The following is a 46,388-nucleotide window of genomic DNA, read 5'->3' as shown; positions in this document are numbered from 1 at the left end:
GATGGCAAGGTGAAGGAGCAGCTTGACGACCCGGAGGCCTGGGATAACGGCAGCGAGCTGTGGGTTCCGTGGACGAAGACGGTGGAGCGCCAATTGCAAGCCTGGGGGCTTCAGATGAAGATTCCGGAATGGTGGTTTGGCTACCGGGGCGGCAGTGTTACGGAAGAGTTGGAGGCGAAGGACGAGGAGGGAGAAGGAGCGAGAATCGCGATCTACGACTTGCCGAGCGGTTATTTTGGGCTGTATGTGGACCATTTGGCTACGGTCGAGGAGGCGTTGGCCAATTGGAAAAAGGTTCTTCTATCCGACAATGATCCGTCGATCCGGTTCGTGAAGGAGGAGACGGAGATCTGGCGGGGTCGAACGGCGATGCGCGTTCAGTTCACCGGTTTGAGGACCGACAACAATATCGGGGATATCACGTATACCGTGGATATGCTGCTGATCGCCAAGGACGGGTACGTATATACGCTGTTCAACAAGATAGACGACGTATCCCGCACGCCAGAAATGGTGGAACAGTTCGAACAGGTCGTGGACTCGTTTCAATTCACCTCTTAATAGAAGGAAGCAATGACGCTATGCCGTGTGGCATGGCGTCTTTTTTCGCATGCAGGGGCGTAGTTATGGGGGGATAGGCACCGGTGTTGAGGCGCTGCCGATTGCCGGGTGTTTAATGGACGCAACTGGTGTTTTGGCCGCAAGACCGCTATACTATGTAAAGCATCTTCAATGTCCGGCCTCGTTGGGTAGAAGGCAGAAGGGAACAATTCAGGTTGGGGGTCAACGTAATGGCGACGATAAAGCAACATCACGATAGACAAGCTGTGGACGTCGTGAAGGCTGCGATGCAGGCAGCGGGCATGGCGCCCCGGCATCTGCGGCGTGAAGATATTGAATTGCTGGCGCCTGCCGGCGATTGGGATTGCATGCGGGCGGCGGTGGCCAATGGGGCGGACGCCATTTTTTTCGGCGTGGAGAAGTTCAATGCGCGGGCGCGCGCGAACAATTTCCAGATGGACGAGCTGCCGGAGATAATGGCGTTTTTACATCGCTATGGCGTGAAAGGTTTTGTGACGTTCAATATTGTTGTATTTGAACAGGAGCTGGCGGATGCGAAGGAGCTGATTGATGCTTGCCTTACGGCTGGGGTCGATGCGGTCATCGTGCAGGATCTGGGGCTGGTGAAGCTAATACGCGAGATTTCGCCGGATTTCCCGATTCACGGCTCGACGCAGATGACGATTACGTCGCCGGAGGCGGCTTCGTTCACGAAGCCGTACGGGCTGGAGCGGGTCGTGCTTGGCCGCGAGAACAATTTGCAGCAGATCCGGAAGATCGGGGCCGAGGCGCAGCTTCCAATGGAGGTGTTCGTGCACGGCGCTTTGTGCGTATCGTATTCCGGACAATGCCTCACCTCGGAAATGTGGGGCGGGCGCTCCGCCAATCGCGGGGAATGCGCGCAGGCGTGTCGTCTGCCGTATGACATGATGATCGACGGCGAGCATCGGCCGTTGGGCGATGTGACGTATTTACTGTCGCCGAAGGATCTGGCGGCGCTCGATCTGGTGCCGGAGCTGATTGAAGCGGGCGTGACCTCGTTTAAAATCGAGGGCCGCATGAAGCAGCCGGAATATGTGGCGAATGTGGTCGGCAAGTACCGGAAGGCGATCGATGCTTATTTCGCTGGCCGCTGGACGGGGCCGACGAAGGAAGAGGTGCGCGAGCTGCAGCAGAGCTTCTCGCGCGGCTTCACGCACGGCTTCCTGAAGGGGACGAACAATAAGCAGCTCGTGGACGGCACGTTCCCGAAGAGCCGCGGCGTCTATCTCGGCCGTGTCGAGCAGGTGCTGCGCGATGGGGTCGTGTGCAAGCTGGAGGCGCCGCTGAAGCGCGGCGACGGGATTGGATTCGATGCAGGCGACCCGACGAAGAAGGAGGAGGGCGGCCGCGTGTACGACCTGCGCCGCCAAGGCGTCAAGTTGGACGGCGAGGCGCAGGCGGGCTGGCAGGTCGACATCGTGCCGGGACGCCACGATGTCGACCTGCGGCGGGTGAAGGTCGGCAACCGCATGTGGAAGACGAGCGACCCGGCCCTGGACAAGCGCATGCGGGCCACGTTCGAGACGGAGAAGCCGTATCGCGTGTTCCCCGTGCATGTGCGCGTAGAGGGCCGCGCGGGCGAGCCGCTCCACACCTGGTGGACCGACGTGCCGAAGGGCACGACGGTCCAGGTGGATTCGGAGCTGGCGCTGGAAGCGGCCCAGAAGCGCCCGATGGATCAGGCGCTTCTGGAGGAGCAGTTCGGCCGCCTTGGCGGAACGGTATTTCAGCTCGAGCGGCTGGACGTCGCCCTGGAAGGCGACGTTATTGTGCCGATGCGCGAGCTGAATGCGATCCGCCGCCGGGCGGTGGAACGGCTCGCGGGCGAGCGGCCGAAGCCGCCGGTATACGAGCACCGCGACGTCGATGTCTACGGCGGCGCGGTGCAGGATCACACGGCGGTGCAGCCGGGCCACGCCCGGCTGACGGCACTGTGCCGCTCGCTCGCGCAAGTGGAGGCGGCCGTGAACACGGAGGTGGAACTCATCTACGCCGACTTCGAGTTCATCAAGCAGTTCCCGGCGGCCGTCGAGGCGTGCCGCGCTGCCGACAAGCCGATCGCGCTCGTCACGCCGCGCATCCATATGCCCGGCGAGAACGGCTATCACCGCAACATCCTGAAGCTGAAGCCGGACGCGGTGCTTGTCCGCAATACCGGCGCGCTACAGTTCTACATGCAGGCGAAGGACGAAGCCGCCGCGCGGGGAGAAGCCTTCCCGCAGCTCATCGGCGACTTCTCGCTGAACGTCGCCAACCATAAGACGGTGGAACTGTTCGCCTCCTCGGGTCTGGATCGCATCACGCCGTCCTATGACCTGAACATTCAGCAAATGATCGACATGCTGCGGTATACGGATACCTCTTTGCTCGAGATTGTCATCCACCAGCATTTGCCGATGTTCCATACCGAGCACTGCGTCTACTGCACGTTCCTTAGCGAAGGAACGGATTACACGAACTGCGGCCGTCCATGCGAGGAGCACCGCGTCTCCCTGCGCGATCGTATCGGCATGTCTCACCCGGTCCGGGTAGATGAAGGCTGCCGCAACACGGTATACAACGCTATTGAGCAATCCGGAGCCGAGTATATTACCCACTTCCTGGACTTGGGCGTAGGCAGCTACCGCGTCGAATTTCTGGAGGAGACGCCAGAACAGGTTCATCACGTGATCGACTTGTACGGCCGCGCTCTCCGTGCGGAAATCAGTGGCACCGAAGTGTGGCGCACGTTGAAGGCGACGAACCAGCTCGGCGTGACGCGCGGACAGTTGGTGAAATAAAATAATGGTTTAAATAAGGCAGGAACCTGTGCATGATAGTGGTTCCTGCTTTTTGTTAGATACGGATTTCTACCCTTCACTTGCAGCTTCTTATTAAGCAAATCAAGTAGAGCAAATCAACTAGAGCAAATCACCCATTTTTGCGATATAATAGGCGGTAACCACTACATGAAAAACAGCGACTTAGAATAGAAAATGAGGGAGAGAGGAGAAATGACGTGAAGCTCAGAAAGGCGATTATCCCGGCAGCCGGGCTAGGAACCCGATTTCTGCCGGCAACCAAAGCGATGCCTAAAGAAATGCTTCCGATTGTGGACAAGCCGACCATTCAATATATCGTCGAAGAAGCGGTCGCATCGGGGATTGAAGATATTATCATCGTTACGGGAAAAGGCAAGCGTGCGATCGAGGATCATTTTGATCGTATCTTCGAACTGGAGTATATGCTTCGTGAACGAGATAACCTTGCCCTGCTGGAAGAAGTTCAAAGGCCGTCGGAACTGGCAAATATCCATTACATCAGACAAAGAGAGCCGCGCGGATTGGGCCATGCCATCTGGTGTGCCCGCAAATTTATCGGCAATGAACCGTTCGCCGTGCTGCTGGGGGATGATATCGTCGAAGCCAATACACCGTGTCTAAAACAAATGCTGGACGTGTACGAGGAATATGAAGCGCCCATCGTCGGGGTCCAGCCTGTTCCGTGGGAAGACGTAGCGCGTTACGGCGTCGTGGCAGGCGATCCAATAAACGAACGGTTGCTGCGTGCAAAACAGCTTATCGAAAAGCCTGCTCTAGCGCAAGCTCCTTCCAACTGGGCCATTATGGGACGTTATATCCTTACACCGCGTGTATTTGAACTGCTGGAGCAGCAGAAAGAGGGAGTAAACGGCGAAATTCAACTGACCGATGCCATTGCCGAGCTAAGTCAAGAGAAGGAAGTACTGGCGTATCATTTTGAAGGGAAGCGGCATGATGTGGGAGAGAAGTTGGGATTTATCAAAACGACCCTTCACTATGCCTTGCAGCGGCCTGATTTGCGAGACGAGCTCCTGGCTTATTTCATGGATATGATGAAGGGGAAGGGGCCATACTCCCATTAACTAAGAACGAAAGAACGGCCCGTAGAGGGCCGTTCTTTCGTTCTACTGTTTTTAAAACCGCATTCCAGCAACTTGTTCAATTTGCTCTTTTTCTTCAGGGTCTACACTGATCAATTGATCATACCATCCCTGATCGACTTGGCCGTTCTGGATCGTCGCTCCGATATACCAGCGGGCTAGCTCCCGGTTATCCACATTGGAAAGATCCTCATTCAGGTAAGGCTTCATGGCTTCCGCCCCTTGCCCAGGCTCGCCTTTCATCATGTAAGCCCGGCCAGCATTAATGGCCATCGAGCTCGTTACGCTGAACTCTCGCCCCTGGAGCTGTCCTTCCGGCAACGTCTTGAGATGTTCCACCCCTTGTTCGACGTGGCGCAAGGCGGCAATGATCTCATCCATATATTCATTTTTTTGATCCGGAGATTCGTTCGTAACGACTATCCCTTGGCGCAACGTAGCATCCATGTACTTGTCGTACCATTCCATATCCCATGGGAAGCGCTCGGCATTTTCGGAGTAAACCTTGTATCGTTCGGAGTCCATTCCCTTTTGTTCATAAAGAGCTACCAATCGTAATAGCAATATTCGGTTCCCGGGTTGTTTATCAAGCGCCTGTCGTAACGTATGCTCCGCTTCGGCAAAAAAGGCTTCGTCCCCCTGTTGAGCATATACTTGTTTAAACAGGTCAGCTTTTAATGCGGCATATTCTGGAACCGTTGATCGTATTTTCAAAGCTTTATTCAAGTATTGCATGGTTTGGTTGAAATCTTTGGTTTCGACTAGGGTTTTATTTGCTTTGGCAAACGAACTTGACGCTTGAATAAATAATACAGATGTGATGAACATAATTACCCCAGCGATGCCAACAATACTTGCCGCAGCCGCTTTGAGGGTCTGTGGCTTTATTCTTTTTAGTGGCTGTTTTGAAATGGATGCCGCCATTCCTCCCAAGCTAATAAAGACGAGAATTCCGATATAAACATAGCTCATGTTGAAGTCCATCACGCTATGCACCAAAATGCTTGTTGCCAAAATGAAATACATAAAATAACGATTGCGTTGTATCTCTTCCGCCTTGCGGAACGATTGCACATACTTCCCGTAAACTACCCCGAGAAATCCAAGTAAGATAATGAACCCGAGAACTCCGGTCTCCACGAGATACTGCATATAGTAACTGTGAGCCTGAGCCGACTCATACGGGTTATTCTGGTACTTTTCATACAGTGCGCTCCAGGCGCCACCGCCCGCACCGAAGACAGGATAGTCTGCAACCAGCTTCATCGAGTCTTTGTAGAACGTGATCCGCTCAAGCACGCTGTGCTGCTGGAAGTTGATCGAACTGAGACGGGAAGAGATGCTTTCCGGCAACAAGTTCGTGAGGCTGGTTCCCAGCAAAAAGATTAAGAGCACGCCAGTAATGAAGGTTCCCCCTACAGGAAGGAGCGCATTGGCCCACTTCTTCATTGCGAAGCCTTCCAGTTTGCGTTCCAACCATGGCGCCAGGAATCGCTGCACGATCCAGCACAATCCGGCGCATACAGCGGACGCCCCTAAAATATAAAGCCATCCTTTCAAGGAGGAACTGCTCGACTCGTTCAGATGGACTTGAATGCCGATCTCCGATACAGGATTTAAAATCACTAATGTTGCCACGCCGCTGATGGCCAGATGGACAATCCATAGTATCTGCCGAGCCGGCTTTATAAACAATAGAACCACAACAAATACAACGGGCAGCAACACCAGGCCGCTACGAGACAGGGTTAGAAAAATGGATAAAATCAACGGTACCAACATAAATCCGTGAACCGCATGACTTACGGCTTTACGAGTTGTCGTCAAGTAGAACACGGCTACGAACAAGAACGCCATCAAGTAGGCCGCATACGTATTCGGGTACTGGAACACCGACGCGAGCCGCGGACCATTTGCATCCACCCAAATGGCTTGCGGGTATAGCCCGTCCGCAGTAAGCTTGGAAAACCAGCCAATCCATGCGGCAGCAAATGTCCCATTTCCAAGCCAGTTCAGTAAACCAAACCAGACTACGGCATAGGCGGAACCTGTTAACGTAATCTGGATGATATGGTTGATTTTCTCTTCACTTGTTGTTAGTCTAGTGAGAGTGAAGAAAACGGCATAGGTAAACATAATAAAGATTGCATCTACCGCCAAGTAACCGGAAGCTGCGAAAAATGAGGAAACTCCGTAGGTTACAGGCAGCAAAAAGACAAAGAGAGTAAGTGCATTTGATTTGTCAATATTTGTTTTTTTCGTTTGAAGCAGCATTCCGACCGCCAAAAATGCTAGAATAGAAGCGGTGAGCATCGACCAGTAAATTGGTTTTGCAAATTGGGTGGTTTGTCCGTTAAATAGACCGAACTGGAATGGGGACCAGATTAGGAATAAAATAAGAGTAACTATCGCTCCCCATTGAGTAAGAGAAAAAGGGTTACTTTTGTTGTTTTGTTGTGTGGGCTTGGATGCCCCGTATCCATAGGTAGACAAAGTTATTCTCCTTTGCTAGTAAATTACGATTATAATAATAGCATACAAATACAATGATATCCAAACGATCATCATAAAGAACCCAATTTCCGTCAAGAGGCAAGCCCTACTAATTTAGTTTCATTTTCATTAAGAAGTTATGGTGGTGTTAGTAATCAAAAATTTTATTTATCAGACACTTTATAAAATTGCGACAGTTCTTAAACCGGTTTTAATAAAAATTTTACCGAAAGGTGTAAGGCAACAGGTTAAGAATAAGCTATTGCATTTGGCAACATCAAATATGAATAAATCATACAACAATCTAGAAGACCAACATTGTCATGGAATTAATCTTGTGGGGTATTCGCGTGCAGAAATGGGTATTGGAGAATCGTGCAGAATAGCGGCTCGAAGCATTGATGCTGCCGATATACCTTTTGGAATTATTAACTTTAAAGGGACAAGTAGTGCCAGAATGTCCGATCTATCTTGGGCACACAAGGAAATGGGTACCTCACAGTATGATATTAACTTAATCCATGTTAATGCGGAACAAATGAAGGACATATATACGTACTTTGGAAGTGGTCTTTTTCAAAATAGGTATAATATAGGTGTTTGGCATTGGGAATTACCTGATTTCCCTGATGAATGGCTAGATAGTTTTAACTTGGTTGATGAGATATGGGCTCCTTCCACATTTATTGCAGATGCTATATCTTTAAAAAGTCCTGTTCCTGTTATTAAAATTCCACATTCGATTGAGGTTAACGTCCTAGAGCCAAGAAGCAGGGCTTACTATAACCTGCCAAGTGAATCATTTCTATTCTTAACAATGTATGATATTAATAGTTTTGAAGAACGTAAAAATCCCAGAGCTTCATTAGAAGCATTTAAAAGAGCTTTTGAACCGAATGATGTGCATGTTGGGCTAGTGGTTAAAGTGAATGGGTTACATGGGAAGCCGAAAGAAATGGAACAACTGAATGAACTGCTTTCCAATTATACTAACATTTATTTTGTTAAAGAAACACTATCAAGGAATGATACCAATGCATTGATTGCAAGTTGTGATTGCTTTATTTCCCTCCATAGAAGTGAGGGTTTTGGATTAGGGTTAGCAGAGGCTATGTACTTAGGTAAACCTGCCATAGGAACGAACTGGTCCTCAACTACTGATTTCATGAAAAATAACAACTCATGTCTGGTTGATTATGAACTCGTAAATGTAATGAATGACTTTGGACCCTATAAAGCATATCAAAAATGGGCTAATCCAGACATAGAACATGCTAGCTTTTACATGAAAAAACTTGTAGAAGATCAAGAATACTATTGTTCAATTGCTAATAAGGGAAAAAAATATATAAGAGAGCACTACTCACCTAAAGTAGTGGGAGAAATGATGAAAAAAAGAATCAGTTATATTAATTTGGGAGTACATGGAGGTTAACATGACAACGACTTGTGTGATCATGGCAGGGGGCAAAGGGGAACGATTTTGGCCAAAGAGCCGTACTCATCTTCCGAAACAGTTTTTAAATATATCAGGAAATAAATCGATGATACAACAGACGATAGACCGCCTTCTGACATTTATACCCATTGAACGAATTTTTATTGCTACTAATGAACTATATGCTGAACTGATAAAGGGGCAGGTACCAGCACTTCCCTCGGACAATATCATCATTGAACCTATCGGAAGAAATACCGCCCCTTGTGTTGGACTGTCATCTGTTATTATCGAAGATAGATTTCCAGACAGTACGATGATTGTACTTCCTTCAGATCATATCGTTAAAGATCAAAATGAGTTTGTAACCATTCTAAAAACAGCAGTTGAAGTTAGCAAGCGAGGTAGACATTTAATTACATTAGGTATTTCACCAACTTATCCCGAGACAGGCTATGGCTACATAGAAAGCGCAAATGATAGTCTTGTGCTAAACGGCCTTGATATTTATCGAGTTAACAAGTTTGTTGAAAAGCCAGATGTAGAAACGGCAACCTCTTATTTGAAAGCGGGCAATTACTTTTGGAACAGTGGAATATTTATATGGAGGACTACTGTGATTCGAGAGTATATCCGTGAGTTTTTGCCCGAGACGCATGATCTGCTTGAGAAGATTAAGCTCTCTATTCAAAAGGTCGGAAGACAGGAGGCCGTTAACTCCTTATTTCCCCAAATGCCGGATCAGTCCATTGATTATGGTATTATGGAAAAGGTAAATGATATATATGTAATCCCTTGCGTGTTAGGTTGGGACGATGTGGGGAACTGGACAGCATTGGAACGTATTGAAAACCTCGATAACAATGGGAATGTGATTAAAGGGAATACCCTGAATATTGATACTAAAAGATGTATTATCGAAAGTAACGGAAAGCTGGTAGCAACTTTAGGTGTTGAAGATCTTATTATCGTAGAGACTGAAGATGTAACACTTATCTGTAGAAAAGATAAAGCTCAAGAGATTAAATCTCTTATTAAAGAGCTAAGGATTCAAAAACTGGAACAATATTTGTAGGTTAAAACAACTCATAAGGAGGCAGCAGAAAATATGACGAAACGAGCACTTATTACAGGAATTACAGGACAAGATGGATCATACCTAGCTGAATTATTATTGGAAAAAGGTTACAACGTATTTGGTTTAAGAAGAAGAACAAGCGTTCCTATACTTGAAAATATCCAGCATATAGAGAATGAGATAGAATTTGTTGATGGGGATTTACTTGATTTAAGTTCCCTTATCCATGCCGTTCAAGTTTCAAATCCTGATGAAGTCTATAATCTTGCAGCGCAATCATTTGTCGCTACCTCGTGGGATCAACCTGTCTTGACAGCACAGGCTACTGCTTTAAGCGTGACGAATATGTTGGAGGCGGTGAGAATCGTAAAACCGAATGCTCGGTTCTACCAGGCTTCAAGCAGTGAGATGTTTGGTAAAGTAGTAGAAACTCCACAGAGAGAGACAACACCATTTTATCCAAGAAGTCCCTATGGTGTTGCTAAAGTTTATGGACATTGGATGACTGTTAATCATCGTGAAAGCTATAATATGTTTGCTTGTTCAGGGATCCTGTTTAATCACGAATCGCCGCGTCGCGGGATCGAATTTGTTACAAGAAAGATTACAAATGCTGTTGCTAGAATTAAGTTGGGTTTGCAGGATGAACTGAGACTAGGCAATTTGGATGCACTCAGAGACTGGGGGTATGCAAAAGATTACGTTGAATGTATGTGGCTCATGTTGCAACAAGATAAACCGGATGATTATGTAATTGCAACTGGCGAAACCCATTCTGTTCGAGAATTTTGTGAAATTGCATTTAAACATGTTGGACTTAACTATGAAGATCATGTAGTCACTGATCCTAAATTCTTTAGAGCAGCAGAGGTTGATTTATTACTTGGGGATCCGTCCAAGGCAGTGGATAAGTTGGGATGGAGACCGCAAAAAACAACCTTTAAAGAACTTGTTGAGCTTATGGTAGACACTGATATGAAAAAAAATAGGAAAGAGATTGGATAGAGCAGTACTTTTCAGGATGTGGTCGCATTGAAAGTTCTGATTACGGGAGTAAGCGGATTTGTCGGTACTTTCTTGAGTGAGAGGCTCTTGCGGGAGGGTTATGAAGTTGTAGGATTGTCACGCTCACGACCAGAGAATAAGGAAATCAAGTTTTTTTCATGTGATATTAATGATGCTTTAAATATTGGTAAAATTCTTAAAGAGACCAAGCCGGATGAAATATATCATCTAGCGGGCACTGCATTCATTCCACATTGTTATGGTAACCCAGTGCATGCGTATCATACCATCATGAATGGCACAATGACCTTGTATGAAGAGGTGCGCAAACAAAAGCTAGAACCAAAGATTTTGTATGTTGGGTCCGGTGAAGTATATGGGGAATGGAACGGTCACCCATTTCATGAGGGTGACTTGTTACACCCTAATAATCCGTATGCTGGTGCAAAATCATGTGCTGATTTGTTAAGTGAGCAATATGTCCGCTCCTATAAAATGAATATTATTCGAGCGCGTCCCTTCAACCATACGGGGCCAAAGCAGTCCGAAAAATTCGTTTGTTCCAATTTTGCGAAACAAATTGCGGAAATGGAGATAGATCATCGCCAAGTCATCCGCACAGGAAATATTTTTGTGAAACGTGATTTTCTAGATGTTAGGGACGTTGTTAATGCTTATTATTTGTTGATGCAGAAGGGGGAGGCAGGAGAGGTTTATAATGTATCTGCCAACAAAGCAGTTTCAATAAGGAAGGTATTACATTATTTGTTTCAATATTCTGATATCCAGTCCCCTAAAGTTGAGGTCGATCTAAATAAAGTTAGAGATAATGAGGCAATTGTTCGTATCGGCGACAATACAAAATTATGTCAAGAAACGGGCTGGAGACCGATATATAAACTGAAGGACACGATGGGCGAGCTGCTTCAATATTGGAGGAAAATGCAACATTATAGAAAGTAATGGAAAGGTGGGGCTTACATTTGTGCCCACAAAAGGTTATAATTATTGGTGGCGGTGGACATGCGAAAGTGGTAATTGATGTATTCAATGATGCTGGGCGATATGAAATATTTGGTTTTACTTCTCCTTCTAGTGATTGCGATAGTTTATGCGGTGCTTCTTATTTAGGGAGCGACGATAAGCTTATCTCCTTGTTGCAAGAAGGAGTACAACACTTTTGTATTGCATTGGGAGATAATCTAATCAGAAGAAAGCTTTTTAACAAGTTAGTTCGTTTGGGGTTTACTCCAGTGAGTGCCATAAGCTCAGCGGCCTATGTATCTCCATATGCTCAGATTGGGAGAGGTACTGTTGTCATGCCAGGGGCAACCATCAACGCCTATGCCGTCATAGGAGACAATGTAATTATAAACACCCGGGCAGGAATTGATCATGATTGTAGAGTGGATTCTCATGTGCATATTGCACCGGGAGTTTCACTGGCAGGTAGTGTTTATGTAAATGAAGGTGCATTCTTAGGTATAGGATGCAATGTGATTCCTAATATTCATATTGGTGAATGGTCAGTTATAGGGGCTGGAGCAACCGTGATATCGAATATTTCCTCAAAGGTAACAGCGGTAGGAGTGCCTGCAAAAATTATTAGTTAGAGGATGAAGATAAATGAAAGCTTTGAAAAGAATAACTCTAGCAAATCCGGTTCTAAATGGAAATGAGAGAGATTATGTTCTTGATTGCATTGATACAGGCTGGATATCAGCTAATGGAAAATACGTAAATCAATTTGAACATAAATTTGCAGACTTCTGTGACTCTCATCATGCGTTGTCGTGTGCAAATGGTACTGTGGCTCTACACTTACCGTTGGTAGCATATGGAGTTGGTGAGGGGGATGAAATTATTATTCCTACTTTCACGTATATTGCTACAGCGAATGCTGTAAAATATTGTGGGGCAACTCCTGTGCTGGTGGATTGCGAACCCAATACATGGAATATTGATCCATATAAAATCGAAGAGAAAATCACACCTAAGACGAAAGGAATTATTGTCGTACATTTGTATGGACATCCAGTTGACATGGATCCTGTTATGGAGATCGCACGAAAACATAATCTTTTTGTGATTGAAGATGCTGCTGAAGCACATGGGGCTGAATACAAAGGTAAAGTTGTGGGTTCCATTGGTGATGTCGGGACGTTCAGCTTTTTTGGTAATAAGGTCATATCCACAGGCGAAGGTGGAATGATTACGACGAATAATGAGCCATTAGCAGAGCATATGCGTTTACTTAGGGGCCAAGGGATGGATCCGCAACGAAGATATTGGTTCAATGTGGTGGGATATAACTATCGAATGACGAATCTGCAAGCAGCAGTGGGTCTAGGACAAGTAGAAAATATACAATGGCACTTGGAACAACGTAGAAGAGTCGCCGCTTCGTATACTGAAAAACTATCAGAGTATAACGAATTATTTGCAATGCAACCTGAAATGCCGTGGGCAAAACATACCTATTGGATGGTATCTATTCTACTCTCCGATAAAGTGAAATTAGAACGTGATGAACTCATGCAACTTCTAGATAATGATGGTATCGAAACGAGGCCTTTATTTTACCCTATGCATCAGATGCCTCCTTACTATGAAGAGAGCACTTATCCAGTGGCAGACAGGATTTCGGCACGAGGAATAAATATTCCTACTAACGGTACTTTGACAGAAGATGAAATTTCTTATATCTGTAAAAGATTAGTGCATCATTGCAAATCAAACTGATAGCATGAGCTTATATATAAGCGGAGGTAAGACGTTGAGTGAATATGTAAAAAAAATATACCGGACAAGATATTTTTGGATACATTTAGTTCGGGCGGAACTAAAAAATAAATTTAGACGATCAAAACTAGGGATTTTGTGGACTTTTATGAATCCATTATTACTGACACTACTAATGTCAGTAGTCTTTGGGGCAGTTTTCAACATAACGTTTGCCGATTATGCTCCGTATGTATTATCAGGGTTAATAGTGTGGGAATTGATAAGCTCTTCCTTTATAGGGGGAGGGTATTCAATTATGACTGGTGAGCAATATATCCGTCAATTTAATCATCCAATTTCAATTTATACTTTAAGGTCGGCGTTGGTTTTTACTGTGACTTTCGTAATTGCCATGACATCACTCTCTATGTGGATGCTGGTTATTAGTCCGCAGAATGTAGTATTGGGAGTGATTACACTTCCATTAACGACTTTACTTTATTTCTTTTTGTCTTGGGCAATTACAACAATTGCCGGATATTCAAATACGAAATATCGTGATTACCCACAAGTGATGGCGTTAGTTATACAAGCTGTATGGTATGTCTCTCCAGTATTTTTCAAAAAAGAAATGTTCACTTCAAATCCTGCATTAGAGGTGTTATTTAATCTTAATCCGATAACTCGTATATTAAATTTAATTCGAGCGCCGTTTTTATATGGAGAAATGCCATCAGGTGTAGATTATCTCTTTACTTTATCAACAATCGCAGTATTGACAGTAATCGCAGTTTACGTAAATAGAAAAAACCAAGATAAAGTAATATTTTACTTATAGAGAATTGAGGTTATATTATGAAAAATTGTTATATAAAAATGAAAGATGTGAATTTGTATTATCCAGCACACATATATAATGCAACAACATTAAAACAAGAAGTTTTTTCTTTGCTTAAATTAGAAAAAAAAAAGAGAAGTTAGATAATGTGCATGCACTGAAAGACCTTAATCTTGAGATCACTGAAGGGGATAAAGTTGGTATCATTGGTCATAACGGAGCAGGGAAAAGTACTTTGTTAAAGACTGTTGCTGGAATCTATCCCATCAAATCTGGCATGATGGAAGTTGTGGGTAATATACGCTCTTTATTTGATTTAGCGTTGGGGTTTGATCTTGAGTCAACTGGTCGAGAAAATATTATGTATCGAGGACTCCTTTTAGGAGAGACTCCTAAATCAATACGAGAAAAGGAGCAAGAGATAATTGAATTTGCAGGTTTAGGTGAATTTATTGATTATCCTATACGTTCTTATTCATCAGGAATGCTTATTAGACTAGCATTTTCAATTTCTACCTCTGTTGAGGGTGAAATTCTTTTACTCGATGAGGTTATTGGAGCAGGGGATGCAGCTTTTGCGGCAAAAGCAAAAGAGCGTATGACTGGATTAATGAGTTCCGCCAAAATACTTTTGCTTGTTTCTCATGATTTAGGAACAATTAAAGAAGTTTGTAATCGAGTTATATTAATTAAACAAGGAAACATAATAAAAGACGGGGAACCAGAAGAAGTAATAAAATTTTATCAAAGTTCAATTTAACTGTGAGGAGCTTATTATGAGAAAGAAAAGAATAATGTGGTTGTTGAATCATGATACGCTGAGTAAATTTGAGTTACCTCTTATTAGAGACTTAGGGTATGAGATTTTTACCCCCAAGATTGCGATAAAAGAAGTTTTCCAATCTAGTGGATCAGTTACTTATAATTACGACAAAACACTTTCAATTCCAATTGAAGATCTAAACCAACTAAATGAGTACGATTTTTTTACCCATACCAATAATATGCCTTTAAATATTAAAAAGATAATAAATACTCATTTTGCTACAGCCATAACATATACAGATACGACCTTCGCAATTCTCCGCAAGTTAATTTATAATTTTGACGGCGATATTTTTTTTCGGGCATTTGGACTTGGACCGCTACCATTTCAAAACTACACTCAATTAATTGATTATTACTTTGAAGAAAGTGAAAAATACAAGTTAAAACAAATCAGTAATAGATTTTGGTTTTCTCAATGCTACGCTAACATTTCTGAGATAGAACATGAATTCTATAAAGAAAGAACAGTCTTCATGCCTCTAGGTCTTCCATCTGAATTTTATAATATAAAAGATGAGTGGTATGGAAGTGAGGAGAAAATTCTGTTCTTCTGTACAAGAATAAAACACGCTCCTGCATCTGAACAGGTCTATCGTGAGTTTAAAAAGGATTTTAAAGGTTTTGATTATATAGTGGCAGGAAACCAACCCGTCCCGGTAGATGATGACAAAGTAGTAGGATTTTTAGAAAGAGAGGAGTTAAATGAATTATTCAAAAAATGTAAAGCGATGTATTATCATTCTACCGATCCACGTCATTTGCATTATCATCCACTAGAGGCGATGATCGCAGGTATGCCAGTAATCTATATGGATGGAGGGCTCCTTAGTATACTGGGTAAAGGAAAGAGACAATCAGGATGTTGTAAGGATATAAAGGAAGCTAGAATTAAAATTCAAAGAGTGTTTTCTGGTGATACTCAATTAATAGAGGATATTAAACAAGATCAACAAGGAATACTTTACAATTTCTCATATGAGTATAATAAATTGATGTGGGAAAACAACTTTATTCCTATTATCGAAGATTCGAATAAGTGGTTGGATAAATCATACATCCGATCAAAGTCGATAGCCATTTTTAATTCAGAGAGTCATTCTGGAAAACATTATTTAGATTACAGCAAAATGGTAGATATCATTAATGAGAGTATCAAGCAAGTTAATCCATTAAATAGAGTTATTTTTAATAATCAATATGATGAAATGAATAGAGAACAATATCCATTACAGTGTTCAACCGAAAATATTGACTTAAGGGAGTATACATTAAAAACGATATCATCGTTAGAGACTTCAGGCTCATTAGAATTAATGTTCGTTCATGAGCCAATATGGCATAGTCAGTACGTTATCCCGGTAGATCACGCACAAAATTTTGTTGATGCTGATTATTGGTTATTTTTAGATGACAGTATTGACAGCCCTATAGCACCTATAAAACCTTATGGTTTTTTTGTTGAGACTCTGGCAGACCGTTTTTACGGTGCTTTATCAGATAAGAGAATTTATAACCTTAAGAACGCGTCATTTATTTTGACAAGCTCGAAAACTACTAAAATTGATTTGGTGAAATATCTAGGAATCGATGAGAAATTAATATTTGTCATACCATTCCTTTTCTCAACACCTAAAAAAAGTGAGAGATTATCGTTAAATGAGGATTACTCACTAATCGAAGCAGATTTAAATAAAAGGACTGAATTAGAAGTATTAATTAAAAATATTAGTGATTACTATAGTTTATATCAAGATAACCAAAAAATTAAGGTATGTCTTAGTAATTTTTCTGAGAAACGTGATCAAGAGTATGTTGATAATATAATGAAAGGCATTATGAAGACAGATTATTTGAAAAATAATATTACACTCCATGTGGATGTAGGGGTTAATGAATACAATGCCTTATATGCACACGCTTTGCGTATAATTATTCCACATCATATTCGGGGCGTTTTTTTTAAGTTTGCTAAAGCAATGCAATTTTCAAAAAAAATGATTGTGAATAATTATCCGTTTTATAAAGATTTCGAAGAGATCTTTGGGAATAATGTACAGTATGTTAAATTTTTGAAGCAAGGGCATGCACTTATGAAACTTCTTTCAGATTTTTCTCAAGTAGAGACTGCGAAGAATGATATACACGATATAAAGAGTACTGATATAACGGAAATATCTGAATTGTGGAGGAAAATACTGTGAGTAAGACGGGCATTTTTTTAGGTTTTCAACCAGGCACGAAATTAACGGCAGAGGGGATAGGAAGACTTCTTGCATTTATTCTAAAAGAAAATGGAAAGGATAATGAATCTATCATAATACTTTGTCCCTTTTGGCTGAAAGATCCTATTAATGATCTACTTAAAGACAATAAAATACCAACTGATAAATTTGAAATCTTATCTACTGGAAATGTTCCTATAGGAGTCAAAATTAAAGAGTGGATAAAATCAAAAAAGAGTAAGAAGAGAAAAAAACCTGGACATAAAATAGTTCAGAAGCTAATACAGCAAGTTATTGGATTGCTGAGAACTAGTATCACAGAATTCCTCAGTACTTCATCATGGTATTTAATAACAATAAAGTTGTTTTTATATCTGGCACTATTACTAGTCTTGTCACCACTTTTATTGTGTTTGATAATGCTATATTATATCTATTTTGTGATTCGATTAGTTGCAAATGCAGTTAAAAATATTGTAACTAAAACTCCTTCAATAGAGTCCTTGAAGAACATCAAGCTGCTGGTAGTATCGAAATGGCAAGGAAAAATCTATCAAAGTGTGTTAGAAAATGAACTTAGTAGACTTGTGAAGAAAGTAAATGCCCGAGAGGATATTGGTGTCTGCTTGATTCCATCAATGATATGGCCACAAATAAAGGATCTTAAAGCGAAAAAAATACTTGCTGCGCCGGATATAGTGTTTTACGATTTTCCCACACAATTTCCAGGAGTGAGTGGAACACATTCTAGAATACGTCAGTGCATAGATGTAGCAGATCATTTAATTTGTTATAGTGAAGCTGTTAAGACACATCATCTAGTAAATAAATGTGGTGTTGATCCGGAAAAAATTACAGTGATACAACACGCAAACGTAGATATGAGGGGGCATTTAAAAGTCTCAAACTCTGTAGAAAAGTATTTTAGTATTACTCAGAATGCTCAACAAATTGTTAGAAGATATGTAAGAGCGTATCTATCACCAGGGCATGTTCTTTATAATTCTGACCTTGCTAAAATGGATTGTATTATATATTCATCACAATATAGACCACATAAGAATATTTTCAATTTAATAAAAGCAATGAAAATTCTTAACAAGAATTATTATAAAAATGCAAAGCTAATCTTAACAGGAGACATTTCCGCTAGTGTTGACATCCAGAATTATATAAACTTGCATTCATTGCAACATGATGTTATTGTTATGCCAGGTTTACCATCTGAGGTATTAGCGGCTGTTAACAAGTTGGCAAAATGTGCAGTTAATCCGACTCTTTTCGAAGGAGGGTTTCCTTTCACATTTTCGGAAGCATATTCAGTGGGGACTCCTTCAGTTATGAGTAGTATCCCTGTGGTGGAATCGGAGATTTCTATTCCTCATTTGAAAGAAATCATGCTTTTTGATCCTTATGACCCTAGTTCTATTGCAGATCGAATTGCATTTGCACTCGACAATTTTGATGAACTTTTTAAAGCTCAAGCTAAGTTATATGAAAAATTCAGTCGGAGGGACTGGAGTATTGTTGTTGGTGAATATAATCGAATATTTTGCAAATATAAGTAACAAGGTGGTAGTATGAAAAAAATATATGTAAAGTTTTTAGTTTTCTTTATCATCCTGCTTTCAGTTATAGGAGCTACAGCTACTGTTTTAGCGGATTCGGTATCAGATTTAAGCATTGTAGTCAATTCTGAAAAAAAACAATATAATAATCATTTTAATGTTGATGCACGTATTATTTTTAGTAGGAATGAACTATACAATGAGAAAGTTTACCTTTCATATCACGTTTACGATAAAGATAATAATCCAATACTATGGGAAGGTGAAAGATTTCCTATCGTTATGGGTGAAGATGGAATTGGAAATTCTAACTTCATCTTAGATATGGGAAAGCACTCTGAAACGTTAAATTTAGACAATGCAGTTATTAAATTTGATTTAGTTGATGAAAAGAATGCGTATTGGTTTTCAGGAAATCAAGAAATAAACTTTAGCTCTGATGGAATTATTTACAAGAACAATTTCCTTAAAAGAAATGTAGAATCATTTATGTCCGCAATTCATAATAGTCCAATTATTTTTGGTATTAATATGTTAATGTTAATCTCTTTTATTTATGTCCTTTATAGAATTAAGAAGCATAATTGGCTGTAATGTGTTTTTCACAATAGTGTACAGTTTAATGTAGAGTTTATACATTAGTGTTGTTCGAGAGAGAGGTTAACATTAATGGACAAAAGGAGAAAAATATCTAATGTAATTATTTTTTTGTTATTTTGTGTAGTTGTTTCACTCGTTTATTGGGGATCAATAAGTACTACTCTACTAGTTAGTGGAGACGGACTAACAACATTGAGTTCCAAGGTTTTTTGGAGTGACAGTGTAGCAAATAGAGAATTACCATTATGGAACCCGTTTTCAGGAATCGGGATCCCTTTTGCGGCAGATATACAACAAACGGTTTTCTCGCCCTTGAACCTAGTATTTATTTTATTTGATAGTGTCACAGCATTTAACTTATTTCATATCCTGCAATTGACATTTGCTGGTTTTTTTATGTTTTTATATATCAATGAGCTATTTGATAAAAAATACGTAGGGATACTAATCGGATTTATTTTTGCATTCAGCTCCATGATTGGGGGGGACCGAATTGAACATACGACTATCATTACAACAATAATATTTTTTCCATTAATACTATTTTTTATGGAGCGATTTAAATCTACTGGGAAAGATAATTATCTAATTTACGCTGCACTAGCGATGGCAGTACATTTTCTTAGCGGCTTTACTCAAATTGTAATCTATTTTGATATTATTGTATTTGTTTACTTTAGCTATATTTGTAGGACTATAGGTTTTTCGTGGAAAATGTATTTCACTAAACTGTTCAAGTGGATAGTACCGTATGCATTATTATGCTCAGTACAAATAATTCCAACTTTGCAATTGATGATTCAGTCTGGTCGTGATGAAGTGCCGTATCAATTTTTCTCAGTCCTCTCTTTTGATATTAGAATACTTGTTATGATGTTATTTCCTTATATATATTTGAACAAGCATGAATCTTTTGGATTATATGCCTCTTCAGGAATTGATATTGAAATTTATATCGGAATAATATGCGTAATTTATTTGCTCTATGCGATAAGATATCATTATAGAGATCGATTTGTTCAGTTAATGATTGGAATAATGACAGGAGCATTTTTATATGGAATGGCCCCTAGTATACCCCTTATTGGAAAATTGATATACAATATACCTGTTTTGGGATCTTTTAGAGTATCCGCGAGGATACTGAGTGTTTTTTTACTCTGTGGACTTGTATTATGTGGATATACGATAAGCAAGTTAGATGAGAAAATGGAAGTGAAACGATTACTGAAATTTAGTGTTTATTTCACTATTCTAATTGTAGGTAATGCAGTAATCGTGGCATCGATATTTTCACAACCAAGTATTTCTGATGAACTTTCAAAGTACTATGTATGGAACGGGGAAGTGTTTTTTTCTGTAGTTACTCTGTGTCTACTAAATGTTGTATCTCTATTTTTGATGTACAAGTATGCAAATGAAAAAAAATATATAAAGCAAATCGTATTGGGATTCCTTTGCTTAATTACTATAATAGATGTAGGAAAGTATAGTATTGTTAAAAATAAGTATCCTGCCGAAGATATCCTACATGATACTGCTCCTTCACAGATACAAGAGTTAATTAAGGAAAGTCCGAATTATCGTTCTTTTGCGCTAGTGAAAGCTCTTGAACACTATGATAATCGGTTAAGTCTCTCTAAAGTTCAACGTGGTACTATTGCGAGAGCAAATTATTATAATAACTATATAACGTTTGTAGATGAAAAACTCAAAAAATATAATATAGATGAGACATTGTTGTATCCAAAAACTATAGATAATCTCAAAACCAGAAATGATCTTATTTCCATGATGTCTATTAAATATATTTTGGATGCATGGGATCAAGAATTGGAAAAATCTATCCTTATTAAGGACAGTGAAGTTGGAATTTTAAGAGAGTCCAACATACAGATACCAAATCATAATTCACAGTTATCAGTTATATCATATCCAATCGAGTTGGAGCCTAATTCAACATATAAAGTAAAGTTGAAAATGAATACGATAAACTCACCTTCGTTGTTCTATGTCGATTTTTATAATGACACCTATGATCACCCTGAGCAAGATGGACATTTTAATCCTATTGTACCAGAAACGAAGGATTATAGCGTGCTCATTTCAACCGGCGATGAGGTTCCGACCAATCAAGTTTATTTTAGAATTGTTTCACAGTCTACAACGGATATCGTAGTGGATGATTTATCAGTTAGTAAAATGAGGACAGTAGAGGCTTATAAGCAGATTGCCGACCAAGATGGTGTTGTAGTATATGAAAATAGGTACGCCAAGCCTATTCTATATGTTCCCAAACATGTGCAATCTATTGATTCTTATGAACCTCTTTATATTGGTGATAATGAGTCAAGGCTGGATGAAAGCAGTTATATTAAGGATTTCGGCAAAAATATTGACTTAACCCAAGTGAATACAGAGATATCCGATCTGAAACGGGAAAATAACAGTGTAACAGCGACTATCATATCGGATAAAGCTACATTTATTAATCATGCGCAATTATCATATCCGGGTTGGAAGGCCTATGTTGATGATGAAGAGGTACCTATTTATAATGTGAATGACTTAATTCAAGGTATAGAAGTTCCAGAAGGGACTCATCTGGTATCATTCGTATTTGATCCTCTTGATGTAAAAATAGGAGCGATAATTTCTTCGTTAGGGATTTTATTATGTGGTTACTACCTTTTTTATAATCGAATAGCACCTATTTTCCATAGAAATAGACGCGAATAGGATGTATAATAATGTAATGGTTAGTTTTTTTTAACAGGAAAGATATGGGGTGGAGAAGTTGAAACAGAGTAGTGTGGTAAGAATCAACAAAACAAATGAGCTTGGTGTTGTTGTAGGTAGCTCTGGTGAAGAACTTTATGTTTTAATACTGCAAACAGAGATTGTGGGGCCATTTCTTGATAAATATCATGTTTATGTAACTGTAACTGACAACGGTGCTTTGCTAGTAGATATTAGAAGGAAACAGACGGTTGCTATCCATGAAGCTGAATGGGTATCGGAAATTCCTACTGCGGATTATGAAAAAATTGTAAGAATGGATATTTTATCGAAGGTAGAAAACTATTATGAGTTATTTCATTCGGATCGTAATAAACATTTTGATGCGGAGAAGACAGCAATTTCGTACGGTGGCCGAATCTTTGACGAAAAAGAGATGCGTAACCTTGTCGACTCATCGCTCGATTTTTGGTTAACTGCTGGAAGATTCAATAAACAATTTGAAAAAGAATTTGCTGAGTTTCTCGGTGTACGATATGCATTGCTTACCAACTCCGGGTCTTCAGCTAATCTTCTAGCATTCTCTGCCCTTACTTCTCCTAAATTAGGAGATCGCCGCGTTATGCCAGGTGATGAGGTAATTACCGTAGCTGCCGGATTTCCGACTACTGTAGCACCCATTATTCAAAACGGAGCTATTCCTGTGTTTATCGACGTGGAACTTGGCACATATAATATTATGGTCGATCGTATTGAAGAAGCGATTACCCCGAAAACCAAAGCTATTATGGTGGCGCATACTATGGGGAATCCGTTTGAGCTTGATAAGGTAATGGAAATTGCAAATAAATATCATTTATGGGTTGTCGAAGACAATTGTGATGCGCTAGGCTCTACATTTAACGGTAAGTTAACGGGCACCTATGGTCACATTGGAACGTCTAGTTTTTACCCCCCCCATCACATGACTATGGGGGAAGGTGGAGCGGTTTATACGAATCATGCTTTGCTCAAAACGATTATTGAATCCTTCAGAGACTGGGGACGAGATTGTTGGTGTCCTTCTGGTTGTGATAATACATGTAAGAAACGTTTCGCATGGGAATTGGGATCCCTTCCGAAAGGGTATGATCATAAATACACATACTCCCATATCGGTTACAATTTGCGTGTAACCGATATGCAGGCTGCCGTTGGTATAGAACAGTTGAAAAAGGTTCCTTCATTTATTCAGGCAAGAAAGAATAACTTCAATCGCTTATATGAAGGATTGAAAGAACTTGAACCATTTTTCATACTACCAAGGCCTACGGAGAACTCAGATCCAAGTTGGTTTGGATTCATCTTGACTCTCAAAGATGATGTAAATTTTACCAAAAACGAAATTGTAGATCACCTTGAAAAGAAACGTATTCAAACTCGAATGCTATTTGCGGGTAATCTTATTCGGCAACCCGCCTACCAGCATGTGAATTATAGAATTCATGGTAATCTAACGAATACGGATAAAATAATGCATGATACTTTCCTAGTAGGTGTTTATCCTGGACTAACAAACGAAATGATTGACTACGTAGCTAATACAATCAAACAATTTGTGATAAATAAACAAAGTGAGGAAGTGACAACATGAAAGTCGTAATTCTCGCAGGTGGATATGGAACACGAATTAGCGAGGAATCTCATTTAAAGCCAAAGCCTATGGTTGAGATTGGACAGAAACCGATATTATGGCATATTATGAAGTTATATTCTAACCACGGCTTTCATGACTTTATTATTTGTTTAGGATACAAAGGGTTTTATATTAAAGAATACTTTACACATTATTTTCTTCATGAATCTGATGTTACGTTTGATTTCCGTAATCATAATCAGCTCATTACGCATGATCATACTGCCGAACCTTGGAAAGTAACACTAGTGAATACGGGGCTGGATACAATGACAGGTGGGAGAGTGAAACAGATCCAAAAATTTGTTGGGAATGAAACGTTTATGATGACTTATGGTGATGGGGTTTCAGATGTAAATATATCTGAGCTTGTGGATTACCATAAATTACACGGAAAACTCGCAACTGTTACATCGGTTCAACCCAATGGCAGATTTGGTGCTCTGAAATTGAGTGATAGTAATGAAGTTCTAGGGTTCCAAGAAAAACCCAAAGGGGATGGTTCTTGGATTAATGCTGGTTTTTTTGTACTGCAGCCTGAGGTATTTAACTATATTTCTAATGACTCGACCATCTTTGAGAGAGAACCGTTAGAGAATTTGGCTAAAGATAATGAATTAATGTGTTTTAAACACGAAGGATTTTGGCAACCTATGGACACTTTGCGTGATAAAAATTACTTGGAAGAACTTTGGAAGATAGGAAAGGCCCCGTGGAAAACATGGGATTCGGAAACGGTGAAGGCAAAATGATAAATACTAGTTTCTGGTCAGGGAAGAAAGTTTTTTTAACCGGGCATACTGGATTTAAGGGGACTTGGCTTAGCTTATGGCTAAATTCCCTTGGGGCAAAGGTAAGCGGTTACTCGCTTCCGCCTAATACAAAACCAAGCTTGTATGAACTTTGCAAGACTGATAAAATTTTTGAAAAAAGCTATATTGCGGATATAAGAGATAGAGAAGCAGTAACACAAGCATTCAACGAAACAAATCCAGAAATTGTGATACACATGGCAGCACAACCCTTGGTCAGAGAATCGTATATTTTCCCTGCGGAAACGTATGCAATTAATGTGATGGGGACAGTAAATTTGTTTGAGGCAGTAAGGCAATGTGATAGTGTTGTTAGTGTACTTAATGTAACAACGGATAAGTGTTATGACAATAAAGAATGGGTATGGGGCTATCGAGAAGAAGAACCTTTAGGTGGCTATGATCCATATTCAAGTAGTAAGGCATGTTCTGAATTAGTAACAAACGCATATCGTAATTCTTTTTTTCATATGAATAAATCAGGGAAAGTTGTTTCAATCGCTTCCGCGCGTGCAGGGAATGTAATCGGTGGTGGTGACTGGGCGAAGGATCGTTTACTACCTGACTGTATGCAATCTTTGTTAGTGGACAAACAAATAAATATTCGAAATCCGCTATCTATAAGACCGTGGCAGCATGTTCTTGAGCCCCTAAGCGGATATTTAACTTTATCGCAAAAATTGTTTGAAGAAGGTTCGAAGTATGCAACAGCATGGAACTTTGGTCCACACGATGCTGATGCTAAACCGGTTGAGTGGATTGTAAAATCATTGTGTGATAAGTGGGGATCTGATAACGGTTATCGTATTGACCCAACTGCTCACCCGCATGAAGCACATTATCTAAAGCTTGATATTTCCAAAGCTAGCATGGAGTTGAATTGGACACCAAGATGGAGTGTAAATATTGCTCTTGATAAAATCGTTGAGTGGTATCATGAGTATCAGAACAATGGTGATATGCATGAATTCTCACTTCAACAGATAAAAGAGTATCAGGGTTAAATATTATTTAGAACTAAGGTGATAACTCTTGATGAAAATATTGGTTACCGGGGCGACTGGATTTGTAGGTTCGAATTTAGTTAGAGCATTATTAAATCATCAATCAAGCGCTGGTATATATATTACTGCTAGAAACAATTCTGATTTTTGGAGAATAGATGACATTAAACATCGACTCCATAATATCTACTACCTGAATTTAGATGATAAGCAAAAAGTAAATCAACTTATAGAATCATTAAAACCAAATATAATTTATCACGTTGCGACTTACGGAGGATTTACCTATCAAGCTGATCAAGAGCAGATAATAAAGTCAAATTTATTGGCAACTATGAATTTGCTTGATGCAGCGGTCGCCAATAAAGTTAAGCATTTTATAAATACTGGTAGTTCTTCAGAGTATGGCATTAAGGATAAACCTATGAAGGAATCCGATGTTTGCGAGCCGGTTAACTTTTATGGGATAACGAAGCTGGCTGCAACGAATTATTGTGCGATGCTTGGGAAGCAGAGTGAATTTACTAAAGTGTGTACACTGAGGCTGTTTTCACCTTACGGTGAATATGAGGATTCATCACGTTTATACCCTAGTATTGTGAAAGCTCTACGAAGTGACGAGCCTCCTAGATTATCAAGACCACACTCTGTAAGGGATTTTATACCGATAGATAGAGTGGTTAACGTTTATCTGCAAATCATTAATGCGCAATACAACTCGGGTGAGATTATAAATGTTGGTTCAGGTGTGCAACAGAGTATTGAACAATTCTATAAACGTATTGCCCAACAATTGAATAAAACAGATATACTACCAATTTGGGGAGAAGCTCCTCCAAGACCGAATGAACCTAACGTGTGGGTGGCAGACACAGGGAAATTGAATAGAATTCTAAATGTCATTGAATAGATTAGGAGTTTGAAGATGACTACAAATCGTATTCGTAAATCTGTAATCCATATGATGCACTATTCCAAGTCTTCCCATATTGGTACATGTTTATCTATTGTTGATATCTTGTACGTCCTTTACTTTAAAGTGATGAATATAGACCCTACTAACCCTAAGTTTGTCGATCGAGATAAGTTTATTTTAAGTAAAGGGCATGGGGGAGCTGCATTATACGCTACACTAGCAGAAAGAGGATTTTTTTCAAAAGAGTTTTTGGACCAGTACTATATCAATAACGGTATACTTCCGGGTCATTTAGATATGGAAGCCGTTCCTGGGCTTGAAGCTTCTTCCGGTTCATTGGGCCACGGACTCTCTATTGGAATTGGAATGGCTATCGCCAATCGTCAAGTTAATAATAAAGGAAATGTATTCGTATTGTTGGGTGATGGTGAATGTAATGAAGGTTCGGTGTGGGAGGGAGTTATGCTTGCTTCTACCTTACACCTTACTAACCTAACAGCTATTGTGGATTATAATAAATTACAAAGTTTTGGGAAAACAAACGAAGTTATAAATCAAGAGAATATGGTGCAAAGATGGCAAGCTTTTGGCTGGGAAGCGGTTGAAGTAGATGGTCATAACTTACAAGAATTGGAATATGCGTTTCGAAGCCCATCAAGCAAACCTAAAGTCATTATCGCAAACACCATTAAGGGTAAGGGTGTTTCCTTTATGGAAAATAAGCTTGAGTGGCATTATAAATCTCCGAACGATGATGAAGTGAAAATTGCACTGCAGGAGATTGGTGAATAAGATGAGAGATACATTTATTAATGAATTAGTACAGATGGCTAGTGAAAATGAAAATATTTATTTAATTACACCAGATATGGGCTTTTCTATTCTTGAAAAATTCAGAGATCAATTTCCGGATCGCTTTTTAAATGTAGGCATAGCCGAGCAAAATGCAGTAGGTGTAGCAGCGGGTTTAGCACTATCCGGTAAAACAGTATATGTGTACAGTATTATTCCTTTTGTGACGATGCGCTGTTTTGAACAGGTAAGAGTTGATGTAGCGTATATGAATACGAATGTAAGATTAGTGGGAGTAGGCGCAGGTTTTTCCTACGGCCCGGCTGGTGCAACACATCATTCTACTGAGGATATCTCTATTATGAGGTCATTACCCAATATGACAGTATGTTGTCCGGGTGACCCTATTGAGGTACGAGCAATTGTTAAGGAAAGTGCAACATATAAAGGGCCGATGTATATTAGATTAGGTAAAAACAGAGAGCCAAATATTCATGCTCAAGAGGCAATTCTCCAAATAGGAAAGGCAGCCGAAATAACGCATGGTGAAGACTTGGCTATAATTACAACAAGTAATATGTTGGAACAAGGTTATGAGTGGGTAAAGAAATTAAATGAATATGGAAAGTCAGCGACATTACTGAGCATGCATACGATAAAACCTTTCGACAAACAACCAATAATTAATTTGATTGAGCGAGGAATGTCTATAGTATCATTGGAAGAACACAATGTAATTGGTGGTTTATCAAGTGCTGTGGCTGAAGTTATTGCTGACCGTGGCTTAGCTGTAAGGTTCAAAAAAATTGGAGTGCCGGATGTTTTTTCACATGCTGTAGGAGACCAACAATATATTAGAAATAAGTATATTTTGGATGGGGACAAGTTCCAAGAGATATTAGCTTGGCTGACAATATGAAATCTAGGGGAATTATAATGAAGAAAATAAGCATTGTAACGCCTTGCTATAATGAAGCAGAGAACGTTGAAGAACTTTATCAGCAAGTCAAAAAAGTATTTGATGATTTACCTGGTTACGATTATGAACATATATTTATTGATAATGCCTCTAAAGACAAAACGGTTTCAATCCTAAAGGAGATAGCAGCAGTTGATCACAATGTGAAGATTATTGTAAATGCTCGAAATTTTGGACATATTCGCTCTCCATATCACGCATTACTTCAAGCCGATGGAGATGCAGTAATTTTATTGGTAGCTGATTTACAGGATCCGCCTAATATGATTAAAGATTTCATTTTGAAGTGGGAAGAAGGTTATAAAGTTGTTTTAGGAGTGAAGACTCAAAGCCATGAAAGTCCTGTCATGTTTGCTATACGTAAAATGTACTACAATTTTATAAATCGTGTCTCTGAGATTGAATTGACTAAAAATAATACGGGGTTTGGTTTATACGATAACAAAGTTATTGAAATTCTTCGAAAGATTGATGATCCATATCCGTATTTTAGAGGATTAATCTCCGATATTGGTTTTGAAAGCTATAAAATTGAATACGTACAGCCAGTTCGTAGACGTGGAATCACCAAAAACAACTTTTATACGTTATATGATATTGCTATGCTAGGAATAACTAATCATTCAAAAATTCCCCTAAGATTAGCTGCAATGTTGGGATTTTTGATGTCTGCATTGAGCCTGCTAACGGCAGGTGGATATTTAATTGCAAAGTTATTTTTTTGGAGCTCATTTACATTAGGGATGGCTCCATTAGTAATAGGATTATTTTTATTCTCTTCGGTTCAGCTATTCTTTATTGGGATAATTGGGGAGTATATTGGTTCAATCCATACCCAAGTTTTAAAAAGACCGCTAGTTGTAGAAAAGGAAAGAATTAATTTTGATGTGTCAGATATATCACGGGAAGAATACATCCTAAAATAGGAAAGCTATTTTAGTAGAACACTTGAGGATATAGGAGTATACTCGATTTGAACAACCAGTTCTTTAGGTTTTTATTTGTTGGCGGTATTAATACTATATTTGGCTATTGCATATTCTCTCTATTACTATTTGTTGGCGCACACTATTCAGTGTCATCTTTTGTATCTACGATAATTGGTGTATTTTTTAATTTTAAAACCACTGGGAGCATTGTATTTAAAAATAATGATAATAAACTGTTATTCAAGTTTTTTATTTCATATGGAATAACATACTTAATAAATTTATTATTACTAACTCTTTTAAAGAAGTATACAAGCATGTATGTTGCCGGAGCAGTATTACTACTTCCAATGGCAATAGTATCTTATTTTTTGAACAAACGGTTTGTTTTTCGTGAAAGAAGAAGAGGGCAAAAATAGTAACCAATTTAATTTTTTTGTGTAGTGGCAAATACCAAATCATAAGTAATATGAATTATTGATGAGTTGGGGGATTCATACATGAAAGGTATTATTCTAGCAGGCGGGACGGGTTCTCGTCTGTTTCCTTTAACAAAGGTAACTAATAAACACCTTTTACCAGTTGGTAGGTATCCGATGATATACTACGCTATCCATAAATTAAAGGTAGCCGGTATTGTGGACATTTTAATCGTCACTGGCAAAGAGCATATGGGCGATGTCGTTAACCTTCTAGGCAGTGGCAGTGAGATGGGAGTCTCTTTTACCTATAAAGTCCAGGATGAAGCCGGAGGTATTGCACAAGCTCTTGGCTTAGCTGAACAATTCGTAGGTGACGATCAAATGGTCGTTATTCTGGGGGATAATGTCTTTGCAGATGATATTACCCTCTATGTAGACAAATTTCGAGCGCAAAAAAAGGGTGCCAAAATACTTCTTCAGGACGTTCACGATCCGATGCGTTATGGTGTAGCAGAGCTGAAGGGCGATCATATTATCTCGATTGAGGAAAAGCCGCAAGAACCTAAAAGTAATTACGCCGTAACAGGTATCTATATGTTTGACTCCATTGTGTTTGATATTATCAAAACGCTTAAGCCATCGGGCCGGGGAGAACTTGAAATTACTGACGTAAATAATGCTTATATAAAGCGGAATGAGCTTACGTTCGATATTCTTCAAGACTGGTGGACGGATGCTGGGACCCATGTATCGCTTGCGCGTGCCAACGAACTGGCCAAAAATATTACGTTCGGTGAAGAGTTCGAAAAATTAAAACTGTAAGGAGAGAGGGAAGTAATGAGAGTAGAAACATTATCTCTGTCCGGCGCTTATATTATAGAACCGGTGATCCATGGTGACCACCGGGGCTTTTTTATGGAAAGCTATAATGAGGAGAAATTAAAGGAACAGGGGATTTCATTTAACTACTTTCAGGACAACCAATCGCTTTCTGCTCAAGCAGGCGTAATTCGAGGTTTGCATTATCAGCTTCAGCCTAAGGCTCAGACGAAGCTTGTTAGGGTGATTTCTGGAGCAATCTATGATGTCATTGTTGATATTCGTAAAAATTCGCCGACATTTGGGCGGTGGGTTGGGGTAATTTTAAGTGAATATAATCATCGCCAGCTTTTGGTTCCTAAGGGGTTTGCCCACGGTTTTTGCACGCTCGTCCCTAATACTCAAGTATTTTATAAAGTGGATGAGTATTACACTCCAGATTACGATCGAGGTATTTTATGGAATGATCCGGAACTGGGGATAAATTGGCCAACATCACATCCCATTCTTTCCGACAAGGATAAGGTGCATCCTGTCCTCAAAGAGGCAGAAATCAATTTTGAATAGGAGAAGTCTCATGAAACTACTCGTAACTGGTGGCGCGGGATTCATCGGAAGCAATTTTATCATGTACATGTTGAAGCAGCACCCGGACTATAGAATAATCAATGTAGACGCATTAGCCTACGCCGGCAACCTTGAGAACTTGAAGGATATTCAAGGTAATCCAAATTATCGTTTTGTTAAAGCAGATATTGCCGATGCCCAAGCGATGAAGCAATTATTTAGTGAGGGTGAGGGTATTGACGTCGTTGTCAACTTTGCGGCAGAATCCCATGTCGATCGGAGTATTCTTGACCCTGAAATCTTTGTAAAGACAAATGTATTAGGAACACAAGTGCTTCTCGATGCTGCCAAAAAATATGGTGTCAAAAAATTCATCCAAGTGTCGACAGACGAGGTTTACGGTTCACTTGGAGAAACGGGTCTTTTCACAGAAACTACTCCGCTAACACCTAATAGCCCGTATTCCGCTAGCAAGGCTGGAGGAGATCTCCTTGTTCGAGCCTACCACGAAACGTTCGGGCTTCCTGTCAACATTACACGCTGTTCAAATAACTATGGACCCTATCAGTTTCCTGAAAAGCTGATTCCTTTAATGATTGCCAATGCTTTGCATGACAAGCCACTCCCGATTTATGGGGACGGGCTTAATATCCGCGACTGGCTGTACGTTGAGGATCATTGCAGCGCGATTGACTTGGTTATTCATAAAGGCCATGATGGTGAAGTGTATAATATCGGCGGGAATAATGAACGGACGAACATTCACATTGTTAGAACCATTCTTGAACAGCTTGGAAAGCCGGATTCGTTAATCAAGTATGTGGACGACCGCTTAGGGCATGATCGCCGTTATGGAATTGACGCGACCAAGATTACGACGGAACTCGGTTGGAAGCCGAAGCACACCTTTGAGACAGGGATTAAAGAAACAATTGAATGGTACTTGAACAATCGAACATGGTGGGAGAGAATACAGTCCGGAGCCTACCAAACATATTATGAAAAACAATACGGGAAACGGCTGGAGGAGTAAGGTATGAAAGTACTCGTAACAGGCGCTACTGGGCAGTTAGGGGCGGACGTAGTCCGTCTTTTTGCTGAAAAAGGGCATCATGTAATGGGTATGGGCAGAGCGCAATTCGATATTACAGACGAGAAGCGATGTAAAGATATGATTACTGAAGTACAGCCAGAGGCTATCATTCATTGTGCGGCTTATACCGCGGTCGACCATGCAGAAACGGATCAAAACAATGCCTATCTGGTGAACGCCATCGGGACAAGAAATATTGCCGTAGCAGCAGAACAAGTGAAAGCCAAAATGTGTTACATCAGTACAGATTACGTATTTGACGGCAATAGCTCAAGCCCTTATTATGAATATGACAATACCAACCCAGTAACCGTGTACGGTAAATCGAAGCGAGCGGGGGAACAATTGGTTCAGTCCTTATGTTCCCGTTGGTTTATTGTAAGAACGTCCTGGGTGTACGGAGCTTCGGGCAGCAACTTTGTCAAAACGATGGTAAAGCTGGGGGCAGAACGCGATTCCTTGCAAGTCGTCAATGACCAATGGGGATCGCCGACATACACTTATGATTTGTCGTTTTTTTTGGAAGAACTCGTTGCGTCTGAAAAGTATGGCATCTATCATGCATCGAATACGGGAGTATGCACCTGGTATGAATTTGCCAAAGCCATTTTTGAAGAAGCCAAGATGGCTGTTAAAGTTGACCCCTGTACGACAGAGCAATTCCCGCGCCCGGCTCCCCGGCCTCGTTACTCGGCTATGGAGCCGATGGCCATTCGAGTGAATGGCTTTACGCCGATTCGGCATTGGCGAGAAGCGCTGCGTGATTATTTACATCAACCTTGAAATGGGACGTGAAGAGTGTTATGGGAGAACAGCAAGGCAAAGTTCAGATTCTTGTTTCTACGTATAACGGGGAGAAGTATTTGGCGGAGCAGCTTGATAGTCTGTTGCAGCAGACTTACTCCCATTTCTTCATTACCATCCGTGATGATGGTTCATCTGATCGTACAACAGCAATCATTCGCAAATATGTATCCCATTATCCCCACAAAATCGAGGCTTTTTCCGACAGTAACGTAGGAGTTATAGCTAGTTTTTTTGAGCTTCTTACCAAGCATGTTCATAAGGACACGGACTATATCTGCTTCTGCGATCAGGATGATGTATGGATGCCGGATAAAGTAGAGCGGGGCTTACATGCGCTAGGCGGGCATACGGGCGATATGCCGATGATGCATATCACCTCAACACAAATGGTAAATGATAGGTTGCAGCCACTTCACTGTTGGCCCCCGGCTCCCCGCAGAGGACCTTCTTTTTTTAATGCATTGATAGAGAATATAGCGGTTGGAGCTACGATGATGATAAATCGTCCGGCCATAGAGATGATGCAGCGCCATGTGCCACATCCGGAGCATATCGTTATGCACGACTGGTGGGCCTACTTAGTTGTATCTGCCTTCGGCAAAGTCATTTATGATGAAAAACCTAGTATTCTCTATCGTCAGCATCAAAGAAATGTTGTTGGTGGACAAAACGGGATGATGGAAACGTTGAAAAAGAAATGGAAGAACTACGTAAAGCACTGTGAAGCTAAAATCTATTGGAAGCAAGCGCAAGAGTTCGAACGCTGCTGGGGAGAGTTATTGCCAATGGAGCTCAGAAGGGGATTGCAACAATTCCTTCTATCAGGCCGGACCCTGGCAATGCGGTTCCATTATGCTTTGACGACGCCGCTTTATCGGCAATCCAAGTTGGACAACCTCGTTTTTCGCTTTATGATGATTAGAGGGGATATTTTGAATGATTGATTTATCTATTATCATCGTCAATTACAACACCAAACAACTCACACTAAACTGCATAGAGTCCGTCTACCAATCGGCAACGGGTTTTCCGTATGAAGTCATCCTGATCGACAATGCTTCACATGATGACTCCGTACAAGTCTTCCGCCAGCAATGTCCGCAAGTCAAGCTTATCGCGAACGAACACAACCTTGGCTTCTCCAAGGCCAATAATCAAGGCATGCGAATCGCTGAAGGCCGGTATGTTCTGCTGCTTAATTCCGATACGGTAATTCAACCGGATACGCTCGATGTGATGACTCGGTTCATGGATGAACATCCTGAAGTCGGGGCGTCGGGATGTAAAGTCGTACTGCCGGACGGGTCGCTGGATAAGGCGTGCCGGAGGGGGTTCCCTACGCCGTCGGCCACGTTCTTCTATGTGTCCCGCTTAGCGAAGCTATTCCCGACAAATCCGAAGATCAATGCATATCATCGCGAAGATTTGGATCCTGACGAGGCCTATCCGATCGATTGTTTGATCGGGGCTTTTATGATGGTTAGGCGCGAAGCGATGGAGCAGGTCGGCATGTTGGACGAGCAGTTTTTTATGTATGGGGAAGATGTCGATTGGTGCTACCGGATCAAGCAGGCGGGATGGGTGAATTATTACTACCCGAAGACCCGGATTATTCATTATAAACGGGCCAGCAGCCGGAATAAACCGTATAAGATTACGTATGAATTTCATAGGGCGATTTACGTCCTCTACAATAAGCATTTTAAGAAAAAATATCCATTCTGGGTTACTGCTCTCATGTATGCCGGGATAGGAACTAAGCTGGGTCTCGCGATGCTCATGAATGCATTAGCTCGAGCAGGAGCGTCTATCCGCCCACCCAAGCCAGCCTATTCCGACAAAAAAGATATATCGTCTTAACCTTATTGCTCAATCCTAGTATAATGGGGCTAGGTCTAGGAAAAAGAGGGTTGCATATGCTTCGTAAAAATCAAAGTTTTCTGTCGAAGATATACATGATTTTCGATGTCCTAACTATCGCGTTCGCGTTTGGGATGGCATGGTGGATCAAGTTTATAAGCGGATGGCTGGAAAGCGACAGCGCACTTCCCTATTCTACGTATGTTGCTTGGGGCGGGATCTATGCGGTTATCGTACTTCTGATCGGCGCGATGTCTTCATTGTATCATTTTCATCGGAAAAGGCGGTTCGCGGATCAGCTTATTCGCATTATCCAAACACATGCCATCAGTTTATTTGTATTGCTTGGCCTGTTATTCTTTTTCAAGCAGGTTCACATCTCCCGTGAATTTTTGGCCATCTTTATTACGGCGGCCACAGTAGGAACCGTTATGTATCGATATACGGTCAAGGTGATGCTGCGCTCTCTGCGGCAAAAGGGATACAACAAGCAATTTATCGTTATTTTGGGAGCGGGCTCTTTAGGCAAGCGGTTCTATGAAAATTTGCAACATCACCCGGATATGGGGTATGAAGCTATCGGCTTTCTGGACGATCAGGCAGCGTGGGATGCCCTAGAGAAAAAGCGCTATAAGCCCATCCTCGGCACCCTCAACGATCTGGAGCAGCTTCTTAACGACAAGCTGGTCGACGAAGTCATCATTGCGCTGCCGCTGGACGCGCATCACAAGTTCCCTGACATTATCGCCGCTTGTGAAAAGGCGGGGGTGCGGACGCTCATTATTCCGGACTTCTTTGATTATCTGCCAGCGCGGCCCTACTTCGACAACTTCGCCGGAATGCCAATGATCAATGTCCGTGATATTCCGCTTGATGTACTTCGCAATCGGGTGTTCAAGCGCGGCTTCGATATTTTATTTTCGCTTGCCGCGATTATCATTACTTCCCCGGTCATGTTGCTGATCGCTTTGGGCATGAAGCTGACTTCGCCAGGGCCGATTCTGTTCAAGCAGGAGCGGGTTGGGCTGAACCGTCGCACCTTCCCCATGTACAAGTTCCGCTCGATGAAGGTAAGCGCGGACGTCGTAGCGGATACGGTGTGGACGACAGAGCATGATCCGCGGAAGACGAAGTTCGGCAGCTTCCTGCGCAAGACGAGCCTCGATGAGCTGCCGCAATTTTTCAATGTGCTGCTCGGTCATATGAGCGTCGTCGGCCCGCGACCGGAACGGCCCTTCTTCGTGGAGCAATTCAAGGAAGAGATACCGAAGTATATGGTCAAGCACCATGTCCGTCCCGGCATTACCGGCTGGGCGCAGAGCAATGGCCTGCGCGGCGACACATCTATCGAGGAACGCATCCGCTATGATATTTTCTATATCGAGAACTGGTCTTTATTATTTGATATGAAAATCATATGGAAGACGATTTGGAACGGCTTCGTTAATAAAAATGCATACTGAAATCACAATAGGGGTGATGCAGGGATGGCTTGAATCTACCGGAGTAAGGGCGTTTGTCATTCCTTGACATTGGACATGATAATAGGATGGTAGATTGATGCTAATGAACGAGGCAAAAGATAGAGCGGGGGTGAAAGACGGCTATGCCGGCGTTTACGTTGAAAGATGTGAAATTACTTTGCGGACCCACTTCCTATAGGCGCGGGGAAGATTATTACCGCTTAGGCAAGGTGTCCGGCTTGAAGAAGTCTGCAGATGGATGCAACTATACGGCGCGCGTAAAGGGAAGCCAAAGCTACTCGGTTGAGGTTGAGATATGGTCCGATGGGGAGATTAGCACCTATTGCGACTGTCCTGCTTACTATTCCTATGATCATGATTGCAAGCATATTGCAGCAGTGCTTATCGCGATCCATGACCAGGAGAGCGGAAGAGAAGCTCTTGACGTGGAAGAAAGCCTCAGTTCGGCGCCGACCCGGCTCAACACGTATCGGCCCGTGGACAGCCGGGCTCCGATGTTGATGATTGCGGAGCAAGAAGCGGCCAAATATCGGGCCGCCGGCGATCTCATTGCCCAATACAAGTCCAGCCAGGCGTTCGGGGTGGCGGAGGCAGCCATGCACAGCGTGGATGCAAGCCAGCGTAGAGAACGGCTGAAGTTCGAATACACGTTCCGCGTTGAGAACAACCGCTTTTTCAACAATCCCAGATTGATGATCGAGCTGCGGACCGGTGTCAAACGGCTGTATGTAGTTCAGAAGGTGAAGTCTTTCCTTGACAGGGTAGAGCATGTCAAGCCCCATCCGTTCACAGCGCTGTTCTCTTATGATCCGGCACGGCATGAGATTGGGGAGCGCGATCAGGCTGTGTTGAATTTGCTTATTCAAATGAAGCATAATGATGATGCCTATCGCGAGTATTACTCCGGATTGGCAGGGTATTTGCCCGGCTCGGATCGTAGGGATATGTTCATAGATCCTAGACTATGGATGGAATTGCTGCCGCTTCTACCGGATGTCGATGCGAGACTGGAAGGAGTGGAAGCGCCGGGAACCAGGATGGAGCTTGGAGAGGACAAGCTTCCACTTCAGTTCCACATTACCCGGAAGGCTGACGCGATCTACAACTTGGATGTCGGGGATCTGGCACGGGTGACGGTATTGCCGGCTTATCGTTGTGCGATGATGAACGGCAGGTTATACCTGCTTGATTTGCAAGAGCTTCACAAGCTTAACGATCTGTTAGGTACAATGTCTGTGACTCCGTCGAAGGGCAAGCTGGACATTTCAGAGCAGCAATTGAATGGCTTCGTACAGCATGTATTGCCGCCGCTGCGCGAACTGGGTCAGGTGAAGATCGCCAAGCCGCTTCGTGAACGCATCCGGGAACCGGAACTGCAGATTGAACTCTATGTGGATAATGCCGACGGCCGCCTGACCGCCCGGGCGCGGTTCAAATACGGGGATATCGAAATCCGCCCGCTAGAGGAGCGACAGGATGCGCCGTCCGGAGAAGACTGCATTCTTATTCGCGACGCCAACCGCGAAATGAAGTTCCTGCACCGGCTTGACGCGGCGGGGCTGCGGCATGACGGGCAGCGGTGGATCTGCGAGACGGAGGATGAACAGTATGAAGTGCTGTATCATTTGCTGCCGGAACTGGAAGAGGAAGAGAGAGCCGAGATCTATCTGTCGCAGACGCTGCAGAATATCGTTCGCAATCGCAAGCGTCAACCGAAGGTGCGCGCCGATCTAGCAGGGGATATGAACTGGCTGGAGATATCATTCGAGCTGGAACATGTCGAGGAGCGCGAGCTGCTGCATATTATGCGGAGCATCGTCGAGAAGAAGAAATATTACCGACTGCGCGATGGCTCCTTCTTGTCGCTGGAAGAGGAAGAGTATCAAGGCTTCGGCAAAATGATGGATAGCCTCGGCATGGATGCGGATGACCTTCGCGGTAGCCGCATCCAGCTTCCCGCTGTACGAGCGCTGCAATTGCCAGAGCGGCCGGCTGCGTTCGGAAATATACACTTTGGCCGGGATTTGCGTCAGTTCGTGAAGCGATTCAATGACTTGGATGAACTTGATTATGAGCTGCCGAACGGGCTTCAGGCGCAGCTGCGCGATTATCAGGCACAAGGCTATCAATGGCTCAAAATGCTCGCATGCTATCGGTTTGGCGGCATCCTGGCCGACGATATGGGCCTTGGCAAAACCGTGCAAAGCATCGCTTATATTCTGTCGGAACGGGAACAGGGAGAAGAGAAACTGCCCGTTCTCATCGTGTCGCCCTCTTCCTTAACCTACAATTGGGCGCATGAATGCGCCCGGTTCGCTCCTCAGCTGCGCGTGCTTGTGGTCGCAGGGCAGAAGAAAGAGCGTGTCGCGCTATGGGCGGAGATGAAGGAGGCGGATGTCATCGTGACCTCCTATCCACTGCTCCGAAGGGATATCGAGATCTATGCGGGGCAGCCGTTCCACACCCTGATTCTCGATGAGGCGCAAGCGATCAAGAACGCTTCGTCTCAGACCGCCCAGGCGGTATCCGAGATTCAAGCGTCGCGCCGCTTCGCGCTTACGGGCACGCCGATCGAGAATTCGCTGGACGAGCTATGGTCGATTTTCAATGCGGTCTTCCCCGGCCTGTTCACGAACCAGAAGTCGTTCCGCGATCTTCCGGCGGAGCGGGTCGCCCGTATCATACGCCCATTTATTTTGCGCCGGTTGAAGAAGGATGTCTTGACAGAACTGCCCGACAAGATAGAATCGGTGCAGTACCCGGAGCTGGGGACGGAGCAGAAGAAGCTGTATACGGCCTATCTGGCCAAGCTGCAGCAAGCGACGGAACAAGATCTGAAGACGGAAGGCTTCCAGCGGAGCAGAATGAAAATATTGGCCGGCATTACCCGTCTGCGCCAACTATGCTGTCATCCTGCCTTATTCATTGAAGGGTACAGCGGTCCTTCGGGCAAGCTGCAGCATCTGCTGGCGCAAATCGAGGAATTGACCGCTTCCGGCCGACGGGTGCTTATCTTTTCCCAGTACGCTAGTATGCTTCAATTAATTCGAGAACAGCTGGAGTCTGCCGGAAGGACTCTCTTCTACCTGGATGGACAGACACCGGCCCAAGAGCGTGTGGACATGTGCCAGCGTTATAATGCGGGGGAAGCGGATCTATTCCTAATCTCGCTGAAGGCGGGAGGTTCCGGGTTGAACTTGACGGGTGCGGATACGGTCATTCTGTACGACCTGTGGTGGAATCCGGCCGTAGAGGAACAAGCGATCGGACGAGCCCATCGCATGGGGCAGAAGCGAGTGGTTCAAGTGATCCGTCTCGTAGCCGAAGGAACGATTGAAGAGAAAATATTGGAGCTGCAGCAGCGTAAGCGCGACCTGATTGACGAAGTGATCGATGCGGAAGGAAACGCCTCGTCCGCCCTGACGGAAGAGGATATTCGCCAGCTGCTGAGTGTCACGTAACAAGTACAAGCATAGACAATATTCATCTTGCCTCCTGACGGCGCAAGCTACAGGGGGCAAGTTTTTGGAAGCCGCGTATATCCACCGGCACATTCCGTCCACAATGAGGATATACGGAATATGTGGAGGAATGACGATATGAACTATCGGGATAAGAGCAACGACACCGACCATCTGGCAACCGGCCGCGGCTGGGTGATCGCGTTGCTGCTGGGCGTAGCGCTATGGATGATCATCATTAGCATCGTATATGAAGTCTGGTTTGGCTAAGTTTCATAACCTACACATCCAGTGCTGACAGTCTCGCATCCCAACGTACTCTGACACGCCCCCTCCATGTCTCCAACTTCCCCGTGACTTCCTCTCTCATTTTGATTACAATATTACAATAAGAACGTACATTCTGCTTCTGGTACGCATCTCTTCTCATTGTCCGCCTCCGGACTGCCATTCGTAGACCGAATTTGATACACTAGGAAGAGCAGTTGAATCGAAGCTTGGAGGACATGGAGGACACCATCGTGCATACCCCTGTTATTTCATTTGAAGCATGGCGACACGTGTTCAAATTAGACCCCGACAAAGATATCAGCGATGATGATCTGGACCTCATCTGCCTGTCCGGAACAGACGCGATCGCGGTGGGCGGATCGAGCGGCGTAACATTTGAGAATACGGTGGAGCTGATGTCGCGCATTCGGCGCTATGAGCTGCCGGTCGCACTGGAGGTATCGAATCTGGATTCCGTGGTCCCCGGATTCGATGCGTATTTGATCCCAATGGTGTTGAACACGTCGAATCCGGACTGGATGATCGGCCAGCATCAGCGTGCGATTCAGCAGTACGGCGATATGATTCCGTGGGAGCTGCTTATCCCGGAGGGCTATCTTATATTGAACCCCAAGGCGACCGCGGCCAAGCTGACGGAAGCAGAGACCGGGCTGACGGCGGCGGAAGCGCGAGCGTATGCGCAGGTGGCGGACAAGCTGATGCGGCTGCCGATCGTCTATGTGGAATACAGCGGCACGTATGGCGATATGGAATTGGTTCATCATGTTCGCAAAGGCCTTGGCTGTGCCCAATTGTTCTACGGGGGCGGCATTCGTACGGAGGGGCAGGCCCGGGAAGCCGCAGAAGCGGCAGATACGGTCGTGGTCGGCAACATTGTGTACGACGACGTGGAAGCCGCGCTGCGGACGGTCGAGGCTGTCCGGCTTGTCTTATAAGGCGAGCGGCCTTCATTCTATCCTCCACGATCAATGACATCATGTAATCATATGACAGCATAATCAGCCGGTGCTCAGAGGCACCGACATCCGGCCGCTAACGCTGGCAACCCTAACGGGCGGTTAGACAGTAAGGATGAAAGGAGCACTTCCTCATGTTTGAATTTCTAGAATCGTCCCACCCCGGGGTGGATCTCCATGAATCGATTGCGAGACTGAATCCGGAGCAGCGCCGCGCCGTCGAATCGATGGACGGCCCGCTGCTTATTATGGCCGGCGCCGGCTCCGGCAAGACGCGCGTGCTGACGCACCGTATCGCCTATCTTATCTCGCAGCGCAAGGCGCCGCCTTGGGCCATTCTCGCGATTACGTTCACGAACAAGGCGGCCCGCGAGATGCAGGAGCGGGTCGCGAAGCTTGTCGGCGCGGACGGCCGCGACATCTGGGTGTCGACGTTCCACTCCATGTGCGTGCGCATCCTGCGCCGGGACATCGAGCGCATCGGCTTCTCGTCGAACTTCACCATCCTGGACTCGACCGACCAGCTGTCGGTCATCCGGGGCTGTATGAAGGAATTGAACCTCGATACCAAAAAATTTGAGCCCCGCGCCATCCAGGCCGTCATCAGCAGCGCGAAGAACGAGCTGCTCAAGCCGAAGCGCTTCGAGCAGAACATCGGTGATTACTTCCAGGGCATCGTGGCGAAGGTCTATACGAAATACCAGCAGCGGCTCAAGAGCAACAACGCGCTTGATTTCGACGACCTCATCATGACGACGATCGAGCTGTTCAAGGAAGTGCCGGAGGTGCTCGATTTTTATCAGAACAAATTCAAATATATCCATGTCGACGAGTACCAGGATACGAACCGGGCGCAATACATGCTGTGCCGCAGGCTGGCGGACAAGCATCATCATATTTGCGTCGTGGGGGACAGCGATCAGTCGATTTACCGTTGGCGCGGCGCCGACATTACGAATATTTTGAACTTCGAGGAGGACTATCCGGAAGCGACGGTCATCTTCCTCGAGCAGAATTACCGTTCGACGGCGAATATTTTGAATGCAGCCAACCGTGTCATCAACCAGAATACCGGCCGCAAACCGAAAAAGCTGTGGACCGATCAAGGAGAAGGGCAGTTGATTAAGGTCTACCAGGCCAATTCAGAGCATGACGAAGGCTACTTCGTCACCGGCGAGATCCATAAGAACAAATCGAACGGGAAATCCTACAGCAAACATGCCGTTTTATACCGGACCAACGCGCAGTCCCGGGTCATCGAGGAAATTTTGATCAAATCCGACATTCCGTATCAGATCGTCGGCGGCATCAAGTTCTACGACCGCAAAGAGATTAAAGACATTCTTGGCTACCTGCGCCTTATCTCGAACCCGGACGATGATATCAGCCTGGAGCGCATTATTAATGTGCCGAAGCGGGGCATCGGCGCGACGACGATAGCCAAGCTGGCTGGAGCGGCGGCCGAGCGGGGGGCGTCGATGATGAAGGTGCTCGACGATATGGACGGGCTCGACATCGCGGCGAAGACGAAGGGCGCGCTGCGCGAGTTCTACGCGATGATCGACAGTCTGAACCGGATGGTAGACTATTTGTCGGTGACGGAACTGACCGAGAAGATGCTGGAACTGTCCCAATACCGGCTTGAATTGCAGCGGGAAAATACATTGGAATCGAAAGCCCGTCTCGAGAACATCGACGAGTTCTTATCGGTAACCCAGGAGTTCGAGCAGCGGAATGAAGCCAAGTCGCTCGTCGCCTTCTTAACCGACCTGGCCTTGATCGCGGATATTGACTCGATGAACGACGCGCCGGAGGAGCAGGATGATGCGGTCATTCTGATGACGATGCACAGTGCCAAGGGGCTGGAGTTCCCGTACGTGTTCATCATCGGGATGGAGGAAGGCGTCTTCCCGCACAGCCGGGCCTTCAGCGACAACGAGGAGCTGGAGGAAGAGCGGCGTCTGGCGTATGTCGGCATTACCCGGGCCGAGGAGCAGCTCTATTTGACCTGCGCTCGCTCGCGGACGCTGTTCGGACGGACGAACGCGAATCCGCCGTCTCGGTTCCTGCGGGAGATTCCGGACGAGCTGAAGGAGGATGTGTCGCCGGCAGGCGCGCGCTACGAGCGCTTCGATCGGTATGGCCGCAGCAATTCCGCGGCCTCCTACGGCGGACGCGGAATCGGCTATAACGGCGGTGCCAACGGTGGTGCAACCACAGGCGGCTTCGGCAGCCGTACAGGCGATGCGGCTGGCCAGCGCACGTCAGCGGCTTCGTCCAAGCCGGGCGGTGTGACAGTGACCTCCGCGCTCGACAAGGCGAAGCAGAACGGCGATTCGTCCTCCTACCAGACCGGAGACAAAGTTGCGCACGCGAAGTGGGGCACCGGCGTCATCGTATCTGTCAAAGGAACGGGAACGGATATGGAGCTGCAGATCGCCTTCCCGGCCCCGGTCGGGGTCAAGCGCCTGCTGGCCGCATTTGCCCCGGTAACCAAAGCATAACGCGACAGCGTGCGCGTGTCCGGCAAGAAAATGTGTTCATAACAACCTCATCACGAATAGGAGATAGAAAGGGGTAGCTCCGTGACGAACGCACAAACTCGAATGGAACAACTCGTGGCGGAATTGAACCGGTACAATTACCATTACTATACGCTCGACAATCCGGTGATCGGCGACAAGGAATATGATGCCCTGTATGATGAATTGGTCGCACTGGAAAAAGAAACAGGCACCATCCTTCCCGATTCGCCGACCCAGCGCGTGGGCGGAGAGCTGCTGAAGGGCTTCGCGCCGCACCGCCACCTGGCGCGGCTGTGGAGTCTGGACAAGGCCCAGTCGGCTAACGATCTGTACACCTGGCATCAGCGGGTGCTCCGCCTGATTCAGGATTACAACGCCAAAAATCCGGAACGGGAGCCGCTGCCGGATCCTACTTATGTCGTTGAATTGAAATACGACGGGCTGACGCTCAATCTGACGTATTTGGACGGCAAGCTGGTCCAGGCGGCTACACGGGGCAACGGCACCGTCGGCGAGTCGATTCTGCCGCAAGTAAAGACCATCCGTTCCATCCCGTTGACCATTCCTTACAAGGAAGGGACGATAGAGGTACAGGGTGAGGGGATTATGAACCTGTCCGTGCTGGAAGCGTACAACAAGACCGCCGCCGAGCCGCTCAAAAATGCGCGCAACGCCGCAGCCGGCGCCCTTCGTAACCTGAATCCGCAAGTCACGGCGCAGCGGAAGCTGAATGCGTTCTTCTACAATATCGGTTACGCGGGGCAATTGGCCTTTCAGACCCATCAGGAGATGATGGCGTTCCTGAAGGACAACCATTTTAAGGTCAATCCGTATATCTCCTATTTCAATTCGATCGAAGCGGTGCATACCGAGCTGGAGCAGATTCAGGAACGGCGCACGACACTCGATTATCTGATCGATGGGGCGGTTGTGAAAATTACCGATATGCGTACGCGGGAGGCCTTGGGCTGCACCGACAAGTTCCCGCGCTGGTCGATCGCCTTCAAATTCGAGGCGGAGGAGACGACGACCGTCCTTGAAGAGGTCAACTGGGAAGTCGGCCGCACCGGGAAGATTACCCCGGTTGCGCGCGTCGAGCCAGTGGAGCTGGCCGGCGTGACCGTCCAGAACTGCACCTTGAACAACATCGGGGACATCGAGCGCAAAAACTTGAAGCACGCCCTCGGCTCGCGTGTACTTATCCGGCGTTCCAATGACGTCATCCCGGAGATTCTCGGCAAAGTGACAGAGGAGCAGGATGGAGAAGAGATCGTGTGCCCGACGCACTGCCCGTCCTGCGGGTCGGAGCTGGGGATACGCGGGGCCCATCTATTCTGCAACAACAAGCTGAACTGCAAGCCGCAGATTGTCGGGCGGATCGTGCACTTCGCGTCCCGGGATGCGATGGACATCGAGACGTTCAGCATGATGACAGCCGAGCAGATTTACAATGAGTTGAACGTACATGATCCGTCCGATCTGTACACGCTGACGTTCGACCAGCTCGTCGGCCTGAACCGGTTCGGGGAGAAGAAGGCGAATAATTTGCTCCAGGCGATCGAATCGAGCAAGACGCGCGACTTAGCCGCGTTTCTGTTCGCCCTCGGCATTCCGAACACCGGGAAGACGACGACCCGAGCGCTTGCGGAGCATTTCGGCACGCTGGAGGGCGTCATGAACGCGACGCGGGAGGAGCTCATCTCCGTTCCGGATGTCGGAGACATCGTTGCGGACAGCATCGTCTCGTTCTTCGAGGATGAAGTGAACAAGACGAGCGTGAAGCGCCTGCTTGAATTCGGCGTGCGTCCGCAGTCGAGCGAGAAGCCGAAGCCGGTCAGCACGGATTCCTTCTTCTACGGTAAGACCGTTGTCTTGACCGGAACGCTGCATCTCATGACGCGGGAAGAAGCGACGGCGAAGCTGGAAGCGTGCGGCGCCAAAGTAACCGGGAGCGTGTCCAAGAAGACGGACCTCGTTATCGCCGGCGAGAAGGCCGGCAGCAAGCTGGCGAAGGCCGAGCAGTTGGGCATCCCGGTCATTCCGGACGAGAATGAGCTGATCCGGCTCCTGCAAGAGGCGATGCCTGCGGAATAACGGATACCACAAGCCGGACGGCGTGCAAATAAAGCGAATCGAGATGGCCCTGGCCAGTATGTGTTCGACCGGGACGGCAACCCGATCGACTACAACAGCGACCGTCGAATCTCTCGGCTGATGTTGATTAGTGCTTAATCCCGTGCGATATGGACAGGTGGGCGATATCAATGAGCATGAAGGGGAGGAATGCTCATTGATTTCGGTAATTTTATTTTCATTTGTAAAATAATACATGTTGCAATGGAGTATTTGGATGTGGTACATTATTTCCTGTCAATTCGACACGAAGCTTGATGAAACATCTCGATAAAAAAAGATGTTGACAAGGCAATGTCGGTTTGATATTATAAATAAGTACTGACGCTTTTGGAGCGAAAGTCGAAAAATGTAATGAGTTCCTTGAAAACTGAACAAATGACGAAGCGTATGAGAACTTCAAGTTCTCGTCAGCAATAGAACGAGCAAGTCAAACTTTACACGGAGTTCGCAAGGCTGTCAGCGACAGCGCGAATTCCATTTTATGGAGAGTTTGATCCTGGCTCAGGACGAACGCTGGCGGCGTGCCTAATACATGCAAGTCGAGCGGACTCAACGGTTTCCTTCGGGAAACCGTTAGGTTAGCGGCGGACGGGTGAGTAATACGTAGGTAACCTGCCCTTAAGACTGGGATAACTCACGGAAACGTGGGCTAATACCGGATAGGCGATTTGCTCGCATGAGGGAATCGGGAAAGGCGGAGCAATCTGCCACTTATGGATGGACCTACGTCGCATTAGCTAGTTGGTGGGGTAACGGCTCACCAAGGCGACGATGCGTAGCCGACCTGAGAGGGTGATCGGCCACACTGGGACTGAGACACGGC

Annotated in this window: 36 protein-coding genes and 1 rRNA gene; 36 read left to right on the top strand and 1 reads right to left on the bottom strand. The window is 44.3% G+C overall.

Annotation, left to right across the window (positions count from 1 at the left end):
- From PPOP_RS22525 to galU, 3 genes are all read left to right on the top strand, one after another.
- The coding region (locus PPOP_RS22525) for a protein-tyrosine phosphatase family protein (protein ID WP_006284915.1) at positions 1–561 on the top strand (561 nt) is incomplete at its 5' end.
- A gap of 302 nt (positions 562–863) precedes the next feature.
- The gene (locus tag PPOP_RS04645; RefSeq protein ID WP_042227457.1) at positions 864–3,383 is read left to right on the top strand and encodes a U32 family peptidase; all 2,520 of its coding nucleotides are present in this window, start codon (positions 864–866) and stop codon (positions 3,381–3,383) included.
- 218 nt (positions 3,384–3,601) lie between these two features.
- Positions 3,602–4,486: a UTP--glucose-1-phosphate uridylyltransferase GalU gene (gene galU / locus PPOP_RS04640; protein WP_006284913.1), complete on the top strand. Its 885-nt coding sequence runs from the start codon at positions 3,602–3,604 to the stop codon at positions 4,484–4,486.
- Positions 4,487–4,537: 51 nt separating this feature from the next.
- Here galU and PPOP_RS04635 read toward each other — a convergent pair whose 3' ends face one another.
- A complete protein-coding gene (locus PPOP_RS04635) occupies positions 4,538–6,997 on the bottom strand; it encodes an O-antigen ligase family protein (protein ID WP_042227448.1) in 2,460 nt (819 codons plus the stop codon).
- A gap of 139 nt (positions 6,998–7,136) precedes the next feature.
- Here PPOP_RS04635 and PPOP_RS04630 point away from each other — a divergent pair, with 139 nt between their 5' ends.
- The 33 genes from PPOP_RS04630 to PPOP_RS04475 form a co-directional block, all read left to right on the top strand.
- Positions 7,137–8,432 carry a glycosyltransferase family 4 protein gene (locus tag PPOP_RS04630; protein ID WP_006284911.1) on the top strand — a complete coding sequence of 432 codons (1,296 nt, stop codon included), beginning with the start codon at positions 7,137–7,139 and terminating at the stop codon, positions 8,430–8,432.
- 1 nt (position 8,433) lies between these two features.
- Entirely contained in the window at positions 8,434–9,510 is a 1,077-nt protein-coding gene (locus tag PPOP_RS04625; protein WP_042227446.1) for a mannose-1-phosphate guanylyltransferase, read from the top strand.
- Positions 9,511–9,543: 33 nt separating this feature from the next.
- Positions 9,544–10,518, top strand: a complete 975-nt coding sequence (gene gmd, locus PPOP_RS04620) for a GDP-mannose 4,6-dehydratase (RefSeq protein ID WP_006284909.1) — start codon at positions 9,544–9,546, stop codon at positions 10,516–10,518.
- Between the two features lie 27 nt (positions 10,519–10,545).
- Positions 10,546–11,481 (top strand): GDP-mannose 4,6-dehydratase, encoded by a 936-nt coding sequence (locus PPOP_RS04615; RefSeq protein ID WP_042227444.1) that lies wholly within the window; start codon positions 10,546–10,548, stop codon positions 11,479–11,481.
- Positions 11,482–11,501: 20 nt separating this feature from the next.
- Complete coding sequence (locus PPOP_RS04610; RefSeq protein WP_159101807.1) at positions 11,502–12,131, top strand: acetyltransferase; 630 nt, start codon at positions 11,502–11,504, stop codon at positions 12,129–12,131.
- Positions 12,132–12,144: 13 nt separating this feature from the next.
- Complete coding sequence (locus PPOP_RS04605; protein WP_006284906.1) at positions 12,145–13,260, top strand: DegT/DnrJ/EryC1/StrS family aminotransferase; 1,116 nt, start codon at positions 12,145–12,147, stop codon at positions 13,258–13,260.
- A gap of 34 nt (positions 13,261–13,294) precedes the next feature.
- Complete coding sequence (locus PPOP_RS04600; RefSeq protein ID WP_052516576.1) at positions 13,295–14,080, top strand: ABC transporter permease; 786 nt, start codon at positions 13,295–13,297, stop codon at positions 14,078–14,080.
- Between the two features lie 148 nt (positions 14,081–14,228).
- Positions 14,229–14,840 (top strand): ABC transporter ATP-binding protein, encoded by a 612-nt coding sequence (locus PPOP_RS04595; RefSeq protein ID WP_006284904.1) that lies wholly within the window; start codon positions 14,229–14,231, stop codon positions 14,838–14,840.
- A 16-nt stretch (positions 14,841–14,856) separates the two neighbouring features.
- Entirely contained in the window at positions 14,857–17,109 is a 2,253-nt protein-coding gene (locus tag PPOP_RS04590) for a glycosyltransferase (protein ID WP_006284903.1), read from the top strand.
- A complete protein-coding gene (locus PPOP_RS04585; protein WP_006284902.1) occupies positions 17,106–18,698 on the top strand; it encodes a glycosyltransferase in 1,593 nt (530 codons plus the stop codon). The genes PPOP_RS04590 and PPOP_RS04585 overlap by 4 nt, the downstream gene beginning before the upstream one ends.
- Before the next feature lie 12 nt (positions 18,699–18,710).
- Complete coding sequence (locus tag PPOP_RS04580) at positions 18,711–19,292, top strand: hypothetical protein (protein ID WP_006284901.1); 582 nt, start codon at positions 18,711–18,713, stop codon at positions 19,290–19,292.
- A gap of 75 nt (positions 19,293–19,367) precedes the next feature.
- Positions 19,368–22,037 (top strand): glycosyltransferase family protein, encoded by a 2,670-nt coding sequence (locus PPOP_RS04575; protein WP_148277827.1) that lies wholly within the window; start codon positions 19,368–19,370, stop codon positions 22,035–22,037.
- A 49-nt stretch (positions 22,038–22,086) separates the two neighbouring features.
- Positions 22,087–23,670, top strand: coding sequence for a lipopolysaccharide biosynthesis protein RfbH (gene rfbH / locus PPOP_RS04570; RefSeq protein ID WP_006284899.1), 1,584 nt, complete (start codon positions 22,087–22,089; stop codon positions 23,668–23,670).
- Positions 23,667–24,464: a glucose-1-phosphate cytidylyltransferase gene (gene rfbF, locus PPOP_RS04565; protein ID WP_006284898.1), complete on the top strand. Its 798-nt coding sequence runs from the start codon at positions 23,667–23,669 to the stop codon at positions 24,462–24,464. Before rfbH ends, rfbF begins: the two co-directional genes overlap by 4 nt.
- Positions 24,434–25,528 (top strand): CDP-glucose 4,6-dehydratase, encoded by a 1,095-nt coding sequence (gene rfbG, locus PPOP_RS04560; RefSeq protein WP_006284897.1) that lies wholly within the window; start codon positions 24,434–24,436, stop codon positions 25,526–25,528. Before rfbF ends, rfbG begins: the two co-directional genes overlap by 31 nt.
- Positions 25,529–25,559: 31 nt before the next feature.
- Entirely contained in the window at positions 25,560–26,438 is an 879-nt protein-coding gene (locus PPOP_RS04555; protein WP_006284896.1) for an NAD-dependent epimerase/dehydratase family protein, read from the top strand.
- A 15-nt stretch (positions 26,439–26,453) separates the two neighbouring features.
- Positions 26,454–27,236: a transketolase gene (locus PPOP_RS04550; RefSeq protein ID WP_006284895.1), complete on the top strand. Its 783-nt coding sequence runs from the start codon at positions 26,454–26,456 to the stop codon at positions 27,234–27,236.
- 1 nt (position 27,237) lies between these two features.
- The gene (locus PPOP_RS04545) at positions 27,238–28,155 is read left to right on the top strand and encodes a transketolase family protein (RefSeq protein WP_006284894.1); all 918 of its coding nucleotides are present in this window, start codon (positions 27,238–27,240) and stop codon (positions 28,153–28,155) included.
- A 17-nt stretch (positions 28,156–28,172) separates the two neighbouring features.
- Entirely contained in the window at positions 28,173–29,141 is a 969-nt protein-coding gene (locus PPOP_RS04540; RefSeq protein ID WP_042227437.1) for a glycosyltransferase family 2 protein, read from the top strand.
- Between the two features lie 47 nt (positions 29,142–29,188).
- A complete protein-coding gene (locus PPOP_RS04535) occupies positions 29,189–29,563 on the top strand; it encodes a GtrA family protein (protein ID WP_234399675.1) in 375 nt (124 codons plus the stop codon).
- A gap of 81 nt (positions 29,564–29,644) precedes the next feature.
- Positions 29,645–30,388: a sugar phosphate nucleotidyltransferase gene (locus PPOP_RS04530; RefSeq protein WP_006284891.1), complete on the top strand. Its 744-nt coding sequence runs from the start codon at positions 29,645–29,647 to the stop codon at positions 30,386–30,388.
- Between the two features lie 15 nt (positions 30,389–30,403).
- Positions 30,404–30,952: a dTDP-4-dehydrorhamnose 3,5-epimerase gene (gene rfbC / locus PPOP_RS04525; RefSeq protein ID WP_006284890.1), complete on the top strand. Its 549-nt coding sequence runs from the start codon at positions 30,404–30,406 to the stop codon at positions 30,950–30,952.
- Between the two features lie 10 nt (positions 30,953–30,962).
- Positions 30,963–31,985 (top strand): dTDP-glucose 4,6-dehydratase, encoded by a 1,023-nt coding sequence (gene rfbB / locus PPOP_RS04520; RefSeq protein ID WP_006284889.1) that lies wholly within the window; start codon positions 30,963–30,965, stop codon positions 31,983–31,985.
- A 3-nt stretch (positions 31,986–31,988) separates the two neighbouring features.
- The gene (rfbD, locus tag PPOP_RS04515; protein WP_006284888.1) at positions 31,989–32,828 is read left to right on the top strand and encodes a dTDP-4-dehydrorhamnose reductase; all 840 of its coding nucleotides are present in this window, start codon (positions 31,989–31,991) and stop codon (positions 32,826–32,828) included.
- Between the two features lie 20 nt (positions 32,829–32,848).
- The gene (locus PPOP_RS04510; RefSeq protein WP_042227433.1) at positions 32,849–33,796 is read left to right on the top strand and encodes a glycosyltransferase family 2 protein; all 948 of its coding nucleotides are present in this window, start codon (positions 32,849–32,851) and stop codon (positions 33,794–33,796) included.
- Positions 33,789–34,712, top strand: coding sequence for a glycosyltransferase family 2 protein (locus PPOP_RS04505; protein WP_006284886.1), 924 nt, complete (start codon positions 33,789–33,791; stop codon positions 34,710–34,712). The genes PPOP_RS04510 and PPOP_RS04505 overlap by 8 nt, the downstream gene beginning before the upstream one ends.
- Positions 34,713–34,768: 56 nt before the next feature.
- On the top strand, positions 34,769–36,175 hold the full coding sequence (locus PPOP_RS04500; protein ID WP_042227431.1) for an undecaprenyl-phosphate glucose phosphotransferase: 1,407 nt from the start codon (positions 34,769–34,771) through the stop codon (positions 36,173–36,175).
- A gap of 143 nt (positions 36,176–36,318) precedes the next feature.
- Complete coding sequence (locus PPOP_RS04495; protein WP_006284884.1) at positions 36,319–39,657, top strand: DEAD/DEAH box helicase; 3,339 nt, start codon at positions 36,319–36,321, stop codon at positions 39,655–39,657.
- Positions 39,658–39,795: 138 nt separating this feature from the next.
- Entirely contained in the window at positions 39,796–39,927 is a 132-nt protein-coding gene (locus PPOP_RS25040; protein ID WP_267879050.1) for a hypothetical protein, read from the top strand.
- A gap of 236 nt (positions 39,928–40,163) precedes the next feature.
- On the top strand, positions 40,164–40,883 hold the full coding sequence (gene pcrB, locus PPOP_RS04490) for a heptaprenylglyceryl phosphate synthase (RefSeq protein ID WP_006284883.1): 720 nt from the start codon (positions 40,164–40,166) through the stop codon (positions 40,881–40,883).
- A 155-nt stretch (positions 40,884–41,038) separates the two neighbouring features.
- Positions 41,039–43,408, top strand: a complete 2,370-nt coding sequence (pcrA, locus tag PPOP_RS04485) for a DNA helicase PcrA (protein WP_006284882.1) — start codon at positions 41,039–41,041, stop codon at positions 43,406–43,408.
- A gap of 102 nt (positions 43,409–43,510) precedes the next feature.
- Positions 43,511–45,523 (top strand): NAD-dependent DNA ligase LigA, encoded by a 2,013-nt coding sequence (gene ligA / locus PPOP_RS04480; protein WP_006284881.1) that lies wholly within the window; start codon positions 43,511–43,513, stop codon positions 45,521–45,523.
- 520 nt (positions 45,524–46,043) lie between these two features.
- Positions 46,044–46,388: ribosomal RNA gene (locus PPOP_RS04475) — 16S ribosomal RNA — on the top strand; the annotation flags it as partial.

Origin of the sequence: Paenibacillus popilliae ATCC 14706 (assembly GCF_000315235.1) — a bacterium.
In the GTDB taxonomy this organism is placed as follows: domain Bacteria; phylum Bacillota; class Bacilli; order Paenibacillales; family Paenibacillaceae; genus Paenibacillus_B; species Paenibacillus_B popilliae.
The sequence above is the reverse complement of the archived record's forward strand: the minus strand, read 5'-3'. Positions and strand labels throughout refer to the sequence as shown.

What these genes read in the sequence shown, in the direction of transcription:
- PPOP_RS04645 (WP_042227457.1), top strand. Translation starts at nt 864, where the DNA reads ATGGCGCCCCGGCATCTGCGGCGTGAAGATATTGAATTGCTGGCGCCT.
- PPOP_RS04630 (WP_006284911.1), top strand. Translation starts at nt 7,137, where the DNA reads ATGGTGGTGTTAGTAATCAAAAATTTTATTTATCAGACACTTTATAAA.
- PPOP_RS04625 (WP_042227446.1), top strand. Translation starts at nt 8,434, where the DNA reads ATGACAACGACTTGTGTGATCATGGCAGGGGGCAAAGGGGAACGATTT.
- gmd (WP_006284909.1), top strand. Translation starts at nt 9,544, where the DNA reads ATGACGAAACGAGCACTTATTACAGGAATTACAGGACAAGATGGATCA.
- PPOP_RS04605 (WP_006284906.1), top strand. Translation starts at nt 12,145, where the DNA reads ATGAAAGCTTTGAAAAGAATAACTCTAGCAAATCCGGTTCTAAATGGA.
- PPOP_RS04590 (WP_006284903.1), top strand. Translation starts at nt 14,857, where the DNA reads ATGAGAAAGAAAAGAATAATGTGGTTGTTGAATCATGATACGCTGAGT.
- PPOP_RS04580 (WP_006284901.1), top strand. Translation starts at nt 18,711, where the DNA reads ATGAAAAAAATATATGTAAAGTTTTTAGTTTTCTTTATCATCCTGCTT.
- PPOP_RS04575 (WP_148277827.1), top strand. Translation starts at nt 19,368, where the DNA reads ATGGACAAAAGGAGAAAAATATCTAATGTAATTATTTTTTTGTTATTT.
- rfbF (WP_006284898.1), top strand. Translation starts at nt 23,667, where the DNA reads ATGAAAGTCGTAATTCTCGCAGGTGGATATGGAACACGAATTAGCGAG.
- rfbG (WP_006284897.1), top strand. Translation starts at nt 24,434, where the DNA reads ATGGGATTCGGAAACGGTGAAGGCAAAATGATAAATACTAGTTTCTGG.
- PPOP_RS04555 (WP_006284896.1), top strand. Translation starts at nt 25,560, where the DNA reads ATGAAAATATTGGTTACCGGGGCGACTGGATTTGTAGGTTCGAATTTA.
- PPOP_RS04550 (WP_006284895.1), top strand. Translation starts at nt 26,454, where the DNA reads ATGACTACAAATCGTATTCGTAAATCTGTAATCCATATGATGCACTAT.
- PPOP_RS04545 (WP_006284894.1), top strand. Translation starts at nt 27,238, where the DNA reads ATGAGAGATACATTTATTAATGAATTAGTACAGATGGCTAGTGAAAAT.
- PPOP_RS04540 (WP_042227437.1), top strand. Translation starts at nt 28,173, where the DNA reads ATGAAGAAAATAAGCATTGTAACGCCTTGCTATAATGAAGCAGAGAAC.
- PPOP_RS04530 (WP_006284891.1), top strand. Translation starts at nt 29,645, where the DNA reads ATGAAAGGTATTATTCTAGCAGGCGGGACGGGTTCTCGTCTGTTTCCT.
- rfbC (WP_006284890.1), top strand. Translation starts at nt 30,404, where the DNA reads ATGAGAGTAGAAACATTATCTCTGTCCGGCGCTTATATTATAGAACCG.
- rfbB (WP_006284889.1), top strand. Translation starts at nt 30,963, where the DNA reads ATGAAACTACTCGTAACTGGTGGCGCGGGATTCATCGGAAGCAATTTT.
- rfbD (WP_006284888.1), top strand. Translation starts at nt 31,989, where the DNA reads ATGAAAGTACTCGTAACAGGCGCTACTGGGCAGTTAGGGGCGGACGTA.
- PPOP_RS04510 (WP_042227433.1), top strand. Translation starts at nt 32,849, where the DNA reads ATGGGAGAACAGCAAGGCAAAGTTCAGATTCTTGTTTCTACGTATAAC.
- PPOP_RS04505 (WP_006284886.1), top strand. Translation starts at nt 33,789, where the DNA reads ATGATTGATTTATCTATTATCATCGTCAATTACAACACCAAACAACTC.
- PPOP_RS04500 (WP_042227431.1), top strand. Translation starts at nt 34,769, where the DNA reads ATGCTTCGTAAAAATCAAAGTTTTCTGTCGAAGATATACATGATTTTC.
- PPOP_RS04495 (WP_006284884.1), top strand. Translation starts at nt 36,319, where the DNA reads ATGCCGGCGTTTACGTTGAAAGATGTGAAATTACTTTGCGGACCCACT.
- PPOP_RS25040 (WP_267879050.1), top strand. Translation starts at nt 39,796, where the DNA reads ATGAACTATCGGGATAAGAGCAACGACACCGACCATCTGGCAACCGGC.
- pcrB (WP_006284883.1), top strand. Translation starts at nt 40,164, where the DNA reads ATGGAGGACACCATCGTGCATACCCCTGTTATTTCATTTGAAGCATGG.
- pcrA (WP_006284882.1), top strand. Translation starts at nt 41,039, where the DNA reads ATGTTTGAATTTCTAGAATCGTCCCACCCCGGGGTGGATCTCCATGAA.
- ligA (WP_006284881.1), top strand. Translation starts at nt 43,511, where the DNA reads ATGGAACAACTCGTGGCGGAATTGAACCGGTACAATTACCATTACTAT.